This window comes from Haloarcula sp. DT43 (assembly GCF_037078405.1).
In the GTDB taxonomy this organism is placed as follows: domain Archaea; phylum Halobacteriota; class Halobacteria; order Halobacteriales; family Haloarculaceae; genus Haloarcula; species Haloarcula brevis.
Map to the genome: position 1 here is coordinate 1 of NZ_JAYMGZ010000006.1, position 57,671 is coordinate 57,671.

The 57,671-nt window shown below is 61.3% G+C and carries 48 protein-coding genes, 1 tRNA gene and 1 other RNA gene (1 of these 50 running past the window's edge); 22 read left to right on the forward strand and 28 right to left on the reverse strand.

Annotated features, from left to right (window positions below; translation table 11 throughout):
* Positions 1-153: 153 nt before the first annotated feature.
* Both VI123_RS18345 and VI123_RS18350 read right to left on the reverse strand, forming a co-directional pair.
* A complete protein-coding gene (locus VI123_RS18345) occupies positions 154-1,305 on the reverse strand; it encodes a CRISPR-associated protein Cas4 (RefSeq protein ID WP_336339522.1) in 1,152 nt (383 codons plus the stop codon).
* A gap of 38 nt (positions 1,306-1,343) precedes the next feature.
* Positions 1,344-1,733, reverse strand: coding sequence for a DUF7344 domain-containing protein (locus VI123_RS18350; protein WP_336339523.1), 390 nt, complete (start codon positions 1,731-1,733; stop codon positions 1,344-1,346).
* 178 nt (positions 1,734-1,911) lie between these two features.
* Between VI123_RS18350 and VI123_RS19350 the strand changes: the two genes are divergently transcribed.
* Complete coding sequence (locus VI123_RS19350) at positions 1,912-2,160, forward strand: MarR family transcriptional regulator (protein WP_407067024.1); 249 nt, start codon at positions 1,912-1,914, stop codon at positions 2,158-2,160.
* Positions 2,161-2,351: 191 nt separating this feature from the next.
* On the opposite strand, the gene VI123_RS18355 is transcribed toward VI123_RS19350, so the two are convergent.
* The 5 genes from VI123_RS18355 to VI123_RS18375 all read right to left on the reverse strand — a co-directional run bounded on the left by VI123_RS18355 (position 2,352) and on the right by VI123_RS18375 (position 12,293).
* The gene (locus tag VI123_RS18355; RefSeq protein ID WP_336339524.1) at positions 2,352-4,595 is read right to left on the reverse strand and encodes a DNA cytosine methyltransferase; all 2,244 of its coding nucleotides are present in this window, start codon (positions 4,593-4,595) and stop codon (positions 2,352-2,354) included.
* A gap of 365 nt (positions 4,596-4,960) precedes the next feature.
* Positions 4,961-5,371 carry a group I intron-associated PD-(D/E)XK endonuclease gene (locus tag VI123_RS18360; RefSeq protein WP_336339525.1) on the reverse strand — a complete coding sequence of 137 codons (411 nt, stop codon included), beginning with the start codon at positions 5,369-5,371 and terminating at the stop codon, positions 4,961-4,963.
* A gap of 173 nt (positions 5,372-5,544) precedes the next feature.
* Positions 5,545-6,486: a phospholipase D-like domain-containing protein gene (locus VI123_RS18365; RefSeq protein WP_336339526.1), complete on the reverse strand. Its 942-nt coding sequence runs from the start codon at positions 6,484-6,486 to the stop codon at positions 5,545-5,547.
* Between the two features lie 45 nt (positions 6,487-6,531).
* Positions 6,532-8,484 (reverse strand): hypothetical protein, encoded by a 1,953-nt coding sequence (locus VI123_RS18370; RefSeq protein WP_336339527.1) that lies wholly within the window; start codon positions 8,482-8,484, stop codon positions 6,532-6,534.
* Between the two features lie 8 nt (positions 8,485-8,492).
* Positions 8,493-12,293 (reverse strand): helicase-related protein, encoded by a 3,801-nt coding sequence (locus tag VI123_RS18375; RefSeq protein WP_336339528.1) that lies wholly within the window; start codon positions 12,291-12,293, stop codon positions 8,493-8,495.
* Between the two features lie 267 nt (positions 12,294-12,560).
* Between VI123_RS18375 and VI123_RS18380 the strand changes: the two genes are divergently transcribed.
* Entirely contained in the window at positions 12,561-16,886 is a 4,326-nt protein-coding gene (locus VI123_RS18380) for an Eco57I restriction-modification methylase domain-containing protein (RefSeq protein ID WP_336339529.1), read from the forward strand.
* An 18-nt stretch (positions 16,887-16,904) separates the two neighbouring features.
* Here the strand turns inward: VI123_RS18380 and VI123_RS18385 are convergent, their stop codons facing one another.
* Positions 16,905-18,029 (reverse strand): HNH endonuclease, encoded by a 1,125-nt coding sequence (locus tag VI123_RS18385; protein ID WP_336339530.1) that lies wholly within the window; start codon positions 18,027-18,029, stop codon positions 16,905-16,907.
* Between the two features lie 137 nt (positions 18,030-18,166).
* Between VI123_RS18385 and VI123_RS18390 the strand changes: the two genes are divergently transcribed.
* Positions 18,167-21,001: a DEAD/DEAH box helicase gene (locus VI123_RS18390; protein ID WP_336339531.1), complete on the forward strand. Its 2,835-nt coding sequence runs from the start codon at positions 18,167-18,169 to the stop codon at positions 20,999-21,001.
* Positions 21,002-21,030: 29 nt separating this feature from the next.
* Here VI123_RS18390 and VI123_RS18395 read toward each other — a convergent pair whose 3' ends face one another.
* From VI123_RS18395 to VI123_RS18405, 3 genes are all read right to left on the reverse strand, one after another.
* The gene (locus VI123_RS18395) at positions 21,031-22,377 is read right to left on the reverse strand and encodes a DNA cytosine methyltransferase (RefSeq protein WP_336339532.1); all 1,347 of its coding nucleotides are present in this window, start codon (positions 22,375-22,377) and stop codon (positions 21,031-21,033) included.
* 894 nt (positions 22,378-23,271) lie between these two features.
* Positions 23,272-23,346 (reverse strand) — tRNA-Arg (locus VI123_RS18400).
* A 74-nt stretch (positions 23,347-23,420) separates the two neighbouring features.
* Complete coding sequence (locus VI123_RS18405; protein WP_336339533.1) at positions 23,421-23,696, reverse strand: DUF5798 family protein; 276 nt, start codon at positions 23,694-23,696, stop codon at positions 23,421-23,423.
* A gap of 79 nt (positions 23,697-23,775) precedes the next feature.
* Here VI123_RS18405 and VI123_RS18410 point away from each other — a divergent pair, with 79 nt between their 5' ends.
* Together VI123_RS18410 and ffs are read left to right on the forward strand one after the other, a co-directional pair.
* Positions 23,776-24,189, forward strand: a complete 414-nt coding sequence (locus tag VI123_RS18410; protein ID WP_336339534.1) for a DUF7548 family protein — start codon at positions 23,776-23,778, stop codon at positions 24,187-24,189.
* Between the two features lie 79 nt (positions 24,190-24,268).
* Positions 24,269-24,581: signal recognition particle sRNA (gene ffs, locus VI123_RS18415), an RNA gene on the forward strand.
* Positions 24,582-24,955: 374 nt separating this feature from the next.
* Here ffs and VI123_RS18420 read toward each other — a convergent pair.
* Positions 24,956-26,629, reverse strand: a complete 1,674-nt coding sequence (locus tag VI123_RS18420; RefSeq protein WP_336339535.1) for an acyl-CoA synthetase — start codon at positions 26,627-26,629, stop codon at positions 24,956-24,958.
* A gap of 97 nt (positions 26,630-26,726) precedes the next feature.
* Here VI123_RS18420 and VI123_RS18425 point away from each other — a divergent pair, with 97 nt between their 5' ends.
* From VI123_RS18425 to VI123_RS18460, 8 genes are all read left to right on the forward strand, one after another.
* On the forward strand, positions 26,727-27,329 hold the full coding sequence (locus VI123_RS18425; protein ID WP_336339536.1) for a class I SAM-dependent methyltransferase: 603 nt from the start codon (positions 26,727-26,729) through the stop codon (positions 27,327-27,329).
* Between the two features lie 635 nt (positions 27,330-27,964).
* Entirely contained in the window at positions 27,965-28,828 is an 864-nt protein-coding gene (locus VI123_RS18430; protein ID WP_336339537.1) for a fumarylacetoacetate hydrolase family protein, read from the forward strand.
* 121 nt (positions 28,829-28,949) lie between these two features.
* Positions 28,950-30,182, forward strand: coding sequence for a mandelate racemase/muconate lactonizing enzyme family protein (locus VI123_RS18435; protein WP_336339538.1), 1,233 nt, complete (start codon positions 28,950-28,952; stop codon positions 30,180-30,182).
* A gap of 302 nt (positions 30,183-30,484) precedes the next feature.
* On the forward strand, positions 30,485-31,810 hold the full coding sequence (locus tag VI123_RS18440; protein ID WP_407067025.1) for an ABC transporter substrate-binding protein: 1,326 nt from the start codon (positions 30,485-30,487) through the stop codon (positions 31,808-31,810).
* A 47-nt stretch (positions 31,811-31,857) separates the two neighbouring features.
* Positions 31,858-32,814, forward strand: coding sequence for a carbohydrate ABC transporter permease (locus tag VI123_RS18445; RefSeq protein ID WP_336339540.1), 957 nt, complete (start codon positions 31,858-31,860; stop codon positions 32,812-32,814).
* Positions 32,815-32,816: 2 nt separating this feature from the next.
* Entirely contained in the window at positions 32,817-33,746 is a 930-nt protein-coding gene (locus VI123_RS18450) for a carbohydrate ABC transporter permease (protein WP_336339541.1), read from the forward strand.
* 2 nt (positions 33,747-33,748) lie between these two features.
* On the forward strand, positions 33,749-34,897 hold the full coding sequence (locus VI123_RS18455) for an ABC transporter ATP-binding protein (protein ID WP_336339542.1): 1,149 nt from the start codon (positions 33,749-33,751) through the stop codon (positions 34,895-34,897).
* The gene (locus VI123_RS18460; RefSeq protein WP_336339543.1) at positions 34,890-36,044 is read left to right on the forward strand and encodes an ABC transporter ATP-binding protein; all 1,155 of its coding nucleotides are present in this window, start codon (positions 34,890-34,892) and stop codon (positions 36,042-36,044) included. The genes VI123_RS18455 and VI123_RS18460 overlap by 8 nt, the downstream gene beginning before the upstream one ends.
* Positions 36,045-36,073: 29 nt before the next feature.
* Here VI123_RS18460 and VI123_RS18465 read toward each other — a convergent pair whose 3' ends face one another.
* Positions 36,074-36,847 carry an SDR family NAD(P)-dependent oxidoreductase gene (locus VI123_RS18465; protein ID WP_336339544.1) on the reverse strand — a complete coding sequence of 258 codons (774 nt, stop codon included), beginning with the start codon at positions 36,845-36,847 and terminating at the stop codon, positions 36,074-36,076.
* Between the two features lie 92 nt (positions 36,848-36,939).
* Here VI123_RS18465 and VI123_RS18470 point away from each other — a divergent pair, with 92 nt between their 5' ends.
* On the forward strand, positions 36,940-37,983 hold the full coding sequence (locus VI123_RS18470) for a zinc-dependent alcohol dehydrogenase (protein ID WP_336339545.1): 1,044 nt from the start codon (positions 36,940-36,942) through the stop codon (positions 37,981-37,983).
* A gap of 421 nt (positions 37,984-38,404) precedes the next feature.
* A complete protein-coding gene (locus tag VI123_RS18475; RefSeq protein ID WP_336339546.1) occupies positions 38,405-39,169 on the forward strand; it encodes an IclR family transcriptional regulator in 765 nt (254 codons plus the stop codon).
* 579 nt (positions 39,170-39,748) lie between these two features.
* Here VI123_RS18475 and VI123_RS18480 read toward each other — a convergent pair.
* Positions 39,749-39,925, reverse strand: coding sequence for a hypothetical protein (locus VI123_RS18480; RefSeq protein WP_336339547.1), 177 nt, complete (start codon positions 39,923-39,925; stop codon positions 39,749-39,751).
* Between the two features lie 90 nt (positions 39,926-40,015).
* On the opposite strand from VI123_RS18480, the gene VI123_RS18485 reads away from it, so the two are divergent.
* Entirely contained in the window at positions 40,016-40,414 is a 399-nt protein-coding gene (locus VI123_RS18485) for a hypothetical protein (protein ID WP_336339548.1), read from the forward strand.
* 17 nt (positions 40,415-40,431) lie between these two features.
* Here VI123_RS18485 and VI123_RS18490 read toward each other — a convergent pair whose 3' ends face one another.
* From VI123_RS18490 to VI123_RS18505, 4 genes are read right to left on the reverse strand one after another with little or no spacing between them, the layout of a single operon-like run.
* Positions 40,432-41,475 carry a cytochrome b/b6 domain-containing protein gene (locus VI123_RS18490; protein WP_336339549.1) on the reverse strand — a complete coding sequence of 348 codons (1,044 nt, stop codon included), beginning with the start codon at positions 41,473-41,475 and terminating at the stop codon, positions 40,432-40,434.
* Complete coding sequence (locus tag VI123_RS18495; protein WP_336339550.1) at positions 41,472-41,882, reverse strand: hypothetical protein; 411 nt, start codon at positions 41,880-41,882, stop codon at positions 41,472-41,474. Before VI123_RS18495 ends, VI123_RS18490 begins: the two co-directional genes overlap by 4 nt.
* Positions 41,879-42,541 carry a 4Fe-4S dicluster domain-containing protein gene (locus tag VI123_RS18500; protein ID WP_336339551.1) on the reverse strand — a complete coding sequence of 221 codons (663 nt, stop codon included), beginning with the start codon at positions 42,539-42,541 and terminating at the stop codon, positions 41,879-41,881. Before VI123_RS18500 ends, VI123_RS18495 begins: the two co-directional genes overlap by 4 nt.
* An 11-nt stretch (positions 42,542-42,552) precedes the next feature.
* Positions 42,553-45,954, reverse strand: a complete 3,402-nt coding sequence (locus VI123_RS18505; protein ID WP_336339552.1) for a formate dehydrogenase subunit alpha — start codon at positions 45,952-45,954, stop codon at positions 42,553-42,555.
* A gap of 234 nt (positions 45,955-46,188) precedes the next feature.
* Here VI123_RS18505 and VI123_RS18510 point away from each other — a divergent pair, with 234 nt between their 5' ends.
* Both VI123_RS18510 and VI123_RS18515 read left to right on the forward strand, forming a co-directional pair.
* Positions 46,189-48,321: a hydrogenase iron-sulfur subunit gene (locus VI123_RS18510; RefSeq protein ID WP_336339553.1), complete on the forward strand. Its 2,133-nt coding sequence runs from the start codon at positions 46,189-46,191 to the stop codon at positions 48,319-48,321.
* A complete protein-coding gene (locus tag VI123_RS18515; protein ID WP_336339554.1) occupies positions 48,318-48,944 on the forward strand; it encodes a TorD/DmsD family molecular chaperone in 627 nt (208 codons plus the stop codon). The genes VI123_RS18510 and VI123_RS18515 overlap by 4 nt, the downstream gene beginning before the upstream one ends.
* A gap of 1 nt (position 48,945) precedes the next feature.
* On the opposite strand, the gene VI123_RS18520 is transcribed toward VI123_RS18515, so the two are convergent.
* Genes VI123_RS18520 through VI123_RS18530 form a run of 3 tightly spaced genes read right to left on the reverse strand, consistent with a single transcriptional unit; the run spans position 48,946 to position 49,596 of the window.
* A complete protein-coding gene (locus VI123_RS18520; RefSeq protein WP_336339555.1) occupies positions 48,946-49,179 on the reverse strand; it encodes a hypothetical protein in 234 nt (77 codons plus the stop codon).
* The gene (locus VI123_RS18525) at positions 49,172-49,447 is read right to left on the reverse strand and encodes a hypothetical protein (RefSeq protein WP_336339556.1); all 276 of its coding nucleotides are present in this window, start codon (positions 49,445-49,447) and stop codon (positions 49,172-49,174) included. The genes VI123_RS18520 and VI123_RS18525 overlap by 8 nt, the downstream gene beginning before the upstream one ends.
* Positions 49,447-49,596, reverse strand: coding sequence for a hypothetical protein (locus VI123_RS18530; protein WP_336339557.1), 150 nt, complete (start codon positions 49,594-49,596; stop codon positions 49,447-49,449). Before VI123_RS18530 ends, VI123_RS18525 begins: the two co-directional genes overlap by 1 nt.
* Positions 49,597-49,731: 135 nt before the next feature.
* Here VI123_RS18530 and VI123_RS18535 point away from each other — a divergent pair, with 135 nt between their 5' ends.
* A complete protein-coding gene (locus VI123_RS18535) occupies positions 49,732-50,949 on the forward strand; it encodes a DUF7405 family protein (RefSeq protein WP_336339558.1) in 1,218 nt (405 codons plus the stop codon).
* Positions 50,950-50,989: 40 nt separating this feature from the next.
* Here VI123_RS18535 and VI123_RS18540 read toward each other — a convergent pair whose 3' ends face one another.
* From VI123_RS18540 to VI123_RS18565, 6 genes are read right to left on the reverse strand one after another with little or no spacing between them, the layout of a single operon-like run.
* Entirely contained in the window at positions 50,990-51,121 is a 132-nt protein-coding gene (locus VI123_RS18540; protein ID WP_336339559.1) for a hypothetical protein, read from the reverse strand.
* A 44-nt stretch (positions 51,122-51,165) separates the two neighbouring features.
* Complete coding sequence (locus VI123_RS18545) at positions 51,166-51,510, reverse strand: hypothetical protein (RefSeq protein ID WP_336339560.1); 345 nt, start codon at positions 51,508-51,510, stop codon at positions 51,166-51,168.
* The gene (locus tag VI123_RS18550; protein ID WP_198560176.1) at positions 51,507-51,650 is read right to left on the reverse strand and encodes a hypothetical protein; all 144 of its coding nucleotides are present in this window, start codon (positions 51,648-51,650) and stop codon (positions 51,507-51,509) included. The genes VI123_RS18545 and VI123_RS18550 overlap by 4 nt, the downstream gene beginning before the upstream one ends.
* Complete coding sequence (locus VI123_RS18555) at positions 51,647-51,913, reverse strand: hypothetical protein (protein ID WP_336339561.1); 267 nt, start codon at positions 51,911-51,913, stop codon at positions 51,647-51,649. The genes VI123_RS18550 and VI123_RS18555 overlap by 4 nt, the downstream gene beginning before the upstream one ends.
* 48 nt (positions 51,914-51,961) lie before the next feature.
* Complete coding sequence (locus tag VI123_RS18560) at positions 51,962-52,681, reverse strand: DUF7124 domain-containing protein (RefSeq protein ID WP_336339562.1); 720 nt, start codon at positions 52,679-52,681, stop codon at positions 51,962-51,964.
* Complete coding sequence (locus tag VI123_RS18565; RefSeq protein ID WP_336339563.1) at positions 52,678-54,450, reverse strand: aldehyde ferredoxin oxidoreductase family protein; 1,773 nt, start codon at positions 54,448-54,450, stop codon at positions 52,678-52,680. The genes VI123_RS18560 and VI123_RS18565 overlap by 4 nt, the downstream gene beginning before the upstream one ends.
* Positions 54,451-54,536: 86 nt before the next feature.
* Here VI123_RS18565 and VI123_RS18570 point away from each other — a divergent pair, with 86 nt between their 5' ends.
* On the forward strand, positions 54,537-55,142 hold the full coding sequence (locus VI123_RS18570; protein ID WP_336339564.1) for a molybdenum cofactor guanylyltransferase: 606 nt from the start codon (positions 54,537-54,539) through the stop codon (positions 55,140-55,142).
* A gap of 8 nt (positions 55,143-55,150) precedes the next feature.
* Here VI123_RS18570 and yqeC read toward each other — a convergent pair whose 3' ends face one another.
* Positions 55,151-55,870 carry a selenium cofactor biosynthesis protein YqeC gene (yqeC, locus tag VI123_RS18575; RefSeq protein ID WP_336339565.1) on the reverse strand — a complete coding sequence of 240 codons (720 nt, stop codon included), beginning with the start codon at positions 55,868-55,870 and terminating at the stop codon, positions 55,151-55,153.
* Between the two features lie 100 nt (positions 55,871-55,970).
* Between yqeC and moaA the strand changes: the two genes are divergently transcribed.
* Together moaA and VI123_RS18585 are read left to right on the forward strand one after the other, a co-directional pair.
* Positions 55,971-57,053 carry a GTP 3',8-cyclase MoaA gene (moaA, locus tag VI123_RS18580; RefSeq protein WP_336339566.1) on the forward strand — a complete coding sequence of 361 codons (1,083 nt, stop codon included), beginning with the start codon at positions 55,971-55,973 and terminating at the stop codon, positions 57,051-57,053.
* A gap of 51 nt (positions 57,054-57,104) precedes the next feature.
* Positions 57,105-57,671 carry the 5' portion of a putative sulfate/molybdate transporter gene (locus VI123_RS18585; RefSeq protein WP_336339567.1) on the forward strand. 519 nt of this gene lie beyond the right edge of the window, so 567 of the gene's 1,086 nt are visible here — the first part of the coding sequence; the start codon lies at positions 57,105-57,107; the stop codon falls past the right edge of the window.

Here is a 57,671-nt window from a genome sequence, read left to right on the forward strand (position 1 = left end):
ACGCACGAACAGAAGTGTTCCTCGCGCTGTGTCTCCGACTCGTCATTGCCATCACCAACTACGAGCGAGGAAACGAACCGGGCTGTGAGAAACTATGAGATGGATTCTATGACACGCTCCACGTATCAATCTGCTGCTGGGTTGATTTATTCATTACCTCTCACCATCATTCGATTCAGTACTTCCCGCGTTATCCCGACTGTCTGCCCTCAATTTGAGGTGAGAGATACTCCCCCTGTCAGCACACTCTGGACAAAGGGGATCTGTGGACTCAGTAATACCCTGAACCCCGACTGTGGAATCACAGCTTCGGCAGTACCAGCGTAACACGCCATAGTCTTCCGTGAGGTGGGGGAACTGCTGTGCCAGTGTAGGGGTGAGGTACTCGTCAGGATACCCTTCTAGGTACTCAACGACTTTCTCAATGGGATAGCCACTGAACTCTTGGACAAAGCCTGAAGCTCCGTAGTCTTCTCCACTTGTTTCCCCCTTCCCACATCGCTCTCGGTATTCACAGAACTTGCACTCCCAATCGTATTCTGGAACGGGGGGTGGAAGCTCCTCGTTGAGCCGATAATCTGTGTGATCTTTTGCCCACCTGATAACCGTGTCTTCCCAAAACTGCTCGTCGAATTTGACGTGGAAAAACCTCGTTTCCAGCGAATCTCTCCCTCCGTAGATGAGCACGCCTTGGGTCAGCTTGATTTCATATTTTTCCGATAAACCGTATAGATAGGCGTGTAATTGGGCCTTATGATGGCGACTTGGAGACGAGAGATTCGCTACCGAGGACTTTGTCTTGATCTCAGTCGGCAGTACGGGGGTTGCGTCTCGGTCGACTATTACGGGGTCGGTAGCACCCTTGATCCGTAGTTTACCCCCCTCTGTTTCGACTACGAAATCCACCCAGATACTGTTTTGTACGTACGCATTCCGGTCGGTTACCCATCGCTCTAAGAAAGGGAAGACGATGTCCTCCTCGAATCGGGTGCCAAACCAGTAAATACCGGAGGGTTCTGAGTTTTCCTCTGGCGCATTGTGCTGGCGATAGAACATCTTGCGGTGGCACTGTACGAGCTGACTGGGACTGTGGCGTTCAGGATTCGAGACATGACCATTCTCATTGAAAAACGGCGTCCCGTTCTCAATGTTCTGTCTGTACTGCCGTTCTCGATACCAGTCTCGAAACTGCTCAGCAGACAATTTCTCTTTCAATTCGACTGCACCAGTTTCGACATCAGACGGGTGTAATTCGGTAGCCATAATTGCGACGGGCAGGTTTCGCCCGCCAATCACCATGGTCATCAACGCGATTCTGATACTTGCTCAATTACCGATTGCGCTCATGTGCCGCTCTCGGACTCGCCGTTGCGTATCAATGCCGACACGAGTTCCACGGTCGAGATATTGGTATCGAGAAGGAGGGCAGCAAGTTCGAAATAGTTGCCTCGGGAGACCATCTGGCGCTTGGGGTCATAGATGACAATACTGGCAGCATCAAGTGTCGGTAAATGAGTCTGCGAAAGGGCGTTGTACGCATTTCGATATGGTTCACCCGTCGCGTGTGTCTCTCGAACTCCCATTTCTTCGCTGGTGATTTTTCGCGCCAACTCCCTTGTGCTGAGTACGTTACTGTTTCTCTTCTCTATGATTTGAATCACGAGGCGGCGACGCTTTGTCCGCAGAGCATGGTACAGTGTAGACAAAAGTGTCTCCAATTCTTCCGAAGTCACGATATATCCTCACGAAAATCCTGTATCCGGCTGCCGAACTTGGATTGGGCGGCGATTGTATTCATACTGAAAGAATGAGTTGTAAACACAAAAATCTAGGTCTACAATAACTATATTCTATGTCCACAGATGGGTTTTCACACCCTGTTAGGATAGATTTCTGCGTAGTCGTGTGAGAATGCGACCACGCGTAGATTGGATGACGCAAGGCGACGAACGTATCATGGAGTTTCTGTACGAGAAGGATATCGTGGCGTCACCGTCGGTTATCGCTGCAAACATCGATTATACGAACGAATATATCTCTCGACGATGTCGGGTACTCGCTGAGGCAGAACTCTTGCAGCGAATAGACGCTTCCAATTACCGGCTGACTGACTTTGGCGAGCAGTTCCTCAGCGGTGAGCTCTCATCTGAAGATCTATAGGGACCTACATTTATTGGATGGAACCTGCCGTTTAAGCTGTTCCAATGCTTGATTATAGTGGCTCCACCGCTCACTTGGTCAAGATTAGCGAGATAATCACGACCACTACATAGCCACTATCTTAGACTCAATAACACAAAGTGAAATTAAACTAAATCAGAATTCGGGGTTGTCCAGTGACATCAAATGGTTCAGTCATCGGACGATATCTTCATATCACGTTCTTGCTTGATTTGAGTGGCAATATTATTACATTTGTCAGCAAGTATGACCCGTAACGCGCTTCCAATCGATTCCCCTGCTACGGGTGGGACTGCGTTTCCAATCTGTCGGAACCAGCTGGTGAACGACCCGAGGAAGATATAGTCATCTGGGAACGACTGTAATCTCGCAGCCTCTCGCGGAGTGATTCCTCGGTTTCGCCTTGGATCGTCACGTTCTGGGTCTGGACAAGCGTGTTCGTAGTAGTCTGGGAGCACGAACCCGTTCGCATCTTTTGCGAGGTGAGCGACTATTGTGGGGGAAGGTTTCGACCATTCGAGCTTCCGGTATTTGTCTCGAAAACGAGGGTTATCGGCTGTTCCAACGTCATACTCGATATACTCAGCATACTCACCATCGGAATCATACTTGACATCCCATCCAGTATCGCCAGGCTGTAGGCCTTCTTCGAACAGGATTCTATCTTTTTCCATGGGGTGTTCCCGCGCCCGGTGGTTGAAGCAGAGCTCGGTTCCCTCATGTAGTCCGTTCTGTTTCACGTACTGGCTTTTGGGCCCTCGTCCAGTTTCTGTCATCACCCGTCCGCCCTCCCCACGACGTAAGCGAGGAAGTCCAGACAATCCTTGTTTGATATTACGTTCGCAATCAGCTCCGCTGAGATTATCCAACAGGTCCCCAACCTCGTTTTCGCTTACTACGATGTCATTCCGAATCCCGACGAGTAGAACACGTTCCCGTTTCTGCGGGATTCCGAGCTCAGTCATGTCCTGCAGACGGAATCCAACTTGATACCCTTCTCCGCTCTCACCGAGAGCTTCCAAGTCCTCAATTATCCAGTCGATGACGCGTACATCTGTATCACCGACTTTGTTGACCATCCCCTCCACGTTCTCCATCACAATGGCCTTCGGCCGGAGCTCATCGACGGCTTCGACGTACTTTGTGTACAGACTGGTCCGGTCGTCATCAAGTACGCTGTATTCATCGTCTTTCGCTCGACGGGACCGGTAGCCTGCCTGTGAGAGTGATTGGCAAGGTGGTCCACCTACAATGATATCAGGGTCAGGCGCGACTTCCTGGATTTCCGCAGACATGTCGATTTCTCTCACGTCGCCACAGACCACGTTCTGATGGGGGATCTCAGGATGGTTTAGACGGTAGGTCGCAACTGCATCGGGTTCGATATCGATTGCCCAGCGGACATCATACCCCGCTTGAGAGAGACCATGCGACAGCCCCCCTGCTCCGGCGAACAAATCAACCACAGCAGGTCCTTCACGCTCTTTTCGCTGTTGCTTAAGTCGATACGTCAACAGGAATTTCCGAATTTCACAGTCTTCACGGCAGGTATCGCCATCCGCATTGACAGCATGGGTTGCGAGCGCACGGTACAGAATTGGAACATGGCGGTCAATCAACTCCTCTTCTAGGTCCGTGTGGCGCCCGGTTGATTCTACTGAAGAAGCGGGATCAAGCAAACCGAGGGAAACCAGTAGCTCGTCAATCTGTGGGTCTGCGGGCCACACAGGTTTGTCAAATGCGACTTGGAGGAGCCACCAAGCGTCCTGCTCCTCAATTCCCGGAATGGTTCGTAAAAATGTAATGTAAGTAGAATACTGGACTCGTGAGAAATCACAGAGCGTAGTGCCCTCTGTATAGTGTGTCTCGCTAACGGCTTCAAGTAGTGACTGCAAGCAATCTATTCGTTCCGCGCTTACCCCCTTTCGAGGGCTTGCAGCACGGACTGCCTCGTGCAGATCTTCTCGACCCAGAGCTTCGATATTTTCCCAGCTTTCATGGTCTCTGCGGAGGTTTGCCACTGTCTTTCTTGGAATCTGGTCGAAGAATCTTTTTGCAGGAGATTCAGTCTGTTTTCCAAGGACTACAGCAGCAACGGTATCAAGTGGGTCATCGCTTTTAATGAGTGGATCGCCACATGGACACTCCCCTCCGAGATCGCTGCTCTCCCTCTGAATAGCGTGGTACCGACATCCGTCCACACTTTTTGACTGGTTTCGAGCTATATTCTCAGGGGTAGCACGCGGACAGCCAGCAGGGGGCTGCTGATGACGCCGAATATGTTCTGCAGTGAGCGTGTCTATGAGGAAATCAATATTATCCAGAAGTAACTGTCTATGCAATGTCCGTTCAGATTCTGGAGCAGAGCGCACCTGCTCAAATGAAGAACCGCAAGAGGCGGCCGGTCCAGACATAGGAACCTTTTCTACACGATATGATTTAAATCTCCTGGTCATACAAGCCGCGAAATTTTTCACTTGGTCATAATCTCGGCCGTGAGCAACTGATACTACCTCCCTTAGAATTACGACACAGAAATTAGCTCAGTGACCGGTTCTCTATTACTGAGGCTGCCCTCAGTGTAATTAATGACAGCCGCTGACTGATTGTCTCAACTGAGCCATGGCTCCAATTTGCACCTATTTCAAAGAGAACGGCTCCGTTGGAACCTTCAGAAGTTGATAGAAATAGCTTACTCAATATAGAGGGTGGATTCAGCAAGCCCCATGGTTCACTTCACAGTCTCGCTGAGAGAGCAATCATGAATTTAGTCCGCGAATCATACTCTCTGTGTTGCCTCGGAAAACAGATAGTCACTAATGTGATTAGCACTCTGTCGGTTATAATCAGATCCCATTTTCTCTAAGTCCGTGTAGGTAACGCGCTGCCGCTTTCCACTCGCCTCATCAACCGGAATAAAAAATGTAGCAACCTCAGCTTCCGAATAGCCAGCCAACAAATCAACATCTTTTGTCTCGTAGCGATTGGCGTCAGCTTGGATGTAATACCGGTTCCCCTGCTCCTGTTTTGCTGTTTTAACCTGAATCTTGAATAGAGTGCCATCCTTGTCGACGATGAGATCGTACGGATGGTTGTGACCAAAGGGGAAAGACACACCGTACCCTTGCATCATCAGCTCCGAGGCGACGGCTAATTCGGATTTCTCTCCTTGACGGGGGCTGTTGTTCATGATGCAAGTCTCCACTATTATGCAATAAACGTGATCGTAATCGGCAATCTCGGAATTAGCTAGATCTGACTTCGGAGCTGACCGAATCCAAGGATCGATTCGCGCTGTGTATTCACCACGACCTAAATAAACTGTTACAACTCGAGGGTCTCAACGAAGTCAAAAAACAGAACTTAGTCTAATAGAGATACCGTTGTCGCAGCCTCTGAGTTGCGCAGAAATCTCACAAGGTCTACGAACCCCTCCACGGGTGGTCCTTCAAGGAGGACGCCAGTCTCAAGATAGTGCTCAAACCCGTAGTCCGTCACATTGGCACTCCCCACGTATGCTGATCTCTCATCGAATAACATAATTTTGGCATGCAGAGTAAACTCAGGAGTGGCCCCATCTTGCCGACGCTGTGCTGACGGTGTCTCGGCATTCCAGCGGGTATAGTCTACGCAGGTAAGAAGCGAAAGGTCAATACCACGCTCGTCAGCCCGTTTTGCAAACGACTTCAGCACTGAGTAATTGTACGACTCTGTGTCAGTGAGATACCGAGAAATTATGCGGACCTCCACGTCCCGGTCCATGGCCGCAAATAGCACTTCTTCGAGATGAGCGAATCCATCTTTTTCGAAGAATGGTGCGACCAGAGTAATTGAGGATTCACTTCTTTTGACCTGCCGTGTGAGGGTCGGCATCAACCATGCCATTCCGAACGATGTCGGGCTCACGTCCTCGAAGGCAGGGTCAGAAGGAAACGTCACCAGCGGTGTTGCCTCTGTCGCTGGCGGTTGACGTGCCTCGTATGCATTGACGCTACGCGAAGCATGTCGGGCTCTCTCGAACACTCCCCGGCACTCTTCTACGTTGACCCGGTAGGCGCTATCTTCAACGCTCGTTCTGAACGACTCACGAGTGATTGCGTCAGTCTGTGAGAGCTGTCGAAACACGTCAGTGGATGCTGCAACAGAGACATCGGTTTCGCTTGCAATTTGCTCGGGAGTCACCAGTTCATCACGTCCACCGGACAGAACTAACAGGCCCTCGAGCTGGGAGAGGAGCTGCTCATCCCGATCAACGTACTCCGCTACAGCGAGGGGCATCCACGTCGATTCAGATTCGTCGTTCATATGAATTGTATATAATTCGGTAGTCAGTACACGCCAGGGAGCCGATTACAGTGTCCAGTATCCCGCGATGTCCATGTCAGTGTTCGGCCGACTGCCGAAGAGGAAGTCCCGGGACAGAACCTGGTTGAAGTACGAACAGCTGATCTCACTCACGTGCAGGCAGGAGAGACACGCTCCGCCACGCTGTGAGCAGACCGGGTCGTACACACACTCGTTTCCGTGAATCTCTGCCTGACCGAGGAGGTTATCCAGTTGCTGTTCGACCATCGTGTGCATCCCGCCAATATTGAACTCCTCCCGGTTGTTCGCGTAGATGACGACAGAGAGCGCGCGCGGGAAGAGGAACTCACTGAGGTTCGTACGGTCGAACCCACTGATAGTGCTGGCCTGCTTTAGCAGGATATGACTCAGCGTGTGGACTAGCTGGAACACGTGTTCTGTGACCTGTTCCTCGACCGACTCGTCGAGATCCGTCTGGAACTTGCCATACCGTTCGACCGGCGCGAGGTGATTAAGCAGAAATGCCCACTGCTCTTCGGTGGAGAGTGACTCGATCTCGCTCCGGGCGTGTTCGAGCGCGGCGTCATCGCGGCTGTTGATCTCCGGGAGCACGATATCTCCGTTTACGGCGTCCGGATCACTCGTCCCCGGAATGTTGAGCGCGACCCACAACAGGACCTGTGCGGGGTCGAGGTCGAACTGAACCGCCTCCGTTTCAGACGTATCGACGAATATTGGCGTTCCGTCCCCGTCACTCGCGCTCTGTGAGAACGCGTTGATCTGTGCTTCCCCTTCTTCACGACTACCACGAGTGTACCCGTACACGAACGTCTGCACGGGGAAGTCTTCGATGACGCGAACGTCATCGAATCCGAGGGCCTCCAGGTCGTCGTGGTAGCTGTTGATGCGGTCTGCTTTGTCGGTGAAGCCACGGTCTCGAGCGTTCGTCTCGAGTTCGCCTAGTGTATCCGTCGTGAGCGACTCGCGGCTGAGAACGTACTGGAGAACCTCGTCACCGGCTTCGGTGAGCTCAGAGGTCTCTCCGTCTGCATCCAGCGCGAGTGTCTCGTCGAGGCGCTCGAGGATGGTCTTGCTCTCCAGCGACCCTTGCTCGCGTAGATACTCACGCGCCTCGTCGAGCGTATTTATATCGTCGTGCGTTGTGTAGATTTCCACCACCTTCTCGTCGTCTACCTCCACCTCACCAGTTCGCTGATGCAGGCTAACGTCTTGGAGTGACGCCGCATCGGACAGTCCGAACAGCTTTGCGATTGCTCTTTTCGCGCCGTCCTCAGAGTTCCGGAGATGCCCGATGCCTGCGGTGTGCAGGTTCACCGTTGAGAGATAATGTGGGTAGAAGACACTCCCGGCCCGATGGACTGTCGTGTACATTCCATCGTTTTCCTCTGCTTCGGGAGCACTGTACTCACAGTTGCAGTTCTGATAGTTCCGCATGGGCGTATCCCACCCGCAGTTACCGACTTCACAGCTCCAGTGGAAGTTCCGAACACGCTGACTGTTGCGGCGGTTGAGTATGACGTGCTGGTCTCCGTGGTTTGGGCACTTTTGTGGGTAGAGACGGCGAATCTCTCCGCAGGTGTGAACGCTTACAAACTGGTACTGTTCGAGGTTGCCGTCACAACCGGATCGGTCACAGGTGAGATCCGGATTGTTGTTCTTGACTTCGTCCGCGGTGTAGTACCCGTGTGCCTTGTCGCACTTCTGGCACTCGTAGGTAGTGGGGAAGGGCTCGGCCCGAACAGCCTCTGGCACGCCGAAGTGGTAGTGGTCGGTATTGTTCGAGACGAAACCGTTCTGTCCCCCATCCCAGTTTCGGACGCGTGCGAGGACGCGACCGAGTATGTAGTCCTTGCTGACGGTACCACTCGCGTCGTTCGTTTCGAGCCGCGTGGTCTTCCAGATGCCGCGCTGCCCGCTGTAGTCGAACGTGTTCTCGGGCAGGAACTGGTAGAGTACCTGCGACTTGCTACGTTCCATTGACATAGTTATCGGTTGCTGTAGCTGCTGAGGATGTCCTTGTACTTCCACTCGGGATCGATTGGAAGCTGTTCGTCAACGTCACGGAGACTCCGCATCGGAGACCCCGGGAGGCGTTCGCTCGTCCATTGCCGGTCACTCAGCTGCACCTCGGAAATCGCACTGCGGGTGAGCTGGCTGACATCGTCACTGAACTCCGGTGGGACCTCCGAACCACCGTACATGTCCACGAGAATGTTCTCGAGGTCAGCGTCATCGACCGTCGAGAGGAAGTCCTCGGCACGGTCACCGAAGTACATCTGTTCCCCGTCGTCGGTGTACATGTAGTGGTTGAGCAGAAGCGCCATGAACAGACCTGGCTGCGTCCGCTTGACGCTGTTCTTCGCCCACCGGTTCACTGAGACGGGTTCGACGAGTCGGTCGAGGAACTGGTGGTACTTCTCGAAGAAGTGGTAGTGACTCAGGTCGCGTTCCCGGATGGGGTGGAGGATGTTGAACACAAGCCCAGGGTGTGATCGACCCGCCCGGGAACTGGACTGGATGTACTCAGCAGTGGCACGTGGCATCCCAAAGAACACCATCATGTTGAACCGTTCCACGTCCACCCCGTGACTGATCATACTGGTGGCGGTCACCGTGTTGGGCCGGTAGGCAAGTAGCCAGGCGAGGCCCTCCCGAACTTCGGGGGAGGCGGCTCGGAGGGCGACCCGGAACTCCGTCCGTGGAGTTCTCTCATCGTCGAGTTCTCCCGCGAGGACATCACGCAGTTCCATGATGTCCGGGATGACCGCCTCGTCGACCAGGTCATCGTCGGCGAGGCTCTGCAGAAGAGACTTGTCCTCGTCCTCCTGCCATGGGTCGTCGAGCTGGTCCAGAATGGTCTGGACCTCCTCGAAGGGCGTCCCACCCGTCATGCGCTCTGAATTGAGCGGCGGGCGACCCTCCCCACGGAAGTATGCGTTCAGCTGGCTGACGAACGACTGGTCTAGCCGGTCTCCATCCTTCTTCGACAGCAGGTACGTCAGGCTCGTGCTGTAGAGCGTGAGGATGTCGATAATCTCAGCGATGGAGTCAGCCGACAGGGCCTCACTGGTGTCCGTCCCCTCGAGTTCGACGCCAGTGAGTAGGTCTTCGGGCGACTCCATCGCCATCAGGAGGAGATCCTGGACCTCCTCGTGGAAGGTGAAGAGCACATCGATGATGGAGTTGATGTGCGTCTTGCCGTGTGGGATGAGTCCCATGTAGTAGCGCTGTGTATCGGGCTGTTCCATCGCGTAGAAGTTCTCGCGCAGGAAGGGACCTGGCGACGGGAAGCGCTCTGCAGGACGGAGGAACAGATGGTACACTTGGTCCTCATAGGCCGTGATCGTCGCTGTCGGTGCGAGTATCTTCGTCTTCCCAGCATCGACAATCTCCTGAAGCGTCTGGACTCCGGTCTCGTAGTGGCCGTCGAAGCTCCCGACGCTCTCCTCGAGGAGGTGGAGCTCGTCTGGAACCATCAGCGATGGAGCCGGGTCGTACACCTCTATCGGCGACGCCATCATCTCGAACTCGTCTTTGTCGATATCACAGCCGTACTTCTCCGTGCACTCACCGAGGCTGGCGAAGCCGTGCGTCGGGCACTCGTACTCCATCTCCCCGGTCAGGATGTGTGCCATCTTCCGCTGGTACCCGACTGCAGTGATTTTGTCGATGGTTCCTGCCAGAATGCTCGGTACGTAGCGGTAGAGCTCGTTATCGACGACGTGAATCGGGAGCTCGTCTTCCGCGTACACCTCTTGGGCTGCGGTCTCGCGCTTCTGCCAGTCACACTCGAAGGGGTTCCCAGTACAGACGTGAGCGAGGCGTATATCCTCCGTCACTCGCATCTCGACCCGTGAACCACAGGCTGGACAGCTCGGAACGACCTTCGCCTCCTCTCTGAGCTCCTTGTCTTGCTTGTAGCGCGTGAAGTTGTCGTTGTTGTAGCCCGTGAGCGCGTTCGGTGTGTTCTTCTTGCCGACGAGGAAGCCGACACTGAACGGCCGGGATGGACGACTGCCGATGTCGTCCTGGTCACGGCGGACGAGGTCGGCGTACATGATCGTCTCCGACATCCGCTGAAGCTGCTGAAGCGACAGGAGCCGGAGTGGGAATCGCGTCCACGTGGTCACCCCGAAGTGCTTGCCGCGGATACGGTCGAAGAACATGTTCCAGACGGCGACACCGAAGAACGCCTCGGACTTGCCGCCGCCAGTGGGAAACCAGAGCACGTCGACGACATCGAGGGCACCATCGGCCTCCTCGAAGCGCTCTGAGAGCTCCTCTTCGCCACGCCAGCTGATTTCATCCCACTCCTCGTACTCGCGGCCAGCGATATCGGGAACGAGCATGACGATGAACACGAGCTGGAATAGTCGCCATGTGTCGAAATCGTGCATCCGGTCCATGGACTCGTTCATCAGTTCGAACGCTCGCCCGACCGTGTCCGGATGTTCACGGAGCACGCGGATGCCACGTCGGAACCGGACGATTTCGCGCTCGAACGCGGCCTTGTCCTCTTCGAAGTCCTCGCGGTCGGCATCTGACCAGTCGCCGCGCTTGCTGTACTCCCGGAGGGCCTCCGGGTACGCGGTTTCGAGGTACTCGTCCATGGCGTCCGCGACCGACTCCAGTACCTCATAGCCGCCGCCGTGAAGGTCAGCGAGTTCGCTAAATGCAGGGTTCACTTCCCGGTCAGCGGACTCATAGACCCGCTGGCGGTACTGGGGGATGAAGTCCGTTTGGACGTGGTCGGTGTGCGGGTCTGCCCGAGGCGCGGATCGCCCAGGCGTGGCATCACCGAGCGTTTCCTCATAGTCCGGCGCAGTTATCGTGCAGTTCCGGCCGTGCCCCCAGAGGTCACGGTTGTAGCGGAAGTCCTCGGGAAGTGGGTCGAACGTGAAGGGGGTAAACTCCACGTCGCCGTTCGCCTGGAGGTCAAGCTGAACCTCGAACAGCGTTGGATCGCGGAGCGTGTAGATGTAGTCCCGTTTCGGCTGTGTGCCCGTGTTTGTGACCTCGATGTCGAGCAGGAGTTCGTTCCCGTTGCTCTCCCGGTCCTCGGTGGTGGTGATCTGTACCGACAGGTCCCAGTCCGGTATCGCTGGTGTCCCATCTCGTTCCTCGAGGTAGTCGTCGAACGCGCTCTCGCTTTCGAGAACGTAGCTCGGGACATCCTCGTCCGGCTTGTCGTCTCCGTTATCGAGGTAGATGTCGTCGCGTGCTACAGCCCGTTCACGAGCATCTTCTACAGCCGTTCGAACCGCTTCGGCGGTGCGCTCCTGCACGACCTCCGGGGTTGTCCGGGTCCCACCCGCAATAGCCTCGTAGGGAACCTCGATCGACGGCACCTCCAGTTCGAGCCGGTCAAAGACCGGAAGGAGCGTTGTATTCTCCGTATCGTCGTCATCGCGGTCTGCCAGCGAGACGTACTCCTCGCGCCGGTCCATCTCCTCGTAGGTCGGGTTCACACGCACCCACACGCTCCCCGTGATGTCGAGAGAGATTGTATCTCCCGCAGACCCGTTTCGGATGCGGGTCATGGTGCCGATGGCGCTGGGCTCCATTTTCGACTGGAGGTCGTCATCACTGTCTTCGAGGTCGCTGTTCGCCTCCGGGGCCAGTGCCCCGGCGAAGAACTTGTCACTCGGGGCGTCGCGCTTGACCCGCGCGTTCTCCCCCTCGAGATTGCCGCTCACCCGATCAGTGATGCGCTTCCTGAGGTGTCGTGCGATGCGTTCCTCGTCGTCCGGAGGTCCGTCGTCCGAGTCAGGCTGGGACCCTGTCATGTTGCGCCTAGCACAACTTATGCTATCCCACTTAAACCTTTACCTCAGACCAGTACCTTAAACAAGAGCGATAGCTCGGTACTGGTCTGAGATTTTAGCGCCGTGCGCGTGCGAGCAGCGCATGCGCGTCCCGCGTGTGCGCTCGCACACGCGCAACCCCTTGATAGAAATCATCAGACAGCCCTCTTCATCAAGTGTTATGTATCAGAAGTTCCCTGTCTGTATATCAACAGGAGGCGTCCCCTTGGCGCTTCCAATTCAACACACATGTCTCAGCAATCTCACCCCTACCGCACGAATCGGGACCTCTTTTCTAACCATTATCTCAATGAGCATCTTCGGCAGACGGAGCCCTGGGAAGAAGTCGACCAGGACGAGATTCGTGATACTTATCAGGAGATTCGAGAGCTCTGGGAGGACAAGAAGCACAGAGTCGAGGACTACAACGAGTCCTCACTTGAGGATAACTTTATTCGCCCGATGTTCGACCTTCTCGGTATTCCGTTCGAAGTCGAGCAAACGGTACAACGCAACGCTCGGCGTCCGGACTACGGTTTTTTCCCGAGCAGCGACGCAGGCGATGCGGCATATGACCGTGATGACTTCTACGAGGAGGCAATAGCTGTCGCTGACGCAAAGCGATGGGGCCGGAAGCTCGACACCCGTGGCAAAGAGAAACGTGACTTCGAGAACCCGAGCTATCAGATCCACCGATATCTCCAGGAGACGCCACCTCAGTGGGCGGTCCTAACGAACGGTGAGAAGTGGCGGCTCTACTACGGACCGACGAGTCACCGACTGGACTCCTTCTATGAGATTGATCTCCCTGAACTCCTCGACATCGTGGACGAGGAGAATGACTTTGAAGCATTCAAGGAGTTCTACCTGTTCTTCCGTCAGGAAGCGTTCCTCCCCGACAAGACGGGTGACTGCTTCCTCGACGACATTTACGACGAGAGTAATACCTTCGCCGAGGCGCTTGGGGAGGACCTCCAAGAGAACATCTACGAGGCGATTCGCGTGCTCGCAGAGGGATTCCTCGATACGAACGATGACCTCAACGAAGAGACACTGGTTGAGGATCTTGAATTCCTTGACAAATCGTCCGATTTCGAACAGGCACGACTCGATCTCATCCACGACAGTTCACTCATCTATCTCTACCGGCTCATCTTCGTTCTCTACGCCGAAAGTGAGGGACGAAATCTCCTCCCGACAGACAACGAGATCTACAGCGGGAGTTATAGTATAAACGAGCTGAAACAGGAAGTGGTTGAGAATCGGGACGCGACCCAGCAGCACTATCAGACGTGGCAGACTGAACTCTGGGATCAGCTCGACGAACTGTTCGTCCTCATCGACCAGGGAAGCCAGGGACAGGGCATTCCGAAGAAAGATCTCTACATCCCGGCGTACAACGGTGGTCTATTCCGAACGAGCCCAGATGAGGACGACAGCGTCGAGTCGCAGTTCCTCTCGAACTACGAAGTCGGCGACGCGTATATCGCTGAGGTCATTGAATTACTCACTCGCCACGAAGCCGACAAAGGCAAAGGAAAGGTGTTCGTCGACTACTCCTCGCTGGACGAGCGGAACCTCGGTTCGATTTACGAGGGCCTGCTGGAGTACAAACTTGACGTGGCCGACGAGCCATTGACCGTCGACGATGGTAAATATACTCCTGCCGAGGAAGACGATGACATCGCGGTCAAGACTGGAGATGTGTATCTCCGCACTGACGACGGGGAACGCAAGGCCACAGGGTCCTACTATACGCCCGAGTACGTCGTCGAGTACATCGTTGACGAGACGCTCGGACCACTGGTCGATGAGATACAGGAGGACCTCATGTCCCAGAGTGCGGACACGACTCATAGCCGGGAAGGCGGGTTCGCTGACGAGTTCGCTGAGCAAATCTTCGACCTCACTGTGTTGGATCCCGCGATGGGAAGTGGACATTTTCCGGTCAACGCAGTGGACTATCTCGCTAGGAAGATCATTGATGCCCAAGAAAAGCAGGACCGACAGGCGATGGACGCTGCAGACGCGGAGGTTCGAGCACCGACAACCGAGGACGGAGAACTACGCGACATCAATTGGGCGCGCCGAAAGGTCGCTCAGCGGTGTATTTACGGCGTAGACGTTAATCCGCTAGCGACAGAGCTGGCAAAGGTTTCTCTTTGGCTGCGGACGCTCGCTGCGGAGCAGCCGCTCGCGTTCCTTGACCACCACCTCAAAACAGGAAACTCGCTCGTCGGGAGTGACATCGAAGACGTACTGTCCGACGGCGACGACGAGATTACGGAGGATGGCCAGCTAACCCTCCAGCAGTCGTTCGACCACACTCGCCAACGTGCAATGGAGCACGTCACTGATCGCTTCCAAGACCTGCTCAACATCGACAATGAAACACTGGAAGACGCAAAGGAGATGGAAGCAGTTTACGAAGATGTACGTGATGACCCTCTGTACCGGAAGCTATTGGCGATGGCTAACGTCCACACCGCCGACGCTTTCGGGCTTGATGTACCCGATGACGCCGACGAGCGCATGGCCCGTGCTCTTCACAGTGAGGCGTGGGAGAATATCGAGGAACAGGACTGGTTCAAGTCGGCTCAGGCAATGGCCGATGATGAGCGCTTCTTCCACTGGGAGCTGGAGTTCCCGATGGCATTCTACGATCAAGACGGGAAGCGGAAGACTGATGCTGGATTTGACGCGGTAATCGGGAATCCGCCGTACGTAAAGATTCAGAATCTTCGCGGTAGTCAACCAGAGTTTGCTGAATTTCTTGATGAACAATATATGACCTCTACTGGACGATTCGATATTTACGCGGCATTTGTCGAGATGGGCAGCCAATTGGCTGCTGGAAAGAATCTTTCGTATATTCTCCCCAACAAGTTCTTCGAATCCAGCGCAGGAGAAGGCCTTAGAGAATACATCACAAGTAACGGACTATTAGAGAAAATCCTTGACTTCGGCCGTCACCAAGTGTTCGAGGGGGCGACGACGTACACATGTATTCTGATGCTCGGAGCAGGTGAAAAATTCGAGTATGGCCAAATCAATCAATCTTCCAGAGAGATTCAGAATCTCAATGAGGTGCAGTTCACTACAATAGACTCTGATGAACTTGGTGATGAGCCATGGATACTCACAGGGCCGAGAGAGCGGGAACTACTGAACCGGATTGAAGAATCTGGAACACCGCTCGGTCAGTACACCGAGTATATTTCGGAAGGAATCGTGTCCGGAGATAACCAGGTACTCTTTGTAGAGATTCTTGATAATGGAGAGGAGATAACAGAAGTCAGAACACAGATAGACGAGAAAGTCCGTGAGCTTGAATCAGAAATCGTTCACCCTCTCTCAATGGGTGACGAAATTAATCGGTATGCCAAGCCGGACGCAAGTATGGGTGTAATCTATGCGTACGAGGAAACCAACTCAGGGACCGACCTAATCCCAGAGCAGCGGCTGGAATCGGACTATCCTAAGGTGTATGACTATCTTAGTGAGTATCGTTCTCGACTCGAAGATAGGGGAAGCAAGTCAATGAACTATCCTTCATGGTACTCCCTATGGTGCCCACGCGAGAAAGAGCTGTTCGAATCGAAAAAACTTCTCACACCCGATATCTGTCAGCATCCGAAATTCACGGAAGATAGACAAGGAAGAAATTATTTCGCAGACACGACTTACGGACTGGTACTTAATAAGAACTCAAAATCGCAGAGGAAATTCTTCCTATCGGTACTGAACAGTAGCCTCACCTGGTTCTATATATATCATACGAGTCCCGTTCTCCGAGGAGATTTCCGCCGGTTCAAAACAACATATCTCGAAACCCTACCGATCATTCAAAAACGACCATCTGGGAATATTAAAAGCCTCTCAGAGGCGTGGGGTCAGAATGGATTCGAAAATAAAGCTAGAAACTCTCCTATTGACGCGCTTGTTTTCCTAGGAGAAAAGATGGGGGAGCTTCACGACTCTCGCAATACACTCAATCTCAATCTCTTCGAGTACCTTGGTAACTACACAAAAGGACCCAATCTCCCCGATATCGGCCTTTTCCAACCCACTGCATCAAATATTCTCGATGCCACCACTGAGGAGTACGAGAAACTGCAGATCGAACGCGCCCGTACGAAATGTAACGACTCGACAGTCACCATCGAAGTGACAGCACGTTACAAGCCGGAAGAAGAGGACGAGTTCGAGACTGATACCTATGGCTACACGGAGACGGAGTTCGTCAAGGCGTTCACGCTCACGAACTTGAGCGAAGAGGAGGAAGCACTCGTCGAGGCATTCGTTCCCGTCGTCGTTGAGGAGGAGATTGGGGATTTCTCCGACGGGGCTGGGAAGACAATCTCTCTCATGGATCGATTGAAAGATATCACCCTACCTGACCCCGATGACGTGGCTGACGATCTCCGGCGCTACATCGAGACAAAAGAACGAGCCGACGAACTTGACGAGAAAATCGAGAAGACCGACCAGCTCATCGACGAGATTGTTTACGACCTCTACGACCTGACTGATGAGGAAATCGAGATAGTGGAAGAAGCGGTCGCCGACGACTGAGCTTCGGATACTCCAACACTACAACCACGAAAGACCAGCATTTAGCTCCTCAAGGAAACCTGGCCGCACTTGAACTTCGGGCGGGAATACAATCGGTTCGCCCTCTTTTTCGGTTATTGTCTCACGAAGGAACGGATGTGCAGGCTCGAACGACGGACTCGTCCGTATCCGATACTCACTATCGACTGTGAATAGCGCGGCGTCGAACGCCCGGTGATGGAGTGAGTTCAGCACAAACACGTTCTCCGGATGCTCAGCGAGCTCTGGTCGCTGGCTCCGAGGTAACACGTGAGCCAGATCAAGCAGAGCCTCTTCCTGGATGCCAGTCAGAGTACACGCCTGCTCATATCGCTCAAACGTTTCAGTCCTGAACGTGTCGCTCACGGCAACTTCGGTCTGCTCGTAACGTCGAATGGTTCCACCGACAGAATCGAGCAATTCGCCGGTCGGCCATTGCTTGATCTCTCCGGACCTCACCCACTGTTTCCAGACTTCGGGTGCGTTCTCAGAACTATTCGTCCGTACACGGTCGTGTAGCCAGGAGACCGGGACCGAATGTGTGTTCAGGATCGAGAAGTGGAAGAGGTAGTTCGGAATCTGTGCTCCTGACTCGCCCTGATATGACCGAATCTCGAGGTGGTCGGGAACGCAGAGTCCACAGAACTCGACGGCGCCAGACTGTGGCTTCCGGAAGACGAGGACCGGTGGGACCTCCTCACGTCGCCCAGATGCCTTTCTGTCGAATGCTTCCTTGATTTTCTGGTTTTGCTTGGACTCGCCGTAGGGGTTGTCTGCCTTGGCATCGCCCCAGTAGCTGATGTATCCCGAATTGACAGCCAGTGTGTCTTCCCACGGGTCGTCGTGCTGAGAGACGCCCTTGTCGTTTGAGACGAGTATCAGTGCCGCCGGAGTATCACTGCGGTCAGTTCCGAGGTCCCGAATACCGCCCGTGTTTTTGATGCCACTGTTCAGCGACCCTCGAATCCACCGTAGAAACTGGTCTTCTGAGTTCCGGTAGCTTCCCGTGTCCCGATATTGTTCGCCAACTTTGAACGCCCTATTCATGATTTTCGGGATGTGGGTTGGGGAGCGTTCATTCGAGACAGCGAGTACATAATAAGAGACCTGAGTACGCAAAGACATTAAACCCGAGAGTCGCATCGGACCCATTAGTGACCAATTGCCAGTGCGGATTCGAAGTCGGGGACCGCGTAAGCTTCGCGGGTGGCGATGGTGAAGTGGCGAAAGCAAACCATCGCCCAGATGGCCAGTGTTTGCTGATGATTCTCACTGATAGCGGACAGACAAAGCGCCCGAGCGCCGTCGTCGACAAAGTCGAGGGCAGCGACACGTTACTGGCAAACCGCGAATTCGATACACCAGACCATTTCAACCTCCGGTCACGGGCTGCGGAACTCGACCTCGCCCACCGTCAGGACCGGTTCGTTACCTTGGAGAGCAGTCGCATCGACATCGCACCACACCAGGTGAAGGCCGCCCATGAGATTCTCACCTCCTACGACCACCGCTATCTGATCGGCGACGAGGTCGGTCTCGGCAAGACTATCGAGGCCGCCATCGTCATCGAGGAACTCGCCGCTCGTGGGCAGGCTGACAGGGTACTGATCGTCGCTCCTGCCCCCCTTGCGACGCAATGGCAGGAGGAACTCCGCGAGAAGTTTGACAGCAACTACGTGGTCTACGACCGCGACTACGTCGACGCGAAGCGAGGAGCCCACCCGAATAAAAACGTCTGGACACACGACGACCGCATTATCACCTCTATCGACTTCGCAAAGCAGGAGGATATGCTCGCGGCACTGGATAATCTAGACGAGGAGTGGGACATCGCCATTTTCGACGAATCGCACCACCTCACAGCGCGCCGTGAGGGGAAGCGTGGAATCGATAGGACCGAACGCTATCGGGTTGGCGAGGCGGTTTCACAGAACTCCGATGGACTTCTGTTCCTCACCGGAACGCCCCACAAGGGTAAACGCGATCAGTTCTACTTCATGATCTCGCTGCTTGCCCCATACCGATTCCGTGACGAGCACGATGTCAGCAAGGAAGGGCTCCGGGGTCTGATGATTCGTCGGCTAAAGAGCGAAATGTACGAGTCCGACGGCTCCAAAATGTTCCCAGAGAAGAATATCGAGACGCTGCCTGTCAAGTTCACGCCTGCGGAACGAGAACTCTACGAGAGTGTCACGGAGTACATCACAGAACACTACAATCTCGCTCACAGGGAGGACAACGACACTGCAGGCTTCGCCATGGTTCTCTACCAGAAGCGGCTCGTCTCGTCGATTCACGCTATCAGGAAGTCGCTCAAAAACCGGATGAAGTCCATCCAGGCCGGTGGCGCTGACCCGAGTGAACTGTCGCAGCTCACCAAGAGTCTTCTCCCACAGTATCGGGAAGACCCCGAGATGTTGACCGACGCGCAGCGAGGGAAAGTCGAAGAGGAGCTCGGCGGCGTGGCGGCATCAAGTGACCCGGCGAAGGTCAAACAGGAACTGCAAATCGTCAGAGAACTCTACAATCAGGCGAAAGCTATCGATGTCGATTCCAAGGCCGAACAGCTGCGTGAGTTCGTTGATGGCGTACTGGCCGAAGATCCCGACGAGAAAGTACTCATCTTTACTGAGTACACGGACACGCTGGAATACCTCAGAGACCGGTTGTTCAGCGAGCACGATGTCGCCCAGGTCTACGGCGATCTCTCACAACCTGAGCGGAGACGCCAACTGAAGAAATTCGAGGATGAGGCCAACATCATGCTTGCGACTGACGCGGCCCGCGAAGGGCTAAACCTTCAGTTCGCACATATCATGGTCAATTACGACCTCCCGTGGAACCCGACACGGATCGACCAGCGCATCGGTCGGCTCCACCGCTACGGGCAGGAGCGAACGGTCGAAATTCGGAACCTGTTCGTGGACGATACGCGGGAGAGCGATATCCTTGAACTCCTGCTGAGCAAGCTTGACGAGATTGAGGAAACGCTGGGCATGAGTTCCGATGTCCTCGGGCTCGTACTGGACAATGTCGATCTTGAGGACCAGATTATGACTGCTATCACGCACGAGGACGAGGCAGACTCAATTGCTGCCGATCTTGACGCGATTGTCGAAGACCAAGAAGAGGCTGTGCGCCGTGTCGACCAAGACCTGCTCATACGTGACCGCTTCGACCTGAGTGAGGAAGACCGGGAAATCCTCGACATCATTGACGAGAGTGCGGAGGATACGATTAGCGAAGCTGACGTTGAATATCTCGTCCGAACCGTGTGCAACGAATTCGGTGGCCGGATTGTCAACGTTCGGCCCGGTCCCGCCGATGACGGTGGTGATGTGTTCGACCTTGTCGTTCCAGACCCGATAGCTGGAGGCGAAGTACAGGACCGATATGATAGCGCAACTTTCGACCGGAAGAACGCTGTCGAGAACGAGTCCCTCGAATTCATTGCCCTTGATCACCCGGTCGTACGATCGATGATGCAGTTCTGTCTCGATAGCGATGCAGTCGGAGGGCAGACGGCAGTCCTGACTGGCGGAAGAGATCTGGCGACACCAGGACTGCTCTGTCACTTCCGGGTTGGATACCTCTCTGGAACAGGTGACACAGTGACGGAACGGCTCGTCCAGGTCTACGTGACACCTGATGGAGTGGAGAAGACTAGCGATATCAATATCACCGGCGGCCTTCCACCTTCCGCTGCCGACGATTATCCCGCCGTTGACGCGGTTTCTGCGCGTTCTGACGAGCTTGTAGACCGGGCAGAGGCTGTCTCATGGGATGTTATCGAAGATCTGGCAGCAAAGGCGCGAGAAGATCGACAGCGAGAGGCGCGTATTCGCCGCGAGCACACGCAGAAATACTTCGAATATCGCATCGACGACCTTGAGGACCGGATTGAGCGTTTCGAAGAGCGCAACACCCAGCCGGATGAAGACATGCGTGTTGTTCTTGCGAAGGCGCGAAACGAACTCAAGGAATTACGAGAGGAACGAGATGCAGAGTTGGCGAAACTCGAAGAGGAAGAACAGGTAATCCCAGACGAGCCGGAGCTCATCAACATGGCCGTTGTTGTCAACGCCTTCGAGGATTAGATAGCGTCTCTGTCTCGATATTCTGTGAGCTAACCTTCGAGGGTCTCTTCTCTAATCGCATGCCCCACAGCGTGCGCTAATCGCGGCGGTACGGCGTTTCCAACAAGTCGATACGCGTCCGTCCTGCCCCCCGGGAACCAGTACGAATCACGAAACGACTGTAACCGTGCGGCCTCTCGGACAGTGAGCGACCGTGCTTCGGTGGGGTGGATAAACATGTGACCATCCTTCTGAATATGCGCGAGGATGGTTGACGCTGGCTTGGAGGGATTCTGTTTCTTATATTTGTCCGGGAACACGTCACCTCGGTAGGGGTGAAGGTCTTGGCTAACTTCCCCGATATTCCAACCCACACCGTGCCCAAGCAATTTGTAGATGGACAGGTCCAGATGGTTGTGCCACCGGCAACTGTGATTCCGTAGCGTCTGATCGTTCCAGTCGTCGCCATCCGGAATGTCACGCAACCATTCTTGATACGGTGACACCGGAGGGAGCGTATATTCCGTCGCTTCTTGTGGCGGCATCTCTCCGCTTGGTGAGACTGGTGGCAGGTCCATAATCGCGTCCGAAACAGTTAGATACGGTCGTGTAGCCGTGTTCTCCTTGTCAAAGGGCGGTACGGCTGGCTCCGTATCGAATGCACTCTGTGCGGACTCCCCGAAGGCATTGGGGCTACACCGTACCCGCATATTTCGTTCTGCCTCGTTTTTCGGTTCACGGTGTGTTCTCCACTTATTTAGGTTCGGGAGCGTGCTCCCTTCACGCGTTCCGATGAAGAAAACCCGTTTTCGATGCTGGGGGACCCCATAATCAGCTGCATCGGCTACTTCCCAGTCTGCGTGATACCCGAGCCCCTCCATCTCTTCGAGAATAATCTCAGGAACTGGCGTATCATTGCCGACTGGTTCTTCAGTAGACTCTGATTCTGTCGGTAGAGACTTCTGAACTGTGTCTGTCTCGACCACGGCAGTATCGTTGAGCAATCCCGGAACGTTCTCCATGACGAAGGCTGCCGGCTGGAAGTGCTCAACATACCGGAGAAAGTCACGGTACAGCAGATTTCGGTCGTCCTCTTCGGTCGATCTATGTTCCAGTGAGCCGAGTTTTGCCCGTCCAATAGTAGAAAATGAGGGACAAGGTGGTCCGCCTGCCACAAGATCAAGTGTCCCCGGTTCGATGTCTGGCCCGCCTATTTCTGGGTCAGTTTCACGAATGTCACCTTCGACTACGTGGTCACCGTGATTTCGACGGTAGGTTTCCACCGCAGCAGCGTCGCTGTCAATTGCCCAGCGGATATCGAAACCTGCGTTCTGGAGTCCCTGTGTAAACCCTCCGGCCCCACAAAATAGGTCGATTGCCGACGGCCGTTCTCCCATTATTTGTCTAATTGCAGAGGACAGGCAAAGAGATTAGGAACCGGGATTGCTTCCAAAGCTATCGAGTAGCACAAAGAATCGTTTTTGGATGTATAACTGCTCGGCGTCCTACCCGACGAGCAACTCAGTGTGAACTACCAAAAAAACCTCACATCACACTTTTTGACTAATCCCCAAGGCGCAGAGCTACACAAACCCAGTGCTTCTTGTGGTTCAGCGAAAGCCAGAGTGATTTATTACTCATTCATCACCGCAAAAAGCGTGCGGAACTGAGTCCGTTGGCTTGCTATTTCCGCACCGGGGTGTAGATCTCGAGATACTCTGACACGCTAAGCGCCGTGTTTCTATTCCATGATCTGCTTATCCGGACTGATCAATAAAATTGATGACGAGATGGGTCGTCCCCATATCGGTTTCAAACGGACCCTTGTGGAGTTGAAGCTCCTAATTGAGCGCATCGAGGTTATGCTCAAAATTTTCAGACTGATCCTTGTGGGGTGAAACATGTCTTCGAGCGTTGTGATATCTTTCTTGTGTGGGTTTCAGATGGATCCTTGTGTGATTGAAGTAGCATCGAGATCGAAAACAGCACGATCGATGCCGACCGTTCCAAACTTCCCCACAGCTGCTATCCTGATTGGTATTTCTAATCTCCGCATTCTCGTCCGCTGCTAGACCGACCCCCTTCTCTCTGTACGACATTCGCGGATGTCTCTCCGAATTGCGATGGTGACACATAGTTCGAATCCGCTTCTTTGGATGTAAAAAACCGCCAGACAGCGATACTGTCAGACAAAATCGTTCGCTCGGGGAACGAAATCAAGCGCGTCGGCGGTAGCTAGTATATAAATGTCCCACTGCCGTCTGTCGGATTCTAACCGTTCGGAAAAGGAACGGGCGCTGAGGGATTTGAACCCCCGACGGTTTGGTCCGAAGCCAAGCACTCTGTCCAAGCTGAGCTAAGCGCCCTGTATCCCATGGTATGACGACGTTATGGTTTAAACCAACCGGTTCCGCCGCGTGACGGTGCCGCGGTGACGGGATTATTCCGAAGTCGCTGCAGCGGGGTCGCCGTCAGTGTCGGCGGCGACGTCGGCCACGACGGCTTCCGTGTCGACGTCTCGTTCTTCGGCGAGTGCCTCGATGATGGCGCGCTGTTCGGCCAGTTCGGTCTCCATCCCGTCGACGCGGGTGTTGGTCTCGTCGACGGTGCTCCGCAGGTCTTCGAGCTGGGTCTTCAGCTCGTTGACCTTCTTGTAGAGGTCCTCGGCGATGTCGGCGACCTTCTGTATCTTTTTCGCGGTGGAACCCAGTCCCATGGCCACCGGTACGGAGAGCCGACATTTCCTCGTTTCGCTCGAACGTCGCTGTTAAGACGCCGCCGGCCACAGCGACGGTATGGACGACTTGCGGCTCGCTCCAACTGTCGGTATCGTCGGCTGCGTTCTGTATCTCCTTGCGCTCGCGGTTCCGTACGGGCTCGTCGAGACGGCGAGCGCCGTGGGGGCGTACTACAACTCGGGGGCGTTGTCCCCGCTGTTACCGGGCGTGTTCGCGCTCGTCTGTATCATCGTGCTGGCGGCCGGCCGCGAGGGGCGGTCTGACCCGAGCGTCGCGGCAGGCGCGAGCATCGGGATGGGCGTGTTTATCGTCGTTTTGAGTCTCCTCTGGGCGGTCACCGTCCCCGAGAGTCTCGTGCTGGGGCTGACCGAGTCGACGCTGATGGAACACCACCGCTGGGGCGTCGTCGCCGCCGGCTGTCTCATCCCGCTGGGTGGCACGTGGTTCGCCCGGGCGCTGGACCTGCTGTAGGCCCGTCCGCCCACCGGGGCGTCGTCCAGCGGTCTGTGGGCGCATCCGAAAGGCCCTTATGGGGTGGCGGCGGAGTTTCAGATGGACTAGGTCGGGGGGCTAGGCCCCCCTCCTCGCCCGCACTGTGGTCTTGAGCGGGGACCGAACACCGGGGGCGTCCGGTCTGACGGACGTGGACCCCGTGAGCTAACGTGGAAGCCTCGTCCCACGGGGACGGCGGTCCGCGTGGTCGCACCTGCAGGGGTGTGCCCACGTGGTTAAACGATGGCACTCCGCCAGGCACGGAAGTGAGCAGCGGACCATCGAACACCCGTCGCTCGTGGGGTCGCGGGGTGGAGGAGGCAAACGGGATTACCCGCGTCCGAACGCCGGGCTATCCTGGCTGTCCGTCCATTCATACCTTCTGCACCGACGAACAGGCCCTTCCAGACGCACCGCCGGAGAAGCGGCAGGCCCGCCGGACGAGCGCGTGTCGTAGTGAGTCGAACCGAGAAGCGTGCCATCGATAGTGACTGCTGTCTCTAATCTGTATTGCGGCGGGGTATCGAGATGCTGCTACTTCGGTGTCGGATTCCAACTTCGAATGCCGTAATGCTGTATTCACAGCCATTTATCGCCCGCTAATCGATATTCTTGTACGCTATTTCTATATACAGTTAGGAATTTTCGGATATATTTGCAGAAGGTTAAAATATGGCTGTGTAAGGCCGTATAAAACGACTTCCTCGCCGCTTCTATAAATACCGTTACTGCTTTGGCCCGTAGACTACGGCGGCTGGCCGTCGGCGTGCCACTCCTGGAGTTCGGTGCGCCGGATTTTCCCGCTGGTCGTCTGTGGCAACGCGTCGGCGAACTCGATTTCGCGGGGGTACTCGTACTCGGCGAGGTGGGTCCGAACGACGGACTCGATTTCCGACCGGAGCGGTTCCCGCGCTGGCGCGTCCGCGGCCGTCTGGACGTAGGCCTTGATGATTTCGCCCCGCGTGTCGTCGGGCACGCCGATGACGCCGGCCTGAACCACGTCGGGGTGTTCGAGAATCGCGCTCTCGACCTCCATCGGCCCGACGCGGTAGCCGCTCGTGATGATAACGTCGTCCTTGCGCGATTTGAACCAGACGTAGCCGTCGTCGTCCTGCCGGGCCAGGTCGCCGGTGACGAACCACCCCTCGACCTCCTTGGCCGCCGTCTTTTCCGGCATGTTCCAGTACTCGTCGAAGAACACCGAGCGGTCGTAGGGGCGCAGCGCTATCTCGCCGAGTTCGCCGGCCGGGACGGGGTCGGCGACGCCGCGGTCGGCGGCTTCGGGGTCCAGAACCGCCAGGTCGTACCCCGGCAGTGGCTTGCCCATGCTGCCGGGCCGGGTGTCGAACCAGTTCGAGTTGTTGGCGACGACGAGGTTCAGTTCCGTCTGGCCGTAGAACTCGTTGATTGTCACCGAGTCGAACGTCTCCGCCACCCAGTCGACGATTTCCGGCGTCAGCGACTCGCCGCCGACGGCGATGGTCTCGACGTCGAGGTCGTACGTCGCCGTCGGGTTCTCGACTGCCATCAGCATTCGCAGGGCCGTCGCCGGCACGAACGACCGGGTGACGCCGAACTCCGAGAGCAGGCCGAACGCCGCGTCGGCGTCGAAGCCCGAGGTGGGGTAGCCGACGACGGTCCCGCCGTGGTGCCACGTCGCAAAGAGCGTCCCGCCCAGCGCCGCGCCCCAGGCCCAGTCGGCGGGCGTCCAGACGGTCGCGTCCGGGCCGAGTCCCTGGTCGAAGAAGTTGTACGCCGCCGCCGCGCGCCCGAGCCAGAGCGCGTGGGAGTGGCGGACGCCCTTCGGCGGCCCCGTCGACCCGCTCGTGTACAGTATCGCCGTGTCGGTGGCCGGCGTCGCGTCGTAGGCTTCGATAGCCGCGTTGTCCGGCGCGGCGAGCACGTCCTCGAAGGCGTGAACGTTACCCGCCGGCGCGTCGGTCTCGATTTCGACCACGTGGTCCAGTGCCGGACAGTCGTCCCGGACCGCGTCGATATCGTCGCGTACTGCCGGGTCGACGACGGCGACGGTCGCGCCGGCGTCGGCCAGTCGGTACCGGAGCGCGTCCGTGCCGAACAGGACCGTCAGCGGAACCGACACGGCCCCGAGCTTCCAGTTCGCCAGGTGCGTTATCGGGTTCTGTGGCTTCTGTGGCACGACGACGCCGACTCGGTCGCCGGCCCCGACGCCGAGGTCGGCCAGCCCCGCCGCGAGCCGGTCGGAGAGCACGTCCAGCTCGCTGAACGTGTACTGTTCGCGCCGCCCGTCGGGGTCGGCCTGTTCGAGCGCCACCCGCTCGGGGTCGTCGTGTTTCCGCAGGAAGTCGACGGCCGGGTTGTACGACGACGGCAGGTCCCAGGTGAACCGCTCGCGTGCCTCGTCGTGGTCCTCGAAGTCCGGCATCACTGTCCAGACCATGCCGTCCCCGTCGGCTGGCTGTGTGTTGCGTTTTTCGGTCGGGACGCCGTCGCGGTCGAGCCGGCAGAACTTTCCGTCTCCGCCTCCCGACTCGACCGTGGACTCCAACGATATTCGCGCGGCGTGGGCCGACCGCTCGGGCGAATACTCTCCTACGTATTATGCGTACTACGGGGCTGACGAGACGAGCGAGTTGCTGCAGTCGATACTCGAAGACCACGTTGACCGGGACGCGGCCGTTCTGGAGGTGGGCTGTAGCTCCGGGCGGCACCTCGCCGCGCTGTCCGAGGCCGGCTACTCCGACCTGACCGGCGTCGACATCAACGCCGACGCGCTGGACGTGCTCGCGGAGACGTATCCCGAGCTCGCGGCCGACGGTTCGTTCCACGCGATGGCTATCGAGGAGTTCGTCGCGGACGTCGCGGACGACGCCTACGACGTCGTCTTCTCCGTCGAAACGCTCCAGCACATCCATCCGGACGCCGACTGGGCGTTCGGCGAACTGGCACGCATCGTCGACGACCTGCTGATAACCGTCGAGAACGAGGACGGCGACGCGGGCGAAGTGAACTACGTCGACGACGACGTCCCGCTGTACTACCGGGACTGGAACGCGGTGTTCACTTCCCGTGGACTCACTGAACTCGAGTCCAGGGACGGAGACCGGGACACCGTCCGCGTATTCCGCGATATGGGGTAGGATACGCGGTAGCTACGTCCAGCCGATAGATTCCAGCGACGCTCTGCGCGTTTTGAGACGAGCTACCGGCCGTACCGTCGTCGAAACGACCAGTCCAAAACGAGGTGCGGATGTTCGAGACGAGAACCGAAGTAGCGTCGGTCAGACTGGCGAACGAAGCGCGCGTGTGAGACGGCAGCGGATAGGGGAGTGGGCATCGCCCGGGTGAGATTGCAAACTACGGCCGAATGAAGCGGAGAAAATCTTGTGTTGGCGAATGCTTATATTGTCCTTTCTATCCACACATCTATTCCGTCAAATGGGGCCGTGAGTCATAGATGCCGAAAAAGTATTCAGCTATTTGGAACTGTCGTGGCGGAAATCACACGACTGAAATCCGACAGCTGTATCTTCACCGCCGCAAAACGGGCTCCTGGGCGCGATTTGGGACGTTTTACCGTGTATCCGTCGGAAAGACAGAATAACGTATGTACGCCTGTCATTCGAGTTGTTCAGTATTACTGAATGCTGGCCCGGTTGCGCAGAGGCCGGCTACCGACTGGGAGCAGGACGGGCACGCCGGTCGGCCCCACAGCACCACCGTGTGTGTCGTTGTCAGCACAAGATTCATATATTGTTGTAGTTTGCTACTCTGTATGAGGTACTACCAGCTACGCGACGGTAACTCACAGCGCTTAGCGGTCGCAACCGACGACGGGGCGTACGACCTGACCAGCGTCAAGCCACAGCTCCGGACGTTCCGTGACCTCCTCAAGGCGGCCTCGATTGCGGACACTGCACCGGATAGAGTCAGCGCTCGCCATCTCGACGACGCCGACCCGGTGTCGGAGGAGCGACTCGATGCGGACGCGATAGACCCGGTCGGCGCGGACGAGGTCTGGGCCGCGGGCGTCACGTACCAGATAAGCGAGGAAGCCCGCAAGGACGAGAGCGACATGCCGGAGATGTATCTCAACGTCTACGACGCCGAGCGACCGGAGATTTTCTTCAAGTCGACGCCCAACCGGACCGTCGGCCCCGACGAGGACGTCGGCATTCGCGCGGACTCCGAGTGGGACGTTCCCGAACCCGAACTCGGTATCGTGCTCTACGAGGGCGACATCGTCGGCTACACCATCGGCAACGACATGAGCAGTCGGTCTATCGAGGGCGAGAACCCACTCTACCTTCCGCAGGCCAAGGTGTACGACCGCTGTTGCTCGGTCGGCCCGACGGTCGTCACCGACATCGAGGACCCCCACTCGCTGTCGCTCTCGATGACGATTCACCGGAACGGCGAGTGTCTCTACAGCGGCGAGACGAACACGAGCGAGATGGACCGGACCTGTGAGGGCCTCGTCTCGACGTACACCGCACACAACGCGGTCCCGGAACTGTCCGTGCTGCTCACCGGGACGTGTCTCGTCCCCGACGACGACTTCACCCTGCAGGAGGGCGACGAAGTCGCTATCAGCATCGAGGACATCGGCACACTGAAAAACTCAGTCACCGTCGTCTGAAGCACCGACTGAGGTACGACTGCGGAGTCGCCGGTAGCCACCGCTCTCAGGGCTCCGTCCCGTGATACCACACCGCGACCCGGAACTGTTTTTATTGTGGGCCTGAATGTTTGCCTGTCGCATGAGCTACGCAGACCTACGAGACCCGAATGCAGAGTACACCATGCGCGACCTCTCGGCGGAGACCATGGGCCTTACCGACTCCCGGGGCGAGAGGCGCGACGTGGAGATAACCGACGTCCAGACCGTCATCGTCGACGGGAACTACCCGTGGACGCTCGTCCGCGTGTACACCGACGCGGGCGTCGCCGGGAACGGCGAAGCCTACTGGGGTGGTGCGATTCCTGAAATCATCGAGCGGCTCAAGCCGTTCGTCGTCGGCGAGAACCCGCTGGACATCGACCGCCTCTACGAGCACATGGTCCAGAAGATGTCCGGCGAGGGCTCCGTCGCCGGCAAGGACATCGCCGCCATCTCCGGTATCGAACTGGCGCTGCACGACGTGGCCGGGAAGATACTCGACGTGCCCGCCTACCAGCTGCTGGGCGGCAAGTACCGCGACGAGGTCCGGACCTACTGTGACTGTCACACCGAGGAGGAGGCCGACCCCGAGGCCTGCGCCGACGAGGCCGAGCGCGTCGTCGACGAACTGGGCTACGACGCCCTGAAGTTCGACCTCGACGTGCCAAGCGGCCACGAGAAGGACCGCGCGAACCGCCACCTCCGCCAGCCCGAAATCGAACACAAGGCAGAAATCGTCAAGCGCGTCACCGAGCGCGTCGGCGACAAGGCCGACGCCGCCTTCGACTGCCACTGGGCCTTCGCCAGCGGGAGCGCAAAGCGCCTCGCGCGCGAACTCGAACAGTACGACGTGTGGTGGCTCGAAGACCCCGTCCCGCCGGAGAACCACGACGTCCAGCGCGAGGTCACACAGTCCACGGGGACGCCCATCGCGGTCGGCGAGAACGTTTACCGGACCCACGGCCAGCGGAACCTGATTACGGATCAGGCCGTCGACATCATCGCGCCGGACTGCCCGAAGGTCGGCGGGATGCGCGAGACGGCGAAAATTGCGACGCTCGCGGACATGTTCTACGTCCCCGTCGCGATGCACAACGTCTCCTCGCCCATCGGGACGATGGCCTCCGCGCAGGTCGGCGCGGCCATCCCGAACGCGCTCGCCGTCGAGTATCACTCCTACGAACTGGGCTGGTGGGAGGACCTGGTCGAGCAGGACGACCTCATCCAGGACGGCTACATGCCCATCCCCGAGGAACCGGGCCTCGGTCTGACGCTGGACTTCGACGCCGTCGAGGAGCACCTCGCCGACGGCCAGGAACTGTTCGACGAGTAACGACCCACCGATTTCCGACACAGCGGACCTGACGGTCGTGGAACGACACTGCCGTCGGAGCTTGTTCGGCCCGCGTTGATTCTCCGTGTTCTTCCGACGCCTGTGCTGGGCCCGTCGTACGTGGCTCGCTGTCGACCCTCGATGCGGCGTCTCGGGCACGTGACCGGTTCTCCAGGTATTTTACAGAATTAACTATTATCATCGTATAACGTTCCGGTAGATTTATTTGCGTGAGCCGCAGTGTACAATAGTGTATGACTGATAATGACAGACTGGACGTGAGCACGGACAGGCGGAAGTACATGGCGGCACTCGGTGCCGGAATCGCCGCAGGCGTCGCGGGCTGTTCGGGTGACGGTGGCGACGGCAGTGGCGGCGACGGCGGGAGCGGTGACGGCAGTAGCGGCGACGGTGGCAGCACAAGTGGTGACGGGGGTAGTGGCAGCCAGTGGTCGAACACGCTCGAAGTCCTGCACGGCTGGGCGGGTGGCGACGGCGAGGCGGCTATCAACGCTCTCATCGAGGTGTTCCAGGAGGAATACCCCGACATGGACACCGATTTCCAGGCGGTCGGGGCGAGCGCCAACGTCAACCTCAACGCGACAATCCTCCGGCGGATGGTCAACGGGAACCCGATGAGTTCCTTCGCCAACTGGCCCGGGAACAATCTCGAACGCTACCGGGGCAACCTCAAGGACCTCGAAGCGGACGTCTGGGAGGCCGAAGGGTACAAGGACGTGATGCAGGACCGCGCGGTCGAACTGTGTACGTTCAACGGACAGATGCCCGCGGTCCCGCTGGGCTCACACCGGATGAACAACCTGTTCTACAACATCTCCGCGTTCGAGGAGGCCGGAGTCGACCCGGAGAGCCTCGACGGCATGGACGCGCTGATGGACGCGCTCGATGCCATCGACCAGGAGACCGACATCACGCCGATGGGACAGGCCATGGTCGCCCCGTGGACCGTCCTCCAGCTCTGGGTGCAGGTGCTACAGAGCCACGCCGGCGTCGAGGCGTACACGGACTTCCTCGACGGCAACGGCGACCGACAGGCCATAATCGAGTCGCTCGAACTCGTCCAGGAAATCCAGGAGAACTACATCACGAACGACGCGTCGACGTCCAGCTTCACCGACATGGGCGGCAAGATGATAGCCGGCGACGTGGCCTGTATGCACCAGGGGAACTGGCTCGCCGGCCAGTTCCGCGTCGACGATTCGTTCAATTTCCAGGAGCACTGGGACTGGATTGCCTTCCCCGGCACCGAGGGCACGTACACGTACCACATCGACGCTATCGTCGCCCCGGCCAACAACCCGAGCGAGGCAGAGACCATCGCGTGGGAGAAGTACGTCGGCACGAAGGAGGCCCAAATCGCCTTCAACAACCTCAAAGGCTCCGTGCCGCTCCGGACCGACATCGACCCGAGCGAACTCGGCGACTTCATCGGGCTGACCTACGAGGACCTCACGAGTTCGGACGCGTACCCGCCGACGCTCGCCCACGGCCTCGCCGTGACGCCCGAGCAGATGGGTAACTGCAAGACGGCGATGAGCGAGCACATGATGGGCCCGTACGATGTCGAAGCCGCCGCCGACGGCCTCCTCAACGCCGTCTCGGAGTGAGGGAGCGAACCGAACGATTTACTTTTCGAACATGAACTATTCAAGCCATGGCTACTACTGACAAAACAGAAACGGCGAAACCGCAGGCCGAAGAGGTCGGGTGGGAGACGAAGGTCCGGTACTTTCTGAACAGCGACCTCGTCCGGTCGTCGCCGTACTGGGGTATCCCGTTTTTCCTGATGGGTATCGCCGTCTACGGCGGCATCGGTTTCAACACCGCCATTTCGTTGACGGACGCCCGCGGGCTGACGCCACCGAACTACAGCCCCGGGAATCTGGATTTCGAGATGTACACGCAAGCACTGGGGAGCAGCGCGTTCCTGAGTGCGGCCCAGAACAACCTCGTGTTGTTGATAGTCTTCACCACGGTCTGTCTGCTTCTGGGGCTGTTTCTCGCTATCCTGCTCGACCAGGGTATCCGCTACAACAACACGGTCCAGACGATATACCTGCTGCCGATGGCGCTTTCCTTCGTCATCACGGCGCAGGTGTGGCTCTGGATTTACAACTACGACTTCGGGCTGATGAACATCATCACCCGGGCGGTCGGCATCGGGTCCGTCGACTGGATAGGGAACCCGTCTATCGCCCTGGGCTCGGTGATATTCGCCCTCATCTGGCAGTTCAGCGGCTACACGATGGTCGTCTATCTCGCCGGCCTGCGGTCGCTGCCCGACGACCAGTTCGAAGCGGCACACGTCGACGGCGCGAGCACGCTCAAGACGTACATCCGCATCATCATCCCGCAGATGAAGGAGGCGTCGGTCAGCGCGGCCGTCGTCCTGATGGTGTTCGCCCTGAAGGCGTTCACCTTCCTCTACGCGCTGACCGGTCGCTACCGGCCGCCCAACGGGACTGACATCCTGGCGACGCTGATGGTTCGTCAGGCGTTCAAGCTCGGGAAGTGGGCGTACTCGGCGGCCATCGCCACGTACCTCCTCATCCTGGCGCTCGGCGTCATCGCGCCGTACCTCTACTACCAGTACAGACAGGGGAGCCTCTAACAATGGCCAGTTCATCATCCGACCAGACGTTCGACGTGGCATCGCTCGTCGAGGACTACAGCCTCTATCGCATCAGCCAGTACGTCCTGGTCATCCTGTTTATCGGCTTCTTCCTCGCGCCGCTCGAGACGGGCATCATGACGGCGTTCAAGACGAACCGCGCCGTCGCGGAGACGATTCCGCTCGTGCCGCCGCTGGGCGAAGGGTTCACCCTCGACAACATGACGTTCGCGCTGAACGCGCTCTCCGGTGCGTTCTTCAACTCCCTGTTCATGGCGATTCCGGCGACCATCGGGAGCGTCCTGTTCGGGAGCATGGCCGCCTACGGCCTCACGATGGTCGACTGGCGCGGTCAGCTGGGCGTGTTGGTGTTGTTCCTCATCGGCATCTTCCTGCCGTACCAGGCCGTGCTGGTCCCGCTGGCGCGGTTCTGGAACAACATCTTCCCGCTCGCATCGATGGTCGAACCGCTGTTCGTCCTGGCTCCGTTCCTGCAGGACTACCACGCGAACCTCGTGCCGCTTATCATCACGCACATCGCGTACGGGATTCCCATCTGTACCATCCTCTTCCGGTCGTACTACCAGGGGCTCCCCACGTCGTACGTCGAGGCGGCGAAGATAGACGGCGCGTCGATAACGAAGATATACCGCCGAATCATCCTGCCCATCTCGAAGCCGATGTTCGGCGTCGTGTTCATCTACCAGTTCACGCAGATATACAACGAGTTCCTCTTCGCGTTCACGCTCATCTCCGGCTCGGACACGCCCGAGGCCGTCGTGACGCTGATTCTCCCCGCCGTGGGGGCGTCGACCTCCGGCGTCGACTTCGGTATCCGGATGTCGGCGGCGTTCCTCGCGGCACTGCCGACGCTTATCATCTACGTCGCGTTCGCTGAACAGTTCGCTGAAGGGCTCAAGACAGGAGGATAACAATGGGACGAATCCAAATCTCACACATGACGAAGCGGTTCGGCGACACGACGGCAGTCGACGATCTCTCGCTCGACATCCCCGACAGCGAGTTCCTGGTGCTCGTCGGCCCGTCGGGCTGTGGAAAGTCGACGACGCTGCGCTGTATCGCCGGGCTGGAAACCCCGACCGAGGGCAGCATCTACATCGGCGGCGAGCACATGAACTACCGGGTGCCACAGAACCGGGACATCGCGATGGTGTTCCAGGACTACGCCCTGTACCCCCACATGACCGTCCGGGAGAACATCCGGTTCGGCCTGGAGGAGGAGTCGGGGTACACGCCCGAGGAACGCGACGCCCGCGTCGAGGAAATCGCGGACCTGCTGGGCATCGCGTCGATGCTCGACCGGAACCCCGACGAACTCTCCGGCGGCCAGCAACAGCGGGTCGCGCTGGGGCGGGCCATCGTCCGGGACCCAGAAGTGTTCCTGATGGACGAGCCGCTGTCGAACCTGGACGCGGAGCTCCGGGCCCAGATGCGGACCGAACTCCAGCAGTTGCAGAACCGGTTCGACGTGACGACGGTGTACGTCACGCACAACCAGACGGAGGCGATGACCATGAGCGACCGCATCGCCGTCCTGAACAAGGGTGAGCTCCAGCAGGTCGGCGAGCCGCTGGAGCTGTACCACGCCCCGGAGAACCGCTTCGTGGCCGGCTTCATCGGCGAGCCGTCGATGAACTTCCTCGAAGGGCGACACCGGAACGGCACGTTCGCCAGCGAGTACTTCGAGTACCCCCTCGACAGCGGTATCGTAGACAGCGTCGGCGACGCCAGCGACGTAGTGCTCGGCGTCAGGCCCGAGGACATCGAGCTGAAGCGGCTCCCCGAGGGCGGGTCCAGCGGGCTCGCGGACCACGAGTTCCGCATGACTGTCTCCGTCGTCGAACCCCACGGCGACCGGAACGTCGTCCACCTGCGACACCCGGAGGACGCCTCCGAGACCGAGGCGATACACGCGCTCGCGCCCGGCACCACCGTCGTCGACGCCGGGACCGACGTTGTCGTGTCGGTCGACCCCGACACCGTCCACGTCTTCGAGACGGCCACCGGCGAGGCGTTGCACAACCGTCGTCTCGAATCCGAGGTGGAGGTGCAGAATGTCTGAGCTGTCACTCGACCACGTGACGAAGGTGTACCAGGACGACGACGAGGAAATCGTCGCCGTCGACGACATCTCTGTCGACATCGAGGACGAGGAGTTCCTGGTGCTCGTCGGCCCGTCGGGCTGTGGGAAGTCGACGACGCTGCGGATGATAGCCGGCCTCGAAACCATCACCGAGGGCGAGATACGGCTCGGCGGGACCGTCATCAACGACGTTGACACCCAGGACCGCGACATCGCGATGGTGTTCCAGTCCTACGCGCTGTACCCGCACCTGACGGCCCGCGGGAACATGTCCTTCGGGCTCGAAGAGTCCACCGACCTGCCGGACGCCGACATCGACGAGCGCGTCGAGGAGGTGGCGGCGATGATGGGCATCGACGACCTGCTGGACCGCAAGCCGGGGGAGCTCTCCGGCGGTCAGCAACAGCGCATCGCGCTGGGTCGGGCCATCGTTCGGGACCCGGAGCTGTTCCTGATGGACGAGCCGCTGTCGAACCTGGACGCGAAGCTCCGGGCGGAGATGCGGACCGAACTCCAGCAGCTCCAGCGCCAACTGGGCGTGACGACCATCTACGTCACCCACGACCAGACGGAGGCGATGACGATGAGCGACCGCATCGCCGTCATGGACCAGGGTGAGCTCCAGCAGGTCGGCGAGCCGCTGGAGCTGTACCACGACCCGAACAACATGTTCGTGGCCGGGTTCATCGGCGAGCCGTCGATGAACTTCCTCCACGGGGAGTACACCGACGGGTCGTTCGTCAGCGAGCTGTTCGAGTACCCGGTGAGTCGCGACGTCGAGGACGCCGTCGCCGGGAGCTCGGAACTGGTGCTCGGCATCCGGCCGGAGGAAATCGAACTTCTCGACGACGCCGCCGTCGGCGACGACCCGGCCCACGAGTACGAGATGCACGTGACCGTCGTCGAGCCGATGGGCGACCAGAACGTCGTCCACCTCTCGCGGCCGGGGACCGACGACATGGCCGACAACCTCGTCGCCGTGACCGAAGGCCTCCGCGACGTGGCCGAGGACAGCACCGCGACGGTCCGGCTGCCGCCGGACGCGGTCCACTTCTTCGACGGCGGCACCGGGACGTCGCTGCACAACCGGCAGCTCGACCTCACCGAGGAAACGCTCCGGCTCTGACCGCGGCCGCGGTTTTCGCGTGGTCGGACTTACAGCGCGCTGTCGGCGAAGCCGCCGTCGACGGTCAGCACTTCGCCCGTGACGTACGAGGCAGCGTCACTGCCAAGGAACACGGCGGCACCGACTATCTCCTCCCGCTCGGCGACGCGCCCGGCAAGCGCCCGCTCGTCGATTTTCTCGCGCTTTTCGGTGCCCTCGGCGTACGTGTCTGCGTTCTGTGGTGTGATGACGAAGCCGGGCGCTATCGCGTTGACCCTGATGCCGGGCGCGAGTTCTTTGGCCGACGCTCGGGTGAACGCCTCGACGCCGCCCTTGGCCGCGGCGTACGCCGGCAGGTCGGCCATCGACAGGCGGGCGGCCATCGATGAGATGTTGATTATCGAGCCGTCCTCGTCCATCGCGGGGGCCAGCTCCTGCGTGACCCGGCGGACGCCGTCAAGCGCCACGTCGGTGACGAAGTCCCAGTCGTCGTCGCTGATGTCGAGCACGCGCTTGCGGGAGATAGCGCCCTGCGAGGCGACCACGACGTCGATGCCGCCGAACGCGTCGACGGCTGTCTCGCGGAGCCGTTCCAGCGAATCGGCGTCCGTCACGTCGCAGGTGACGCGGGCGGTGTCCGCGCCGCGGTCCTCGATGGCGTCGGCGGTCTCGGCGACGGCGTCCTCGCTCCGACTCGTGGCGATGACGTCCGCGCCTTCCGTGGCGAAACCCAGCGCGATGGCCTGTCCGATGCCGCTCGTCCCGCCGACGACGACGGCGCGTTTGTCACTAACCGTTACTGGCGTGTGTTCGTACTCAACCATACCTGTTCAGTGGACGCTCGCCCACATTACGCTTTTGGGATTGTGCGGCGGAATCCCATAGAATTATACGGACCGGCGACCACCCGACACACATGCGTGGACTAGCCAAAGTTAGTCGTACCAGCGGCGCAATGGAGTTCATCGACCGAGAACGGCCCGAGCCGGCTGCCGACGAGGCCCTCGTGGAAATCGATTACGCCGGACTGTGTGGCAGTGACGCAGGCATCTACGAGTTCGAGTCCGCCTTCGAGCGGATGAACCTCCCGACAGTCATCGGCCACGAGTACGCCGGCCGCGTGGTCGAGACCGGCGACAGCGTCACGAAGTTCGCCGTCGGCGACCGCGTCGTCGAGCGCCCCATCCGCGGCTGTGGCGACTGCTACCAGTGTGAAATCGGCTCGGCGAACGTCTGCCAGGACGCGGTCATCACCGGCGTCGACCACGACGGCGCGTACGAGCAGTTCATCACCGTCCCGGAGCGGGCGCTGCACCCGGTCCCCGACTCCGTCGAACAGCAACACGCCGCCGTCGTCGAGCCTACGAGCATCGGCGCGCGGGCGGTCATCGAGAACTCCCGGGTCTCCCCCGGCGACCGCGTGCTGGTCGAGGGGCCCGGCCCCATCGGCCAACTGACCGCACAGATAGCCGCCGCACAGGGCGGTACGGTGACGGTCTCGGGCGTCGGCCCGGACGCCAACTATCGGCTGCCGCTGGCCGAGGACCTGGGCTTCGAGACTATCAACGTCGCCGAGGACGACTTCGAGGCCCGGCGCGACGAGCAGACGGACGGCATCGGCTACGACGTGGTCTTCGACACGACCGGCCATCCGTCCGGGCTCCCCTCCGCCGTCGACGCGGTCCGCAAGGGCGGCCAGATAGTCCTCGTCGGCCAGACCGGCGAGACGTCGATGGAGTACTCCCCGCTGGTCCGCTCGGAAATCGACCTGCAGTGTTCCTACGCGTCGATGTACGAGGACTTCGAGCGCGCGCTCAGACTCATCGACAGCGGCGACGTGGACTGTGAGACGTTCATCGACGACCGGTTCTCACTGGAAGACGCCGACGAGGCCTTCGAGTCGTTCATCGGCGGCGAGACGTGCAAGCCGGTGTTCGACGTGTCCGAGGTGTGGGCGTAAGCGGGTAGCCGGCCGCGGCGACGCCCCGTCGCAGTCTGCTGACTACTTGTCCCACATTACAGAACGACCGTTTCGATACAGAATTCGATAAACGGGCCACATAACCGGACGGTACGGCCGCGAACGCCGTGGTCATGCCTGTTATTTCACTATCGGCAGTTGCTTGTGACCGATTCTGTCCTGAATTGCCGTCTATGTGTTCACTATTGTAAGACGAAGCGTCCGGACGGTCCCTCGGCGGCGCGGCGACACCGGGACAGTGTAGGTTCGGGGCGCTCGGTCGAACCGATACCGTGCCGGTGCGCTACCGGCCGCACTAATATGTGTCCTGGTATAGAAGTATATAAAAGTCCGGCCATAACTCCCGTCTCGTCCCAGATGCTTGAACAACTGTTTAGTAGGAGGGGTCCCATGTCCGGGTATGGCAAAGACTGCGCAGAATCCAGTCAAATCGGTCGAAACGACGTTCAAGGTGCTCGACGCGCTGAAAGACCTGGACGGGGCCGGGGTCACGGAACTCGCTCAGCACCTCGACATCCCCAAGAGTACGGTGCACAACTACCTGAGCACGCTGGAACAGGAGGAGTACATCGTCAACAGGGACGGCGTCTACGAGGTCGGACTCCGCTTCCTGGAGCTGGGTGCGTACGCTCGCCACCGGGAGAAACTGTTCAAAATCGCCAAGCCGGAGGTCGACAGGCTGGCGTCGGAGACCGGCGAACTGGCGAACATCCTCGTCGAGGAGCACGGCCGCGGGTCGTACCTCTACCGGGCGCGCGGGGACAAGGCCGTCCAGGTCAAGGCCCACGTCGGGACGCGCGTGCCGCTCCACACGACGGCGCTGGGAAAGACGATTCTCGCGCACATGTCGACCGAGCAGGTCGACGAAATCGTCGACCGCCACGGCCTCGGCGGGGAGGCCAGCAAGTCCATCACCACCCGGGCGGACCTGGAGGAGGAGCTGGCGGACGTACGGGAGCGCGGCGTTGCGTTCGACGACGAGGAGCGTCTGGAAGGGCTCCGCTGTGTCGCCGCACCGGTACTCAACCACGACAACGAGGTCATCGGTGCCATCAGCGTCTCGGGGCCGACGAACCGGTTCCGCGGCGAGCGGTTCCGCGAGGAACTCCCACAGAAGGTACTTGAGGTCGCAAACGTCATCGAACTGAACGTCACCTACTCGTGACGAGCTTGTTCAGTATTGGTGAACGTCGATTCAGCCCCGGAACGGTGACGGCTGCATAATCGGTTCGATACGGAAACGTCGTAGCTCGGTCGGGCAGGCCCCCGGAACGTACAGGCAGTACCCGTCAGTTCGGCACGTCGCCGGTGACCACCGCCTAGCCGCATTGTTCATCAATAGTGAACCACTTTTCAGCGTTCTCTCGGGCGGTTCAGTGACAATTGCTACCACGATTTCGGTACGTTCCGGAAATATATAACACGCGTACTAGTGTTATTACCATCTCCAAGCGGCGAGCACTGCTCGTGTTCTCCGTAGAAACGGTCGAAATAGTAGTCGATGTCTAGTTATAGTGCGAAAACCGTTCTACTTCCACCCTCTAAGTCTATATATCCCAAATATAGCTATACTCCGTCGAAGAGAGGTATAGGATTTCGAGATGCGTGGTTACTTCACGCGTTCTCGGAACGTGTAGCGCCGGAGTCGCGCGGGAAGCCGAGCGATTCGTCTTTCGGTTCGTGCCGGTACACCGACAGTCGCTGTCGTGTCGACGCAGGTGCCACCGTGCCGGACTGGGCGAGGTCAGGCGAGGAACTGGACGCCCAGCGCCAGCAGAAACAGTACCACGACTCCGACCGACGACAGTTCGAGCCACCGGGACCGCCCGTCCGCGGACCTGATAGTCGCGACGAACAGTGTGCCGACGACGCCGACGACCACGACCAGTGCGAGGTACACCGCGTTGAGTGCTGATGCCATACGCTACCATTGCACAGCGGCACAGTAAACCCTAGTGGTCGAGCGGCGTCCTCCACAACGGTAATGGGACCCTGTCACATAGACAGGGGCATGCGTCTCGAACTGCGGGTCTGTAAACACTGCTACGAGGGGGAGCACGGCAACGACCAGAAGACGGCTGTGACACAGGACATGGTCGCCTGCGCCGAGCAGGTCCGCGAGTACAAGGACCTCATCGGGCTCGACGCGCTCTACATCACGAAGGTGTCGGAGGGCGACCCCGGCGGTGCGGAGGCGCTCGACGTCATCGTCGCCAGCATCGAGGGCGACCAGGTCGCGCTCTCGGACACGCAACTGGTCATGGAGGACGGGGACGGCAACATGCTCGTCTACCCGGAGCCCAAGGACATCCTCCAGGTCCTGACCCGGAACCTGAACCAGATTCAGGAGCAGACCCGCCAGGACGTCGAAGTCGAGCTCTCACCGGAAGGACGGGCGCTCATCGCATAAAAAAGCCGTCGGTCGACTCAGTTCTCGCTGTCGCCTGCGTCGGGCCGGCCACCGTCGGTCTGGGGTTCGCCCCCGTCGGCCGCCGTCGTCGGTTCCCGCTCCTGTTCTAGCTGCTGTTCCCAACGGATGCGCAGGACGTTCCCGTACATCGACAGCACGAGTCCGACGCCGAGCACGATCATCCCGAGGTTGATACCGACGGTCAACAGGATGCTCGACGGCCCGCCACCGATGGCGAGTTCGCGGGGCACTGGGTACCCCTCATCGAAGATGCTCCCGACGAGCACCGAGACGATGCCGATGACGGTCATCGCCCCGAAGACGGTCGAGACGGTGCGCCAGGACGGCGACAGCGAGAGCCGTTCGATGCCGGTGGTGTCCGGCTCCTCGTCGTCGTCGCCGTGGTGTTCCGGCACCATGCTCCGGGGGATGAACGCCTTCGTCTCGACGGGGTAGAAGGCGGGGTGCATCCCGTGTTCGAAGATGTGGAACATGACCCCCATCAGCATGATGACGCCCAGCAGGCCGTGGAACGTCACGAAGGCCATCGCGGCCGCCTTGGTCTGGAACATCGCGGCGAGCCCGGTCTTGCTCCAGATGAGCAGCCCCGAGATAGCGAGCAGGGTCAGCTCGATGGAGAAGATGGCGACGACGCCCTTCCCGATGTAGGACAACAGCGGGACTTCGTCGGCCTTGTAGCCGGCGAACTGCCGCGCGCTCGGGTGGCGTTCGTCGGCCCGGCCCAGCACGAACTGGACGTCCTGGATGAACGCGTCGATGTCGTCTTTCGCCGGGAGAATCTTCGAGAAGTTGCTCCGCCCGGTCGAGGATATCAGCTGCAGGGTTATCCAGAAGACGACGAGCGCGACCAGCCCGATGCCGGTGATGCGGTGAATCGCCGTCACGCCCGAGGCCCCGCCCATGAGCGTGAGCATCCACCACAGTTCGTCGTTGAACATGATGGCGTAGCCGGTGAAAAACAGCAGGAACACGTCCAGTCCCAGCAGCGAGTGGAACAGGGTCGTCACGCGCGTGAACTTCCCGTGGTCTAGGTTGCTCACGCGCCGTCACCCCCCTGTCCGTCGCCGCGGGCCGGCGAGCCGCCGTCGGCCGCGACGGCCTCGCCCACGTCCTCTCCCGGGTCGCGCATCTTGCCGGCCAGGCGCTGGAACGCCGCCCAGTGGATGAACACCATCACGAGGATGAACGCGCCCATGATGACGTCGGCCGCGTGGATGAGCGCGATGAGGAAATCGAGTGCGGGGATGGTGTTGCCGAACACCCAGTCCGAGCCGATGCCGCCGCCCTCGACGGTCGGGTTGACCCGGTACAGCGACTCGTAGCCGACTCTGAACCCCTGTGCCCAGAGGACGGACAGCGCCGCGACGGCGAGGCCGACGACCGCGCTGACGAGCACCGAGGTCCGGCTGTAGCCGTTCACGTCCGGAAGGTCCTCCCTGTCAGTCATTGGAACTCACTGGCGTCGTCGCCGAAGATGATGTCCATGGCCACGTCGTTGAAGAACGTGCCGCTGTCCCTGTTGTCCAGTTCGTCCGAAATCTGTGCCGGGGTCCCGACCAGGATAGCGTCGGTGGCGCACTCCTCGGCGCAGGCCGGCCCTTTGCCGACGTCCTGGCGCTCCTCGCACATGGTACACTTGTCCATGGTGCCGCCGCTGCCGACGAGGTTGGCGACCCCCGAATCCTCGTCGGGGAACTGGGGCGCGCCGAACGGACACGCCGAGAGGCAGTACTGACAGCCGATACAGAGGTCGTCCCGGACCCGCACGAAGCCGTTCTCCTTCGAGATGAGCGAGTCGGTCGGACACACCGAGACACACGGCGCGTTCGAGCAGTGGTAACACTGCATCGGCACCGCCGTCTCGCCGGGCGACTCGCCCTGGCCTATCGCCTTGCCGCTGCTGGCGTTGAGCCCCGACGCGGCCTCCTGGCCTTCGAGCATCGTCGCGATACTGATTCGCTGTTCGTCGCGTGGAACGTCCCACGTTCGTTTACAGGAGACGACACAGCCGCCACAGTCGATACACGCTTCGACGTCCGGGAAGATGCGCGCATCCTCGCCGGTACTCATCACGCCGTCGTGCATCACTTCGTTGCCTGTTGACATGCTAGCTCACCTCATTGCACCGTCGAGTTGTCGCGGACGTCGAAGTCCTTCTGCGTCCCGACGTCGTTCTCGTCTTGCGGGAACGTGAGGTCGAGGTCGACATCCATGTTGAATTCGTTGATTACCTCCTCGGTCGCCGGGTAGACGCCGACCATCGACACTTTCGTCTCCTGCATCTGTGTCTCCACGTCGTACCCCCGGGACGTGATGGCGTTGGCCGAGTCCCCGATAGCGTAGGGCACGTGTCCGTCGGGGTACTTGTCCTCCAGGCTCTGCCCTTTGAACACGCCGCCCCAGTGGTACGGCAGGAACACTTCCTGTGGGTTCGGTCGGTTCGTCACCCGCGCCTTCACCAAGACGGACCCGCGGTCCGTCGAAGCGATGACGATCAGGTCGCCGCCGTCGATGCCCAGGTCTTCCGCCATGTCCGGATGGACTTCGGCGTACATGTGGGGCTGGAGGTCGGCGGTGTGGATGTTGTTCCGCGTCTCCGCGCCGCCGCCCTGGTGTTCGACCTGCCGCCCGCTGGTCATGATGGTGTCCAGGTCCGGGCCGTCCTCCTGGTTGTGGATGATGTCCGTGGCCCGCTCCTGCTCGACGAGGTTGTTCTGGTCGAGCCGGTAGAAGTTCCGCTGCTGGCCGTTTGCCGGCCACTCCGCCAGCAGTTCCGTGTCCGGACCCTCGATGGGCTCGCGGTGGACCGGCACCTTGTCGAGGAAACTCCAGACGACGGCTCGCGCCCGGCCGCGCCCGGTCGGCGCGTCGGGCTGGGCGTAGTCGTACTCCTCGTAGAACTCGGGGTCGACCCCCTGCCCGATCATCGTTTCGAGGTACTCGTCGAACACCGCGCTCCCCGTGTCGGGATTGTTCAGCGCCTGTGCGGCGGTGTACACCGACTCCTGGTTGTCGAGCGCGTACTGCTGTGGGATGGTGAGCTCGTCCGGCTGGACCTCCTGTTCGGGGTCGACGAGGCTCTGTGGCGGCGTCACCTTCCAGCCCGGATACTCGGGGATGCCGTGAATCATGCCGTCCGCGGCCGTGTCGTCGTCGTCGGCCCACTCGGGGTTGTACGGCGCACGGGTCAGGTCGAGCGCTTCCTCCTGGCTCTCGTACCGGTCGCCGACGGCGTCGAGCGTCTCCTGCATCGGGTACTCCTCGTCCGTCGGCATCGCCTCCCAGTCCTCGGGTGTGGGTGCCTGGACGCCCCAGCGGGTCCGGAAGTCCTGGCCCCCGTTGTTGGGGTCCAGGTCGTCGTTCCAGATAATCGGGGTGCCCGGGTGGTCCTCGCCCCAGCAGGGCCAGGGAAGCATCCAGTACTCGCCCGCGACTGGCGTCCCCTCCGCTCCCTTGAGGTCCTCGTTGGAGAACGCCCAGTCGTACTCCAGGTGTTGCTGGAGCCGTTCGGGGGTCTGCCGGTAGCCGATGGTGTTGGTCCCGAGGTTGAACTCCCGGACGGCCCCCTCGTAGCTGGACTTGCCGTTGTACAGCTCCGAGCCCGCGCCCCAGTCGAAGTGCTCGCCGAAGCCCAGATACCCGGCCAGCTCCTGCATTATCTGGAGGTCCGGCTTGGAGTTGTGGGCCGGCGAGCGGACCGGCTCGGACCACTGCACCGACCGGTTCGTGTTGGTCAGCGACCGGTGGTGTTCGTACTGGCTCGACGCCGGCAACAGCAACACCGGCGGGCCGTCCTCGTAGTCCGGGAGGACGCTCGCCACCGAGGGGAACACGTCGATGACGACCAGCAGGTCGAGGTTCTCCATCCCCTCTTTCATCTGCTCCATCTCGCTGATGGAGTTCGCCGAGTGCCCCCAGAAGAACGCGATTTTCGTCTGGTCGGGCTGGTATATCGGCGTCTCCTGGTACCGGTCCTCCTGGTCGAGCGCCGACTCGAACCAGCGGGCCACCGTCAGCCCGTTCTGGAACATCATCGAGTTCTCGGCCGGGTTCTCCGGGCCGTGGTCGGTGTTTGGCGGCAGCGAGTCCGCGTCCTCGTTGCCCTCGTACACCGGGCTCTGGCGGACGTACTTGTCCGGCGGCATCAGCTCGAACCGGTTGTACATGTCCGCAAACGAGGTGGAGCCGCTGGTTTCGGGGGTGCGGTCCCAGATTTCGGCCCACCAGGACCAGCCGCCGGCCGTGAGGCCGTAGTACCCCGGCAGGATGTGGCTCGCGACGGCCAGGTCCGTCGCGCCTTGGACGTTCGCGTGGCCGCGCATGACCTGGAGGCCGCCGCCGCTCCGGGCCGCGCTCCCGGACGCGAGGCTGGTCATGGCGTACGAGCGGATGTTCTGGGTCCCGTTGTTGTGCTGGGTCCCGCCCATAGCCCACTCTATCTGGATGTGGGGCCGGGCCTCGTCTATCATGTCGGCGATGCGCTCGATGTCCTCGGCGGACACCCAGGTTATCTCCTCGACGGTCTCCTTGTCGTACTCGTCGAGTTCCGCGTCGACGTCCTCCCAGCCCTGGACGCGGTCGGTCAGCATGTTCTGCCCGCTGTCGTCCGCGTCGGGGTCCATCGCGAGCCCGTGCTTGTCGCGGAGCTCTTTGATGATACCCATCATCAGGGCCACGTCGGTGCCCGGACGGAACCGCATGAACTCGTCGGCGTGGGCCGACGTCTTCGTGAACCGCGGGTCCAGATTGAGGATGGTCCCGCCGCGTTTCTGCCCCTCGAGGATGTGCTGCATCGCGATGGGGTGTGCCTCGGCGGGGTTCTGGCCGATGATGATGTTCAGGTCGAAGTTCCGGTAGTCCTGAACGGTGTTCGTCATCGCGCCGTAGCCCCAGGTGTTTGCCAGCCCCGTCACCGTCGTGGAGTGACAGATTCGGGCCTGGTGGTCGATGTTGTTCGTGCCCATGAACGCCGCCAGCTTCCGGATGGCGTAGGCCTCCTCGTTGGAGTGGTGGGCGCTGCCGAGCAACATCACGCTCTCGCGGCTGTGCTCGGCGTCGACGTCGACGGCCTCGTCGGGTGAGGTGTCGTCGTCCGGCCACAGCGCCCGGATGTCCGTCGCCAGCCGGTCGTAGGCCTCGTTCCAGCCGAGTTTGCGCCACTCCCCGTCCTCCTGTATCATCGGGTGTTTGAGGCGCTTCTCGGAGTGTTCGGTCTCGTAGATGCCGGCTCCCTTCGAACACAGCGACCCGGCGTTTATCGGGTGTTCGTGCCACGGCTCCATGCCGACGAAGGAGTTGCCCTCCTTCTCGCCACGGAAGCCACAGCCTACCGAACAGTAGTTACAGATGGTCTTGGTCAGTTCGGTGTCCGTGTCGGTCCCGTCCGTTTCCTCGCCGCTCTCCTGGAGTGCCCGACCGGCACCGCTGACGCCGAGGGCGACGCCCCCCGCGAGGGCGCTCGCCTTCATGAACGAGCGGCGGTCGAGGTCCAGTGAGACTGGTTCCTGTTGTGTACTCATGGCGAATGGTGCCCACCCATTACCGATGCTGTCCGCGTCTGCCACGCAGTCTGGTCTGTCATTGTCTGTCTAGACGTACCACACATTCGGTGTCATCCATGATAAAAGGTGTCATATTTTGCAATGACAGTTCGTGTAATTTACCTGCCGACCAAAATTTTGGGGGTTGAATTCGCGAATAGATGTGTGAACGCTCCGCAAGGTCTATAACCGGGACAGGGTTTTGCATGATTAATGAACACGGGTGCCTTCGTGTGTTCCTGCGGGGGATCGTGCGACATCGACCTGGAAGCGGTCCGGGACGGGGTCGACGACGTCGACGTCGTGGCCAGTTCCGAACTGCTCTGTCAGGACGGGCTGGCCGGGATGTCACAGGTCATCGAGGAGTACGACCTCGACCAGATAATCGCGACGACGCCGGAGCCGTCGTGTCAGGAGCGCATCCGCGGCCTCGCCGACGAACACGACCTCCACCCCGAGGCGTCGGTGTTCGTCGACCACCGGGAGACGAACGCCTGGGTCCACGACGAGGCGGCGGCCACCGACAAGACGGCCCGGCTCATCAACGCGACGGAGGCCGGCCTGCGCGAGGAAGCGCCGTCGCGGACGGTGTCGAAAGACGCCGGGAACCGAGTCGCCGTCGTCGGCGACCCCGGAGCCGCCCGGTCGCTGACCGACGACGCCGACGTGCTGTTCATCGCGGACGGGCAGGAGTTCGCCGACGTCGAAGGGCTCGCAGACGTGGCGATGGAGCGCGGGCGCGTCGTCGATATCGAGGGCTCCTACGGCGAGTACGAACTCACCCTTGAGGCCCGCGTCACCGACGACTGCATCGACTGCATGGACTGCGTGCGGGAGGGCCCCGACGGCATGGTGACGGAGTTCCCCGTCGACATCCACCCCGACGCACCGGACGGCGCGTGGACGGACACCTGCCCGACCGACGCCATCGACCTGGCGGGGGTCACGCGCACCGTCGAGGTCGACCAGGTCATCTACCCCGGCGGTCGCGACGACGCCCGCGGCGGCCGGCTGGGTTTCTACACCGGGCCGGTCGACGCCGGCACCATCGCCGCCGTCGAGTCACAGCTTGGCGGCATCGAGAAGCCACAGTTCCTCGACCTGGAGATGGACGTCTGTGCCGCCGGTGCGTCCAGTCAGGAGGGGTGTACGGCCTGCGTCGACGCCTGCCCCCACGGCGCAGTCGACCGACCGACCATCGACTCCGTCGAGTTCGACGAGGTCGCCTGCGAGAACTGCGGGGCCTGTACGAGTGCCTGTCCGACGGGCGCGACACAGCTCCGCGAGCCGTCGAACCGCCGGCTCGCCCGCGAGGTCGAGGCGTTGCTGGAGGACGACGCGGACGGGGGCCTGCTGTCCCGTGGCGACGGCGGTATCGACACCCAGGTCGTCGCGTTCGTCTGCTCGGAGTACGCTATGGAGCGGCTCCGGGCGCACGGACGCAAGGCCGTCCGGTCGGGCGACCTCGACTACCCGCCCATCCTCCCGGTCCGGGTCAACTGCACGGACACGGTCGGCGAGGCCCACGTCATGCACGCGCTGGCGGCCGGCGCGGACGGCGTCGCCATCGTCGGCTGTGGCGGCTCCTGCCTCCACTCCGGGCCGGACCCGAAGCAGGACCTCGTCGACCGGCTCAATCAGGCGACGACCGACCTCGGGCTCGGTGACCGCGTCGGGTTCTTCGCGCCGGAGGCCGGCAACCCCGAGGCGTTCGTCGAGTCGCTCTCGGGCTTCGTCGAGTTCGGGCTCGACGAGACGCCGATTCCGGCCGGCAACTACGAGGCGACGGGCCGCAGCGACGCCGACCGCGAGGAGCCCCGCCCCAACCCCGACTTCGACAGCCACGGCTGGACCCTAGAGAGCGTCCGGGCCATCCTTGACCACGTCGACCCCGAGCGGGAGGTGATTCGCGGGCTGAAGGACTTCGGCGTCATGGACGTCAGCGACGCATGCACGCTGACGCCGACCTGTACGAACCTCTGTCCGACCGACGCTATCCAGCGGACCGGCGAGGGCGAACTGGCGTTCAACCACGCGGACTGCGTGAACTGCGGGCTCTGCGAGGAGGGGTGCCCGGAGACGGCGATTACGATGCACGACGGACTGGACCTCTCCCTGCTCCCGGAGAACCGGGGCGGCGAGGCCTGGGTGACCGTCCACGACGGCGACATGCTCGAATGCGTCCGCTGTGGCAAACCGTTCACCAGCGTCGCCTCCGCGGCGAAAATCGAGGAGGAGGTCGGCAGTCAGGTCGAGGGCCTGGCCCCCGACGCCGACCACTCGGTCTTCGAGTACTGTAGCGACTGTCGGAGCCGCCTGCTGTTCGACCAGGGGGAGAAGCGATGAACGATGCGGCCGTCTACGAGGCCCGCCTCGAACTGGTCGATTTCGTCATCGACGTGTTCTGGGACGTGCCCGACGAGGCGTTCGTCGAGCGGCTGTTGAGCGACGACGTCCAGCTACCGGGGGACTCCATCAACGACCAGCTGGACGAGGGCTTCGAGACCCTGCAGAGGTGGCGAGACGACAACGCGGACCGGCCGGTCTCGGCGGTGCGGGACGACCTCGAACGGGAGTACACGAACCTGCTCGTCGGCCCGCGCCCGCCGGTGTTGCCCCACGAGACGAACTACCGCGAGGACACGGAGTTCATCGGCGAGGGACTGGCCGAAGTCGACGCCAGCTACGCCGCGGCAGGGTGGGCACCGCCCGAGGACTACCCCGAGGAGAACGACTTCGTCGCCGTCGAACTGGCGTTCCTGCGCTATCTCATCGAGCGCCAGCGTGCGGGCGACGAGGAGACCGTCGGCTACGAGCGGGTGTTCATCGAGCAACACCTCAGCGAGTGGGTCGTCGACTTCGCCGACGAGATGCGCGAGGAGGCCGACGGGGGGCTGTTCCTCGCGGCGGCGCTCGTCTGCGAGGGGCTGGTCCGCTTCGAGGACGAAATCGTCGCTCAAATCGGCTAGGCTACCGGATGCGGAGGACGAGCCCCACGCTGGCGACGAGCCCGACGACCATCAGGACCTTCACTGCGGGCAGCAGGAACGCCATCGCCTGTTCCATGAGGAAGAGCGACCGCCAGGTGTTGACCGACCGCGCGACGACCGCGACGGCTCCAGCGCCCGCGACCAGCACGCAGAGCAGCGTCACGGAGGCCGCCGCGACGACGCCGAAGGGGTTCGCGCGCAGTCGCTCACGCATCGGGCACCACCCGCCGACCGACGACGAGGACCACGAACAGCGGCACGAGGACCATCAGGAGGCGGCTGACGAACAGCCCGATGTAGCTGATGGTCGATTCGAGGTGAATCGCCCAGTGCCAGCTCCCCTTGAGTTCGGCGATGAGGCCGACGGTGCCGACCACGAGCAGCGACAGCGCCAGGAGCACGACGAGGGTGTAGACCAGCGTCCGGAGATAGCCGAGCACCGTCGCGGCGTCAACCCGCGAGGCTGACTGTTCGGTCGCCATCAGGGCTCCTCCCCGGCCCAGTGTTGCTGGTAGATGTCGTACGTGATGACGACGAGGACCACCAGCCCGACGCCCAGAACCGCCGCGCCCGTGTCGGGCGGAAACGGGAGGTCGAGCCCCGACCCCGTGTGCATGAGGATACTTAGCATGGAGTGTGGTACGGACTGGCGAGTAAAAAACCGTTGTGACCTGTCCGGGCCGTCGGCGAGCGTCGGAGACGGCGACGACAGCGCGTGTGAGACAAAGCTTTTCTCCGCGTAGCCCTACCGTTGTGATACCATACCATGACGTCCCGCCGCGGGCTGTTGCTCCGCCTCTCCGCGCTCTCCGGAGCGGCCGGGCTGAGCGGCTGTTCGTCCCTGCTCGCCAGGCAGGCGTCGTCGCCGACGGGGGACCTGGACCCGAACCCGCGGGCCGGCGAACTCCCGGTGCGGCAACACGCCTGGAACGAGCGCCTCCGGAGCGACGCCGCCGGCAACGACCTGCCCCCCCGTCACTTCCGGCTGTTCATGCTCGACCTCGACACCGAGCCGTCGGACGCGGCCGCGGAGACCGTCGAACTGGCGATGCGGACGCTTGAAGACGCCTACGAGTTCGACAGCGGAGGACTCCTGCACATGCTCGCCTGGGGGACGAGCTACTTCGAGACCTACGGCTCGCTCGGGTCGTCGCCGATACGTCGCCCGCGGGTCCTCTCCCGGACGGACGACCCCGACCTGCAGGCCTTCGACGCGATGCTCGTCCTGGCCAGCGACGTGCCCTCGCATCTCGCGGCCGCCGAATCGGCGCTGTTCGACACCCGACCGACGCTCGCGGGCGCGGAGATTCAGGGCCGACTCGGCGACGTGTTCACCGTCGCCGACCGCCGCGGCGGGTTCGTCGGCGAGGGGCTCCCGGCGGCCCACGCCAATGCGGAGGGCGTCCCCGCCGACATCCCCGAGGACTCGTACATGTTCTCGGGCTTCTTCGCCGGCCGGGCCGGCACGCAGGCCAGCGAGGACCGCGTCACCATCGACGACGGCCCCTACGCCGGCGGAACGACGATACACCTCTCTCGAATCAACGAGGCCTTCGACACCTGGTGGGAACTCGCCCAGTCAGACCGCGTCGAGCGGCTGTTCTCGGCGGCGTTCTCGCCGGACGACATCGACAGGGGTGACCTCCCCTTCGCCGACATGGTCCGCGAGCACGCGAGGGAGAACGGCCGGGTCGGTCACTTCGAGAAGGTCGCCCGCGCCCGCAAGGACGGGGAGCCGCTTCTCCTCCGACGGGACTTCAACACCATCGACGGCGGCCAGGCCGGGATTCACTTCCTCTCCTTACAGGAGCGGCTCAGCGACTTCGAGGAGGTCCGGGACGCGATGAACGGCTGGTGGCTCCGGGAGGAACACGAGGACCTCAGAGACCGGCAGAACAACGGCCTGTTGGAGTTCATCGAGGTCGCGTCGCGCTCGAACTTCTACGTCCCGCCCCGCGACAAGCGGGCCTTCCCGGCCCCGTAGCTGCCGCTCGTCGCCTGCGAGCGCCGAAAAGGGTCCCGGGCTACTCCTCGTCGTCCGATGTCGTGTCGTTCTGGTTCACGTCGCCCGGCCAGACGCCGTGGTCCCAGACCTCGAAGCCGTTGAACGTCTCTGTCGCGCCCTTCGGTTTCCACTCGCTTTCCTCGTGTGCCATTGTATATCAACTATCGTGTGGTTCCGGCTTAAGTGTTGGTGCCGTCACTCCGAGGGCGTCCCCGGCGGTTTCTGCTCGTCGGTGACCTCGTCGAGGAACGCGTTGGCGTAGAGGTCGACGTGCATCTTCAGGACCGCGCTCTCGTCGACGCCGTTCTCCTCGGCCTGCCGGCGGAGCAACGCGGCCAGTTCCTCGGTCGGTTCGTACCGAATCTCGCGGCCGTCGACCTCGAAGGTCACGTCGTGGGACTGGGAGACGAGGTGTTCGATTTCCAGCAGCGCCTGCTCGACCTTGGTCTCCAGCGCCTCGTCGATGTCCTCCAGCCGCCGGTCCGCCCACTCCTGGGCCGCCTCGTAGAGGCGGTCGCTCACCTCGAAGGCGAGCGTCAAAACGACACCCCCTCGCCCTCGAACTCGGGCGTCCACAGCGTCGTCTCCTCACACACCGGACACTCCTGCCGGCGCGGCTGTCCCTCGAACGCCGAGAGGTCTATCATCTGACCGCACTCCTCGCAACTGTAGTAGGTCATTCGTCCGACGGGGGCCAGGACTGTGGTGCCGGGTCCGACTCGGTTATCTCGGAGTACAGGACCACGAGCACCCCGAGGACGATAGTCAGCACGAGCACGCCGGCGAGACCGCCCAGCGCGTTCCGGCCGACGAACGTCGCTGTGCCGGTCGCGTAGTCGATGGTCGACAGTACCTCCAACAGCGTCAGTAACAGCCAGACGAAGGCACCCAGTACCACGAACGTGAGTATTTTCGACTGTTGGACCGCGGTTCGGAGTGTCATTGTCGTTCGTGTATGACAATGGCCAGCAAGTGTTATAAATATACGGCGTCACTCCCCGGCGAGGTCCCAGTCCGCCTTCTCGGCGGCGTCGGCAAGCGGGACGAACTCCCAGCCCGTCCGCTCGGCGATGGGTTCGTCGTCCGGGCGGCCGACCAGGACCATCCGCTCGGCGTAGAACATCGAGTGCTCGTCGATGTCGGCGAGTCGCTCGGCCGGCTCTTGGCCCGCGCCGCTGAAGAAGTCGGCGTCGATGCCGTGGTCGCGCTGGAACTTGTTGATGACGAAGGCGTCGACGTCGCCGACGATGCCGACCCAGTCGGCCCAGCCGCGGGCCTCCTGAAAGACCCGCTGCGGGTCGGAAAACTGCCGGGCCGCGTCGTAGGTCACGGCCATCGTCATGTCGTCGATGCCGCCGCCGTGGGGGCCGCTCGCCTCGACGGACTCCTCGCCGGCGGCCGGGTCCGCAGCGACGTTCGCGGCCGGGTCGGTGTCGGCCGCGGCCGCGCCGCCCGCGCCGCCGCTGCCCGTCGGGATGCCGACCGGCTTGTCCTTGTTCTCCCGCGGGACGTGGGGGACCGGCTGACCGCCCGGGCTGTCGGCCGATTCGCTGTCCGCGCCCGCTGCGTCGGCGGCCGGCGCTGCCCCGTCCCCGGCCGGCTCCGGTTCGTCCTCGGGTTCGCCCTCCCCGCTCCAGAACCAGTCGCCCCGGTTCGGCGTCTCTTCGTCGTCCTGTACGTCGAGGTCGTCGAGGTCTATCTTGTCTGTCATTCTCCGAGTGCGCTGTCTGCCGGTAGCGTCGACCGGTCGACGGCGTCCGCGAGGCCGAGCCGCTCGACCGTCTCGCGGGTGGGCCGGCCGTCGGCGTCCCAGCCCCGCTGGCTGTAGTACTCGTCGAGCATCGCGTCGAAGGACTCGGCGTCGATTGCCGCGCCCGCGTTCGGACCCGAGTCGAGCGGTTCCTGCAGTTTCGCCGGGAGTTCGTCGTCGGCCCGCGAGACGCCCTCGCGGACGTTGAACAGCCGGGTCAGCGTCCAGACGCGCTCGCCGACGGTGGCGAGGTCGCCGTCCACCTCTAGGCCGACCGCGTCGAGCCACTCCGCGCCGAGGTCGTCGAAGGCGTCGCCGACGAAGTCGTCCACGACGAGACACCACAGCACCGAGCGCTGGTCCTGTTCGCGGATGACGGCGGCGGCCGCCCGCTCGGGCGTCCAGTCGCCGTCGAAGGCCTCCCGCTCGATGGGGAGCGCGCGCCGGTGACAGGCCCCACGGTCGCTGGTCGCGTACGCCAGCGCCATGCTCCGCGCGCCGCGAGGGTCGTAGGCGGGCAGTTCCATCGCCTTGACCGTCGGCAGGAGGTCGTCCCCGCCCAGGCGGTCCGAGGCCGCGTCGACGCCGTCGGCCAGGGCGTCGCCCAGCACCGTCTCCCGCGCGACGACCGCCTCCAGGAGCGCCCGCGCGTCCTCGGGATTCCCGTACTCGAACGAACTGTCGAGCAGGCCGGCGTCGCTGGCTTTGATGGCCCACGCGACGGCGCTCCCGGCGCTGATGAGGTCCAGCCCCAGCCGGTTGCAGGTCTCGCCCAGCGCGGCCACGGCGTCGAAGTCGTCGATACCCAGGCCGGCCCCGAGGCTCATCGCCGTCGCCCCGCGCGGGACGGTCTCGCCGTCCTCCGTCTGGACGCGGAAGCCGCCGGGGCTGCCCTCGTCGTCGTACTCCCGGCCCGCGGCGAGTTCCTGGACGGCCTCGATGCCGACGCCGTCGGCCCCCTCGAACTGGCCGTCCTCCCAGCCGCGTGTCGAGAGCGCGCCGACCTCGTTGGCGAAATCGACCGTCTCGACGGTCCCGCTGGCCTGCAGCCACTGGCCGGTGTCGCCCTCGCGGTACCGCTCCGCGTACCGTTCCCGGAGCTCCGCGAGGTCCGTCGGCGGGTCGCCGCGGACGACGACGGCCTTCAGCCGCTTCGCGCCCATCACCGCCCCGGCACCGCCCCGCCCGGCGTGGTGTTCCCCGCCGTCGGAGGCGATGGTGGCGAACGCGACGCCCTGCTCGCCGGCCGGACCGATACACGCCACCGCGGCGTCGGGGAACGCTGCCGCGGTTTCGGCCGTGTCCCGACCCCACGTCTCGGCGGGTTCGACCGTCGCGCCGTCGTCCTCGACGACGAGTTTGACCGGCTCCGGGGCGCGCCCGGTGACCAGAATCCCGACGTGGTCCCGCAGCGCGCCGGCCAGCGTGGCCGGGAACGACCCGCCCGCGTAGGAGTCGAGGAAGCCGCCGGTCAGGGGCGACTTCGTGACCGCCGCGTAGCGCGTCTCGCCCGGCAACAGCCCGGAGACGGGACCGAGCATGAACGACAGGACGTTCTCCGGCCCCAGCGGGTCCGTGCCGGCGTCGAGTTCGTCGTACAGGTACCGGGCACCGAGCCCCTTGCCGCCCACGAACTGCCGACGCCACCGCTCCGGCACCGGACGGCTCTCGACCGACGACGACGACAGGTCGACGCGCAGTATCCGGTTCCGGTTGGCTACTGTCATCACCACCCACTCCGCCGTCTGTCGACTAAAGGATTATCCCCATCAATCATGCACGAAGCACCTTTCCCCCAGAGCCGAGAAGTCGGGGTATGCGCGCAGGAGCCATCGTCGCGGGCGGCCGGTCGACGCGGTTCGGGGACAGCGACAAGGCCGTCGCCGACCTCGCGGGGACGCCGATGATACGCCGCGTCGCCGACCGGCTGGGCGGAGTCGTCGACGAACTCGTCGTGAACTGCCGGACCGACCAGGTCGAGGCCATCGAGGCGGCGCTGTCGGACCACGCGCTCGACCCGCGGTTCGCTCCCGACGAGGACCCCGACCAGGGACCGATGGCGGGTATCCGGACCGCGCTGGGAGCCGTCGAAAGCGAGTACGCCGCCGTGGTCGCGTGTGACATGCCCTTCGTCGACCCGGCGTTCGTCGACTACCTGTTCGAGCGGGCCCGGTCCCACGAGGCCGCGGTCCCGCGTCCCGACGAGTGGTTCCAGACGACGCAGGCGGTGTACCACGCCGACGCGATGGCCGACGCCTGCCGGCGGGCGCTGGACCGCGGCGAGCACAGAATCGTCGAACCGCTGTTCGACCTTGAGTACGTCGTCGTCGAGCGCGAGGAGGTGCTGGAACACACCACGGAGGCCACCTTCCGGAATCTCAACACCCGCGAGGAGTTCGAGGCCGCGGCCGAGCAGTTCTGACGGCCCGCTCAGACGACCGCCACCAGCGGGTCGTCGGCCCGCATCTCCGCGAGGACGACCCGCGGGACGTCGGCCCGTTCGTGGAGCGCCGCGGCGACGGCCCGCGCGCTCGCTTCGAGGTCGGCGTCGTCGACCATGTTGAGCAGGGGCACCGCGGTCGCGTCGGCGGGCACGTCCTTCAGCCCGCCGCGGTCGCTGGCGAGCACCGCGGCGACGTCGGCCGGTCGAATCTCGTCGCCGGGGTCGAGTCCGGTAATCGCGGCCACCTCGTCGACCCGGTGGACGATGTCGTCGGTCAGCGGTTCGCCGATTACGTGCGCGCTGGCGATGGGGACGACCGTCGACGCCGTCTCGGGGAGCTGTGGCTCGCGGTCGCTCGGTGCCTTGAACTCCCGCATCCGCGCGCCGTCGGCTTTCACCAGAACCGGGTGGTCGACGGCGGCCAGGTCGGCCACCGTCGCCGTGTCGTAGCCCCGATAGCGGTCCGGCCGCTCCTGGGCCGGGACGACGCCCAGCGGCCACGCGGTCGCCGCGTCGATGGCGTCCCGCGGGGCCTCCGTCACGACGACCTCCGCGACCCAGCCGTCGAAAATCGGAATCCGGACCGTCGCGGTGACGACCGCGCGGTCCAGCCGCCGTGCGAGCGTCGCCATCGTCGTCTTCTTGCCCCCTGCGCCGACGAAACAGATGGTCCCGTGCCGCGCGTCCAGCGCGTCGACGATGTCCATACGCCCTGCAGGGCGGTGGCCGGATTAACCGTTACCCCGGCGGCCGAACCGGGACAGTCACGTCATTTAAGGGGATGTGCTGTGAATAGTTAGCAAGGAAATGCTCGAAGACGACTTCGGTCGCGAGGTGTCCGGTGTCCGCGTCTCCCTCACGGACCGGTGTAACTTCGACTGCGTCTACTGCCACAACGAGGGGCTGGGCGACACGCGGGGCCCGATGGAGGCACAGGACGACGAACTCAGCGCCGACACTATCGTCGCCTTCCTCGAAGTCGCCGCCGAGTTCGGCGTCGACTCGGTGAAGTTCACGGGCGGGGAGCCGATGCTCCGGGAGGACCTGGAGGAAATCGTCCGGCGCGCCCCCGACGAGATGGAGGTGTCGATGACCACGAACGGGACCTTCCTCCCCGGCCGCGCCCCGGACCTCGTCGACGCCGGGCTGGAACGGGTGAACGTCTCCCAGGACGCGCTGGACAGCGAGGCCTTCGCTGAACTGACCCAGAGCGGGGCCTACGACCGCGTCCTCGAAGGCGTCGAAGCGGCGCTGGACGCCGGCCTCGCGCCGGTGAAGCTCAACATGGTCGTGTTCGAGCCGACCGCCGGCTACGTCCCGAAGATGGTCGACCACGTCGCCGAGAACCCCGGCCTCCAGCTCCAGCTCATCGAGTACATGCCGGAGCTGGCCGGCCACCCGGAGTGGGCCATCGACATCGACCGCGTCCACGACTGGCTCGAGGACCGCGCCGACACGGTCGAACACCGCGAGATGCACGACCGCAAGCGCTACTGGATACACGGCCGCGACGCGGCGGTCGAGAGCGGGGGCGCGACCACCTCGCTGGCCGCCTCCGACGGCGGCATGCGGACGGAGCCGGTCAACAACCACAACAGCGGGATGGTCGAAATCGTCGACCCCGTCGGCAACGAGAACTTCTGTGCGAACTGCCACCGCGTGCGGCTCACCCACGACGGCTACCTGAAGGGCTGTCTGAACCGCAACGACGACCTGCGCGACATCGGCACGACCAAGGAGTCGATGCGCGCCGCGTTCCGCGAGACCGTCGACACCCGCGTTCCCTACTACGGCGAGTACATGGTCGAAACCGAGGACGGCGAGTGGGAGATAAACGAGGCGTACATCGACACCGACGGGGACCGTGCGCCCTACGAGTACTCCGAGTAGCGCCCGCCCCGACCAAACGCTCTTACTGTTCCGTCGTGTAAATCGGCCAGAATGGGCGTCCCGTTCCGCGACCGGACGGCGGTCTCGCTGTCGTGGAACGAGCTGACCGGGGCGGTGGGGGACTCGGCGACGGTGCTCCCGGTCGTCGTCGCCGTCGCCGTGCTGACGGAGCTTTCGCTGCCGGTCATGCTCGTCTGGTTCGGCGTGTTCCAGGTCGTCTGGGGGCTGTACTACGGCGTCCCCATCTCCGTCGAGCCGATGAAGGCCTTCGCCGCCCTCGTGGTCGCCAGAACGATTTCGACCGGCGAACTCGTCGTCGCGGGACTGCTCGTGGCCGTCGTCTTGCTCGCGCTTGGCACCTCGCGGTCGCTCGGCACGGTCAATCGGTACGTCGACGACACTGTCGTCCGCGGGGTCCAACTGGGCGTCGCCCTGGTCCTGTTGGAGACGGGCGTCGGGCTCGGGCTCAGCGACCCGCGGCTGGTCGCCGTCGCCGTCGGTGTGGTCGCCGTCCTCGCGGCGGTCGGCTACGGCGGGCAGAGCGCCTTCGCCGTCTTCGTCCTCGGGGTCGTCCTGGCCCTCGCCGAGACCGGAGTACCGACGCCGGCCGTCCCCGCC

Excerpts from the sequence above, each read along its gene's own strand:
- VI123_RS18495 (WP_336339550.1), bottom strand. The coding sequence starts at position 41,882 with ATGACTGACAGGGAGGACCTTCCGGACGTGAACGGCTACAGCCGGACC.
- VI123_RS18470 (WP_336339545.1), top strand. The coding sequence starts at position 36,940 with ATGCGTGGACTAGCCAAAGTTAGTCGTACCAGCGGCGCAATGGAGTTC.
- VI123_RS18485 (WP_336339548.1), top strand. The coding sequence starts at position 40,016 with ATGCGTCTCGAACTGCGGGTCTGTAAACACTGCTACGAGGGGGAGCAC.
- VI123_RS18405 (WP_336339533.1), bottom strand. The coding sequence starts at position 23,696 with ATGGGACTGGGTTCCACCGCGAAAAAGATACAGAAGGTCGCCGACATC.
- VI123_RS18525 (WP_336339556.1), bottom strand. The coding sequence starts at position 49,447 with ATGGCGACCGAACAGTCAGCCTCGCGGGTTGACGCCGCGACGGTGCTC.
- VI123_RS18500 (WP_336339551.1), bottom strand. The coding sequence starts at position 42,541 with ATGTCAACAGGCAACGAAGTGATGCACGACGGCGTGATGAGTACCGGC.
- VI123_RS18435 (WP_336339538.1), top strand. The coding sequence starts at position 28,950 with ATGAGCTACGCAGACCTACGAGACCCGAATGCAGAGTACACCATGCGC.
- VI123_RS19350 (WP_407067024.1), top strand. The coding sequence starts at position 1,912 with ATGCGACCACGCGTAGATTGGATGACGCAAGGCGACGAACGTATCATG.
- VI123_RS18355 (WP_336339524.1), bottom strand. The coding sequence starts at position 4,595 with ATGTCTGGACCGGCCGCCTCTTGCGGTTCTTCATTTGAGCAGGTGCGC.
- VI123_RS18445 (WP_336339540.1), top strand. The coding sequence starts at position 31,858 with ATGGCTACTACTGACAAAACAGAAACGGCGAAACCGCAGGCCGAAGAG.
- VI123_RS18395 (WP_336339532.1), bottom strand. The coding sequence starts at position 22,377 with ATGGGAGAACGGCCGTCGGCAATCGACCTATTTTGTGGGGCCGGAGGG.
- VI123_RS18450 (WP_336339541.1), top strand. The coding sequence starts at position 32,817 with ATGGCCAGTTCATCATCCGACCAGACGTTCGACGTGGCATCGCTCGTC.
- VI123_RS18560 (WP_336339562.1), bottom strand. The coding sequence starts at position 52,681 with ATGACAGACAAGATAGACCTCGACGACCTCGACGTACAGGACGACGAA.
- moaA (WP_336339566.1), top strand. The coding sequence starts at position 55,971 with ATGCTCGAAGACGACTTCGGTCGCGAGGTGTCCGGTGTCCGCGTCTCC.
- VI123_RS18345 (WP_336339522.1), bottom strand. The coding sequence starts at position 1,305 with ATGACCATGGTGATTGGCGGGCGAAACCTGCCCGTCGCAATTATGGCT.
- VI123_RS18570 (WP_336339564.1), top strand. The coding sequence starts at position 54,537 with ATGCGCGCAGGAGCCATCGTCGCGGGCGGCCGGTCGACGCGGTTCGGG.
- VI123_RS18380 (WP_336339529.1), top strand. The coding sequence starts at position 12,561 with ATGTCTCAGCAATCTCACCCCTACCGCACGAATCGGGACCTCTTTTCT.
- VI123_RS18430 (WP_336339537.1), top strand. The coding sequence starts at position 27,965 with ATGAGGTACTACCAGCTACGCGACGGTAACTCACAGCGCTTAGCGGTC.
- VI123_RS18475 (WP_336339546.1), top strand. The coding sequence starts at position 38,405 with ATGGCAAAGACTGCGCAGAATCCAGTCAAATCGGTCGAAACGACGTTC.
- VI123_RS18505 (WP_336339552.1), bottom strand. The coding sequence starts at position 45,954 with ATGAGTACACAACAGGAACCAGTCTCACTGGACCTCGACCGCCGCTCG.
- VI123_RS18555 (WP_336339561.1), bottom strand. The coding sequence starts at position 51,913 with ATGACACTCCGAACCGCGGTCCAACAGTCGAAAATACTCACGTTCGTG.
- VI123_RS18540 (WP_336339559.1), bottom strand. The coding sequence starts at position 51,121 with ATGGCACACGAGGAAAGCGAGTGGAAACCGAAGGGCGCGACAGAGACG.
- VI123_RS18520 (WP_336339555.1), bottom strand. The coding sequence starts at position 49,179 with ATGCGTGAGCGACTGCGCGCGAACCCCTTCGGCGTCGTCGCGGCGGCC.
- VI123_RS18515 (WP_336339554.1), top strand. The coding sequence starts at position 48,318 with ATGAACGATGCGGCCGTCTACGAGGCCCGCCTCGAACTGGTCGATTTC.
- VI123_RS18410 (WP_336339534.1), top strand. The coding sequence starts at position 23,776 with ATGGACGACTTGCGGCTCGCTCCAACTGTCGGTATCGTCGGCTGCGTT.
- VI123_RS18365 (WP_336339526.1), bottom strand. The coding sequence starts at position 6,486 with ATGAACGACGAATCTGAATCGACGTGGATGCCCCTCGCTGTAGCGGAG.
- VI123_RS18375 (WP_336339528.1), bottom strand. The coding sequence starts at position 12,293 with ATGACAGGGTCCCAGCCTGACTCGGACGACGGACCTCCGGACGACGAG.
- VI123_RS18455 (WP_336339542.1), top strand. The coding sequence starts at position 33,749 with ATGGGACGAATCCAAATCTCACACATGACGAAGCGGTTCGGCGACACG.
- VI123_RS18535 (WP_336339558.1), top strand. The coding sequence starts at position 49,732 with ATGACGTCCCGCCGCGGGCTGTTGCTCCGCCTCTCCGCGCTCTCCGGA.
- VI123_RS18420 (WP_336339535.1), bottom strand. The coding sequence starts at position 26,629 with ATGGTCTGGACAGTGATGCCGGACTTCGAGGACCACGACGAGGCACGC.
- VI123_RS18465 (WP_336339544.1), bottom strand. The coding sequence starts at position 36,847 with ATGGTTGAGTACGAACACACGCCAGTAACGGTTAGTGACAAACGCGCC.
- VI123_RS18440 (WP_407067025.1), top strand. The coding sequence starts at position 30,485 with ATGGCGGCACTCGGTGCCGGAATCGCCGCAGGCGTCGCGGGCTGTTCG.
- VI123_RS18460 (WP_336339543.1), top strand. The coding sequence starts at position 34,890 with ATGTCTGAGCTGTCACTCGACCACGTGACGAAGGTGTACCAGGACGAC.
- VI123_RS18385 (WP_336339530.1), bottom strand. The coding sequence starts at position 18,029 with ATGTCTTTGCGTACTCAGGTCTCTTATTATGTACTCGCTGTCTCGAAT.
- VI123_RS18550 (WP_198560176.1), bottom strand. The coding sequence starts at position 51,650 with ATGACCTACTACAGTTGCGAGGAGTGCGGTCAGATGATAGACCTCTCG.
- VI123_RS18390 (WP_336339531.1), top strand. The coding sequence starts at position 18,167 with ATGATTCTCACTGATAGCGGACAGACAAAGCGCCCGAGCGCCGTCGTC.
- VI123_RS18530 (WP_336339557.1), bottom strand. The coding sequence starts at position 49,596 with ATGCTAAGTATCCTCATGCACACGGGGTCGGGGCTCGACCTCCCGTTT.
- VI123_RS18370 (WP_336339527.1), bottom strand. The coding sequence starts at position 8,484 with ATGGAACGTAGCAAGTCGCAGGTACTCTACCAGTTCCTGCCCGAGAAC.
- VI123_RS18360 (WP_336339525.1), bottom strand. The coding sequence starts at position 5,371 with ATGAACAACAGCCCCCGTCAAGGAGAGAAATCCGAATTAGCCGTCGCC.
- yqeC (WP_336339565.1), bottom strand. The coding sequence starts at position 55,870 with ATGGACATCGTCGACGCGCTGGACGCGCGGCACGGGACCATCTGTTTC.
- VI123_RS18510 (WP_336339553.1), top strand. The coding sequence starts at position 46,189 with ATGAACACGGGTGCCTTCGTGTGTTCCTGCGGGGGATCGTGCGACATC.
- VI123_RS18480 (WP_336339547.1), bottom strand. The coding sequence starts at position 39,925 with ATGGCATCAGCACTCAACGCGGTGTACCTCGCACTGGTCGTGGTCGTC.